At 43.9% G+C, this 57671-nt stretch carries 44 protein-coding genes (2 of these 44 only partly in view); 23 read left to right on the top strand and 21 right to left on the bottom strand.

The features are described 5' to 3' along the window. The 5 genes from spxB to EL081_RS08385 all read left to right on the top strand — a co-directional run. Positions 1 to 1465 carry the 3' portion of a pyruvate oxidase gene (gene spxB / locus EL081_RS08405; protein WP_006148113.1) on the top strand. The gene continues 311 nt to the left of window position 1, outside the view, so 1465 of the gene's 1776 nt are visible here — the last part of the coding sequence; the start codon falls outside the window, past its left edge; it ends in the stop codon at positions 1463 to 1465. A 109-nt stretch (positions 1466 to 1574) separates the two neighbouring features. Then, positions 1575 to 1922, top strand: a complete 348-nt coding sequence (locus tag EL081_RS08400; RefSeq protein WP_126404797.1) for a VOC family protein — start codon at positions 1575 to 1577, stop codon at positions 1920 to 1922. Between the two features lie 208 nt (positions 1923 to 2130). Further along, positions 2131 to 3570, top strand: a complete 1440-nt coding sequence (locus tag EL081_RS08395; protein WP_126404796.1) for a 6-phospho-beta-glucosidase — start codon at positions 2131 to 2133, stop codon at positions 3568 to 3570. A 136-nt stretch (positions 3571 to 3706) separates the two neighbouring features. Further along, positions 3707 to 4396: a response regulator transcription factor gene (locus tag EL081_RS08390; protein WP_185946484.1), complete on the top strand. Its 690-nt coding sequence runs from the start codon at positions 3707 to 3709 to the stop codon at positions 4394 to 4396. Next, the gene (locus EL081_RS08385; protein ID WP_126404794.1) at positions 4396 to 5277 is read left to right on the top strand and encodes a sensor histidine kinase; all 882 of its coding nucleotides are present in this window, start codon (positions 4396 to 4398) and stop codon (positions 5275 to 5277) included. Before EL081_RS08390 ends, EL081_RS08385 begins: the two co-directional genes overlap by 1 nt. A 27-nt stretch (positions 5278 to 5304) precedes the next feature. On the opposite strand, the gene EL081_RS08380 is transcribed toward EL081_RS08385, so the two are convergent. The 5 genes from EL081_RS08380 to pabB form a co-directional block, all read right to left on the bottom strand. Next, positions 5305 to 6057 carry an ABC transporter permease gene (locus EL081_RS08380; protein WP_126404793.1) on the bottom strand — a complete coding sequence of 251 codons (753 nt, stop codon included), beginning with the start codon at positions 6055 to 6057 and terminating at the stop codon, positions 5305 to 5307. A gap of 54 nt (positions 6058 to 6111) precedes the next feature. Continuing rightward, positions 6112 to 7020: an ABC transporter ATP-binding protein gene (locus EL081_RS08375; protein WP_126404792.1), complete on the bottom strand. Its 909-nt coding sequence runs from the start codon at positions 7018 to 7020 to the stop codon at positions 6112 to 6114. A gap of 12 nt (positions 7021 to 7032) precedes the next feature. Beyond that, entirely contained in the window at positions 7033 to 7218 is a 186-nt protein-coding gene (locus EL081_RS08370; protein WP_006595653.1) for a hypothetical protein, read from the bottom strand. Between the two features lie 271 nt (positions 7219 to 7489). Further along, positions 7490 to 8107 (bottom strand): alpha/beta fold hydrolase, encoded by a 618-nt coding sequence (locus EL081_RS08365; protein ID WP_126404791.1) that lies wholly within the window; start codon positions 8105 to 8107, stop codon positions 7490 to 7492. After that, the gene (pabB, locus tag EL081_RS08360) at positions 8107 to 9834 is read right to left on the bottom strand and encodes an aminodeoxychorismate synthase component I (RefSeq protein WP_126404790.1); all 1728 of its coding nucleotides are present in this window, start codon (positions 9832 to 9834) and stop codon (positions 8107 to 8109) included. The genes EL081_RS08365 and pabB overlap by 1 nt, the downstream gene beginning before the upstream one ends. Positions 9835 to 9953: 119 nt before the next feature. On the opposite strand from pabB, the gene EL081_RS08355 reads away from it, so the two are divergent. The 5 genes from EL081_RS08355 (at position 9954) to EL081_RS08335 (ending at position 19253) form a co-directional block, all read left to right on the top strand. Further along, the gene (locus tag EL081_RS08355; RefSeq protein ID WP_126404789.1) at positions 9954 to 10994 is read left to right on the top strand and encodes an acyltransferase family protein; all 1041 of its coding nucleotides are present in this window, start codon (positions 9954 to 9956) and stop codon (positions 10992 to 10994) included. Between the two features lie 114 nt (positions 10995 to 11108). Further along, positions 11109 to 12722: a glycoside hydrolase family 13 protein gene (locus tag EL081_RS08350; RefSeq protein WP_126404788.1), complete on the top strand. Its 1614-nt coding sequence runs from the start codon at positions 11109 to 11111 to the stop codon at positions 12720 to 12722. 269 nt (positions 12723 to 12991) lie between these two features. Continuing rightward, positions 12992 to 15241 carry a 5-methyltetrahydropteroyltriglutamate--homocysteine S-methyltransferase gene (gene metE / locus EL081_RS08345; protein ID WP_126404787.1) on the top strand — a complete coding sequence of 750 codons (2250 nt, stop codon included), beginning with the start codon at positions 12992 to 12994 and terminating at the stop codon, positions 15239 to 15241. A 67-nt stretch (positions 15242 to 15308) separates the two neighbouring features. Then, entirely contained in the window at positions 15309 to 16184 is an 876-nt protein-coding gene (metF, locus tag EL081_RS08340) for a methylenetetrahydrofolate reductase [NAD(P)H] (protein ID WP_126404786.1), read from the top strand. Positions 16185 to 16316: 132 nt separating this feature from the next. Further along, on the top strand, positions 16317 to 19253 hold the full coding sequence (locus EL081_RS08335) for an AAA family ATPase (protein ID WP_126404785.1): 2937 nt from the start codon (positions 16317 to 16319) through the stop codon (positions 19251 to 19253). A gap of 112 nt (positions 19254 to 19365) precedes the next feature. On the opposite strand, the gene hutG is transcribed toward EL081_RS08335, so the two are convergent. From hutG to EL081_RS08295, 8 genes are all read right to left on the bottom strand, one after another. Continuing rightward, positions 19366 to 20352 carry a formimidoylglutamase gene (gene hutG, locus EL081_RS08330; protein WP_126404784.1) on the bottom strand — a complete coding sequence of 329 codons (987 nt, stop codon included), beginning with the start codon at positions 20350 to 20352 and terminating at the stop codon, positions 19366 to 19368. 87 nt (positions 20353 to 20439) lie between these two features. Then, a complete protein-coding gene (hutH, locus tag EL081_RS08325; RefSeq protein WP_126404783.1) occupies positions 20440 to 21981 on the bottom strand; it encodes a histidine ammonia-lyase in 1542 nt (513 codons plus the stop codon). Between the two features lie 228 nt (positions 21982 to 22209). After that, a complete protein-coding gene (locus EL081_RS08320) occupies positions 22210 to 23538 on the bottom strand; it encodes an APC family permease (protein WP_126404782.1) in 1329 nt (442 codons plus the stop codon). Positions 23539 to 23558: 20 nt separating this feature from the next. Then, positions 23559 to 24137 (bottom strand): HutD/Ves family protein, encoded by a 579-nt coding sequence (locus tag EL081_RS08315; protein WP_126404781.1) that lies wholly within the window; start codon positions 24135 to 24137, stop codon positions 23559 to 23561. Positions 24138 to 24152: 15 nt separating this feature from the next. Then, complete coding sequence (locus tag EL081_RS08310) at positions 24153 to 25826, bottom strand: formate--tetrahydrofolate ligase (protein ID WP_126404780.1); 1674 nt, start codon at positions 25824 to 25826, stop codon at positions 24153 to 24155. Positions 25827 to 25878: 52 nt separating this feature from the next. Next, entirely contained in the window at positions 25879 to 26508 is a 630-nt protein-coding gene (locus tag EL081_RS08305) for a cyclodeaminase/cyclohydrolase family protein (RefSeq protein WP_125374493.1), read from the bottom strand. A 12-nt stretch (positions 26509 to 26520) separates the two neighbouring features. Beyond that, a complete protein-coding gene (gene ftcD, locus EL081_RS08300; RefSeq protein ID WP_126404779.1) occupies positions 26521 to 27420 on the bottom strand; it encodes a glutamate formimidoyltransferase in 900 nt (299 codons plus the stop codon). 81 nt (positions 27421 to 27501) lie between these two features. Beyond that, positions 27502 to 29532: a urocanate hydratase gene (locus EL081_RS08295; protein ID WP_126404778.1), complete on the bottom strand. Its 2031-nt coding sequence runs from the start codon at positions 29530 to 29532 to the stop codon at positions 27502 to 27504. Positions 29533 to 29732: 200 nt separating this feature from the next. On the opposite strand from EL081_RS08295, the gene hutI reads away from it, so the two are divergent. Beyond that, the gene (gene hutI, locus EL081_RS08290) at positions 29733 to 30980 is read left to right on the top strand and encodes an imidazolonepropionase (protein ID WP_126404777.1); all 1248 of its coding nucleotides are present in this window, start codon (positions 29733 to 29735) and stop codon (positions 30978 to 30980) included. A 109-nt stretch (positions 30981 to 31089) separates the two neighbouring features. On the opposite strand, the gene EL081_RS08285 is transcribed toward hutI, so the two are convergent. Further along, the gene (locus EL081_RS08285) at positions 31090 to 32061 is read right to left on the bottom strand and encodes a hypothetical protein (RefSeq protein WP_126404776.1); all 972 of its coding nucleotides are present in this window, start codon (positions 32059 to 32061) and stop codon (positions 31090 to 31092) included. A 359-nt stretch (positions 32062 to 32420) separates the two neighbouring features. Between EL081_RS08285 and EL081_RS08280 the strand changes: the two genes are divergently transcribed. From EL081_RS08280 to EL081_RS08270, 3 genes are all read left to right on the top strand, one after another. Beyond that, positions 32421 to 34805: a phosphoketolase family protein gene (locus tag EL081_RS08280; protein ID WP_126404775.1), complete on the top strand. Its 2385-nt coding sequence runs from the start codon at positions 32421 to 32423 to the stop codon at positions 34803 to 34805. Positions 34806 to 35049: 244 nt separating this feature from the next. Then, positions 35050 to 39399 carry an SGO_0316/SGO_0317 family LPXTG-anchored serine peptidase gene (locus EL081_RS08275; RefSeq protein ID WP_126404774.1) on the top strand — a complete coding sequence of 1450 codons (4350 nt, stop codon included), beginning with the start codon at positions 35050 to 35052 and terminating at the stop codon, positions 39397 to 39399. 80 nt (positions 39400 to 39479) lie between these two features. After that, a complete protein-coding gene (locus EL081_RS08270; RefSeq protein ID WP_126404773.1) occupies positions 39480 to 43958 on the top strand; it encodes an SGO_0316/SGO_0317 family LPXTG-anchored serine peptidase in 4479 nt (1492 codons plus the stop codon). Positions 43959 to 44025: 67 nt separating this feature from the next. Here the strand turns inward: EL081_RS08270 and EL081_RS08265 are convergent, their stop codons facing one another. The 3 genes from EL081_RS08265 to EL081_RS08255 are packed head-to-tail and all read right to left on the bottom strand — an operon-like array spanning position 44026 to position 46355. Beyond that, positions 44026 to 44433, bottom strand: coding sequence for a hypothetical protein (locus EL081_RS08265; RefSeq protein WP_126405071.1), 408 nt, complete (start codon positions 44431 to 44433; stop codon positions 44026 to 44028). Further along, positions 44414 to 45316, bottom strand: a complete 903-nt coding sequence (locus EL081_RS08260) for a phosphodiester glycosidase family protein (protein WP_126404772.1) — start codon at positions 45314 to 45316, stop codon at positions 44414 to 44416. The genes EL081_RS08265 and EL081_RS08260 overlap by 20 nt, the downstream gene beginning before the upstream one ends. Next, positions 45303 to 46355 (bottom strand): bifunctional glycosyltransferase family 2/GtrA family protein, encoded by a 1053-nt coding sequence (locus EL081_RS08255; RefSeq protein WP_126404771.1) that lies wholly within the window; start codon positions 46353 to 46355, stop codon positions 45303 to 45305. The genes EL081_RS08260 and EL081_RS08255 overlap by 14 nt, the downstream gene beginning before the upstream one ends. 278 nt (positions 46356 to 46633) lie before the next feature. Here EL081_RS08255 and rpsF point away from each other — a divergent pair, with 278 nt between their 5' ends. The 4 genes from rpsF (at position 46634) to EL081_RS08235 (ending at position 48559) form a co-directional block, all read left to right on the top strand. Continuing rightward, positions 46634 to 46924, top strand: coding sequence for a 30S ribosomal protein S6 (gene rpsF, locus EL081_RS08250; RefSeq protein WP_006595679.1), 291 nt, complete (start codon positions 46634 to 46636; stop codon positions 46922 to 46924). A gap of 26 nt (positions 46925 to 46950) precedes the next feature. Further along, positions 46951 to 47445, top strand: a complete 495-nt coding sequence (locus EL081_RS08245; RefSeq protein WP_126404770.1) for a single-stranded DNA-binding protein — start codon at positions 46951 to 46953, stop codon at positions 47443 to 47445. A gap of 41 nt (positions 47446 to 47486) precedes the next feature. Next, a complete protein-coding gene (rpsR, locus tag EL081_RS08240) occupies positions 47487 to 47726 on the top strand; it encodes a 30S ribosomal protein S18 (RefSeq protein ID WP_000068664.1) in 240 nt (79 codons plus the stop codon). Positions 47727 to 48037: 311 nt separating this feature from the next. Beyond that, a complete protein-coding gene (locus EL081_RS08235) occupies positions 48038 to 48559 on the top strand; it encodes a GNAT family N-acetyltransferase (protein ID WP_126404769.1) in 522 nt (173 codons plus the stop codon). A 34-nt stretch (positions 48560 to 48593) separates the two neighbouring features. Here EL081_RS08235 and EL081_RS08230 read toward each other — a convergent pair whose 3' ends face one another. Together EL081_RS08230 and EL081_RS08225 are read right to left on the bottom strand one after the other, a co-directional pair. Further along, positions 48594 to 49268 (bottom strand): DUF1129 family protein, encoded by a 675-nt coding sequence (locus EL081_RS08230; RefSeq protein WP_126404768.1) that lies wholly within the window; start codon positions 49266 to 49268, stop codon positions 48594 to 48596. 28 nt (positions 49269 to 49296) lie between these two features. Further along, positions 49297 to 50241 (bottom strand): magnesium transporter CorA family protein, encoded by a 945-nt coding sequence (locus EL081_RS08225; protein WP_126404767.1) that lies wholly within the window; start codon positions 50239 to 50241, stop codon positions 49297 to 49299. 121 nt (positions 50242 to 50362) lie between these two features. Here EL081_RS08225 and uvrA point away from each other — a divergent pair, with 121 nt between their 5' ends. The 5 genes from uvrA (at position 50363) to nusB (ending at position 55746) form a co-directional block, all read left to right on the top strand. Beyond that, positions 50363 to 53188 carry an excinuclease ABC subunit UvrA gene (gene uvrA / locus EL081_RS08220; protein ID WP_126404766.1) on the top strand — a complete coding sequence of 942 codons (2826 nt, stop codon included), beginning with the start codon at positions 50363 to 50365 and terminating at the stop codon, positions 53186 to 53188. After that, a complete protein-coding gene (locus EL081_RS08215; RefSeq protein WP_126404765.1) occupies positions 53185 to 54252 on the top strand; it encodes a M24 family metallopeptidase in 1068 nt (355 codons plus the stop codon). Before uvrA ends, EL081_RS08215 begins: the two co-directional genes overlap by 4 nt. A gap of 85 nt (positions 54253 to 54337) precedes the next feature. Further along, positions 54338 to 54898, top strand: coding sequence for an elongation factor P (gene efp, locus EL081_RS08210; protein WP_006595686.1), 561 nt, complete (start codon positions 54338 to 54340; stop codon positions 54896 to 54898). Positions 54899 to 54935: 37 nt separating this feature from the next. Then, positions 54936 to 55325 (top strand): Asp23/Gls24 family envelope stress response protein, encoded by a 390-nt coding sequence (locus EL081_RS08205; protein ID WP_006595687.1) that lies wholly within the window; start codon positions 54936 to 54938, stop codon positions 55323 to 55325. Beyond that, positions 55318 to 55746, top strand: a complete 429-nt coding sequence (nusB, locus tag EL081_RS08200; RefSeq protein WP_023024252.1) for a transcription antitermination factor NusB — start codon at positions 55318 to 55320, stop codon at positions 55744 to 55746. The genes EL081_RS08205 and nusB overlap by 8 nt, the downstream gene beginning before the upstream one ends. A gap of 248 nt (positions 55747 to 55994) precedes the next feature. Here nusB and EL081_RS08190 read toward each other — a convergent pair whose 3' ends face one another. Next, positions 55995 to 56960, bottom strand: coding sequence for a LacI family DNA-binding transcriptional regulator (locus EL081_RS08190; RefSeq protein WP_126404764.1), 966 nt, complete (start codon positions 56958 to 56960; stop codon positions 55995 to 55997). Continuing rightward, a protein-coding gene (locus EL081_RS08185) for a sucrose-6-phosphate hydrolase (protein ID WP_126404763.1) crosses the window boundary here: on the bottom strand, positions 56941 to 57671 show its 3' portion. Its footprint extends 724 nt past the window's final position; 731 of the gene's 1455 nt are visible here — the last part of the coding sequence; the start codon falls outside the window, past its right edge; the stop codon is at positions 56941 to 56943. The genes EL081_RS08190 and EL081_RS08185 overlap by 20 nt, the downstream gene beginning before the upstream one ends.

Raw genomic sequence — 57671 nt, 5'->3', positions numbered from 1 at the left:
ACGTCCAGTTAACGAATTGAACATGGATGCCTTCCAAGAATTGAACCAAAACCCAATGTACAACGGTATCGCTGTTTACAACAAACGTGTAGCTTACGCTGAGCAATTGCCAAAAGTCATTGACGAAGCTTGCCGTGCTGCCGTTTCTAAAAAAGGTCCAGCTGTCGTTGAAATTCCAGTAAACTTTGGTTTCCAAGAAATCGACGAAAACTCATACTACGGTTCAGGTTCTTACGAGCGTTCATTCATCGCTCCTGCTTTGAACGAAGTTGAAATCGACAAAGCTGTTGAAATTTTGAACAACGCTGAACGTCCAGTTATCTACGCTGGTTACGGTGGTGTTAAAGCTGGTGAAGTAATCACTGAATTGTCACGTAAAATCAAAGCACCAATCATCACAACTGGTAAAAACTTCGAAGCGTTCGAATGGAACTACGAAGGTTTGACAGGTTCTGCTTACCGTGTTGGTTGGAAGCCAGCCAACGAAGTGGTCTTTGAAGCAGACACAGTTCTTTTCCTTGGTTCAAACTTCCCATTTGCTGAAGTATACGAAGCATTCAAAAACACTGAAAAATTCATCCAAGTGGATATCGACCCTTACAAACTTGGTAAACGCCACGCTCTTGACGCTTCAATCCTTGGTGATGCAGGTCAAGCAGCTAAAGCTATCCTTGATAAAGTAAACCCAGTTGAGTCTACTCCATGGTGGCGTGCAAACGTGAAGAACAACCAAAACTGGCGCGATTACATGAACAAACTCGAAGGTAAAACTGAGGGTGAATTGCAATTGTATCAAGTTTACAATGCAATCAACAAACATGCTGATCAAGACGCTATCTACTCAATCGACGTAGGTGACACTACTCAAACATCTACTCGTCACCTTCACATGACACCTAAGAACATGTGGCGTACATCTCCACTCTTTGCGACAATGGGTATTGCCCTTCCTGGTGGTATCGCTGCTAAGAAAGATAATCCAGATCGCCAAGTATGGAACATCATGGGTGACGGTGCATTCAACATGTGCTACCCAGACGTTATCACAAACGTTCAATACGACCTTCCAGTTATCAACGTTGTCTTCTCAAATGGTAAATATGCCTTCATCAAGGACAAATACGAAGACACAAACAAACACTTGTTTGGTTGTGACTTCCCTAATGCTGACTATGCGAAAATCGCTGAAGCGCAAGGTGCTGTAGGATTTACAGTTGACCGTATCGAAGACATCGATGCAGTTGTTGCAGAAGCTGTTAAATTGAACAAAGAAGGTAAAACTGTTGTTATCGATGCTCACATCACTCCACATCGTCCACTTCCAGTAGAAGTACTTGAGTTGGATCCAAAACAACACTCAGAAGAAGCAATCAAAGCCTTCAAGGAAAAATACGAAGCTGAAGAGCTTGTACCATTCCGCCTCTTCTTGGAAGAAGAAGGGTTGCAATCACGCGCAATTAAATAATTCCTCTCGTGGAAAATCACAAGTAAACATTGTAGATTTTATGCATTGATTTTCTTAGAGAGAAACTTAAAAGATCGGAGCAATCCGGTCTTTTTGTGGAGGACAGTAAATGAATTTAAATCAATTAGATATTATCGTGTCAGATGTTCCCCAAGTCTGTGCTGAATTAGAGAGTGTCTTGGATAAAAAGGCGGACTATGTTGATGATGGTTTTGCTCAGTTCACGATTGGCAGTCACTGTCTCATGTTCTCACAAAATCATTTGATACCTCTGGAAAATTTTCAGTCAGGAATCATCCTACACATTGAGGTTGAGGATGTCGACCAGAACCAAAAGCGGTTAAAAGAAATTGGTGTCGAGATTTTACACGGTCCTTGTGAAACGGATTGGGGAACCGAATCCCTGCTAGTAAGTGGCCCTGCTGGTCTAGTGATTGATTTTTATCGTATGAAATAGGTCGCTTAATCATTTGAAGCTAACCATAATGATTCTTAATACAGAATATGAGAATATGAACTATTAAAAGATCGGAGTCATCCGGTCTTTTTGTGTTGCGCGTGAATATCAGTAATCATAGAATAGTATCAGTTTTTCCTAGGATGTTGTAAGACTTTCGGGTTAAAGAGGGATATAATAGAGCTATCAAATCAAGTGAGGTAGAGAGATGACAGACAAACTTCAATTTCCAGATGGTTTCCTTTGGGGTGGAGCAACTGCTGCTAACCAGTGTGAGGGAGCTTATAATGAAGATGGCCGTGGCTTGGCCAATGTGGATGTGGTACCGATTGGGCCTGATCGTCATGCGATTATTACGGGTCAGAAAAAGATGTTCGACTTTGAAGATGGCTATTTTTACCCAGCTAAAGATGGCATTGATATGTACCATCGCTACAAGGAAGATATTGCTCTATTTGGGGAAATGGGCTTTAAAACCTATCGCTTGTCCATTGCCTGGTCTCGGATCTTCCCGAAAGGGGATGAATTGGAGCCAAATGAAGCGGGTCTACAGTTCTATGAAGACCTCTTTAAGGAGTGCCACAAGTATGGCATTGAGCCCTTGGTGACCATTACCCACTTTGACTGCCCCATGCATTTGATTACAGAGTATGGAGGGTGGCGTAGTCGCAAGATGTTGGAATACTACGAACGCCTCTGCCGAACGCTCTTCACTCGTTACAAAGGCTTGGTCAACTACTGGCTGACCTTTAATGAGATCAATATGATCCTTCACGCCCCCTTTATGGGAGCGGGGCTCTGCTTTGAAGAAGGGGAGAATGAGGAGCAAGTCAAATACCAGGCGGCTCACCATGAATTGGTCGCTTCAGCCATTGCCACTAAGATAGCCCATGAGATTGATCCGAACAACAAGGTGGGCTGTATGTTGGCAGCAGGACCAAACTATCCTCATACCTGTGCTCCGCGAGATGTCTGGGCTGGTCTAGAAGAAGACCGCAAGAACTATTTCTTCATCGATGTGCAGGCGCGTGGGGAATACCCAAACTATGCTAAGAAAGAGTGGGAGCGTCAGGGAATCACGGTTGAGATGACCGAGCAGGACCTTCAATTATTGAAAGAGCATACGGTGGACTTTATTTCCTTCTCCTACTATGCTAGTCGCGTCGCTTCAGGGGATCCAGCTGAAAGGGAGAAAACAGCGGGCAATATCTTTGCCTCTCTGAAGAACCCCTACCTAGAAAGCTCGGAATGGGGTTGGCAAATTGATCCTCTTGGTCTCCGCATTACCCTCAATACCATCTGGGATCGTTATCAAAAGCCGATGTTTATCGTGGAAAATGGTCTTGGTGCAGTGGATACTCCAGATGAAAATGGCTATGTATCTGATGATTACCGGATTGACTACCTGGCTGCCCATGTCAAGGCCATGCGAGATGCCATTAACGAAGATGGTGTTGTCCTCTGGGGATATACGACTTGGGGCTGTATTGACCTGGTCTCTGCCGGGACTGGAGAAATGAAGAAGCGCTATGGCTTTATCTATGTCGATCGGGACAACGAAGGGAAAGGAACCCTAGCCCGTTCGCGCAAGAAATCCTTCTATTGGTATAAAGAAGTCATTGCGACCAATGGAGCTTCTGTTCACTAATGCAACACTCGATTAGGAGGAAAGTTCTTCTTGATCGAGTGTTTTCTTTGTATTTTTCATTGACGAAGGTCCCTTTATTTGATAGGCTAGAGGAATAGAAATGATTTGGAATTCAAAGGAAAAAGGAGTGTGGCAAGTGGCACGGGTTTTATTAATCGAGGATAATAATGATATCCAAGAAATTTTATACAGTCTCTTAAGTGAAGACCATGAGGTCCTTCAGGCTTTTTCAGGTACAGAAGGGCTGCGACTCTTCCAGCAAGAAAGCGTTGATTTGGTCCTTCTCGATATCATGCTTCCAGGGAAAAATGGCGATCAGGTCCTGGAGGAGATCCGTTTGCAGAGTCAGGTGCCGGTCATCATGATGACCGCTCTTGGAGACAAACACCTCATTAGCCAGTATCTCCTTGCAGGTGCTAATGATTATATCGTCAAGCCCTTTAATCTGGACGAAGTGGCAGCTCGGGTAACGGTGCAGCTGAGAAATAACAACACTCCGGCACAGGAACCTCCATCATCGAAAAAGCTGACTTTTAAAAATCTGGTCCTGAACCCAGAAACCTTTGAACTGGAGTCTGAAGAACATACGCTTCGCTTGGGCAAAAAAGAATTTCAAATTTTTGAGACTTTACTGGCGCATCCAAAGAAGATTTTTACCAAAGAAGAGTTGTATGAAGCGGTCTGGGAAGAAGTTTATCTGCCTGGAGACAATACGCTCAATGCCCAGTTGAGCAACCTCCGAAAGAAAATTGCTCAGCTCGATCCTAATGAGGACTATATTGAAACCGTCTGGGGCTTGGGAGTTCGCTTGAAAGGAGACAAGTAATGTGGGGATTGGTTCTAGTTCTAGTCGTCCTTGTCCTTCTCTTTGGACTGGGTTACCTTCGCCTACTCTCTGCTCTCAAAGATTTGCAGGAGCAAATTCAAAAGAAGCTCCAAAATGGGAGTGGGGTACGGTTGACCTCTCAGGTCTCAAAAAAAGAATTGGTCGCCTTGACCAAGCAGGTCAGTGATCTCTTTGATCAGATCGAGCGGACCAATCGGATTGCCTTTCAAGAGAAGAAAACCTTGGATATGGCCATCAGTAATATTGCTCACGATATTCGGACACCTTTGACCATTGCTTCGGGCTATACCCAACAAATCATCAAAGGAGGGACGCAAGAAGAGGAAAAGCTGAAGAAAATTGCTTCCAATCTTCAAGTCGTCTCAAAACGCTTGGAATCTCTCTTGGAGTACAGACGCTTGATGGAGGGAGCCATCCAGCCTCGGCTTTCAGACGTCAATCTCAGCCAAGTGCTAACCCAGCAGTTATTCCAGTATTATGATAGCTTGTCTGAGGCGGGGATTGCCTTAGAGGTAGAGTTAGAAGAACATCTCCATTATGCTACCGATCCTGAGCTTTGGGAGCGACTCTTGCAAAATATGCTCAGCAATGTCCTCAAGCATGGGAAGGAGCAGGCACGTTTGACCCTGATGTCGGACACGGACACGATTCGGGTCGAGCTACGCAATATTGTGCAACAACCGATTCAGCATTTAGACCAACTGGCTAGTCGATTCTACTCAGAAAATCTATCGGATACAGAAGAGTCTTCTGGCTTGGGTCTCTACATTATTCAAAATTTTGTAGAGATCTTAGGGGGAGACTTGCAACTAGCAACGGAGGCAGATTGGTTTGTCTTAACTATTACATTAAAAAAATAAGGCTTGACCAATCGTCAAGCCTTTTTCTTATAAATCTTTGTGTTTAAAGGTAGCGAGTCCCAAGAATCCGAAAACAAGGATGAAGCCAAGGGCAATCGAGAGGGTATTGTTGGTTGCTATCGTACTTTGGACCATGGAATATTGGAATTCCAAGTTTAGATAGTGCAAAATGTCGATGTCTTTAAAGAAGAGAGCAGGAAGGCTTAAGAAGATATTTCCAACGAAGTAGCCAACGAAGGCCAAGGTGATGGATTGGCTAGCATAAAGAAGGAAGGAAATGATGCTGACCCAAGCCAAGGTGGAAAGGAACTGAATCAGCACGGTTAGACCAAAATGAGCAAGGAAGTGCTCTGGCATGGTACCAATTCCATTGTAGAGGGTCGCGAGTAGGAAGACAAGACCATAAGATACAAGGAATTGGAAGAGAGCAATGGTCAGGACAACAGCGCTTTTAGCAAAGTAGTAGCTGGTGCGCGAAACGCCATAGGCCAGACTATTCTTGTATAAGTTTTGTGTTAAGTCTGTTCCCAGAACCAAGGTGATGACAATAATGGTAAAGAGGATAGTCACACTGATGCTGGAAGAGTAGTTGGTCAAGGCTTTAAAGCCCGTCCAAACTTCGGTCGCTTGGGGTAATTTGGATTCCGTATTGACGCCGACGTGGCCGGTAGCTCCAAAGATGACTCCAGACAGGATGTTGAGTACGAGAATGGCTTCTGTGATCCAAAAACCTTTGGAGCGAAAAAGTCTATAAAAATCTGCTTGAATGGTATGCAACATGATAAATCTCCTAAATGAAATGTGTGGGATAAGTAATACAAGACGGTGCTTTGACTAGTCTACCAAGTCCGTAAAGAATTTCTCCAGATCTTGGCGGGCATAGTAGATTTCGTCCACATCTATATCTGCTTGGACGAGGGCTTTGACAATGACTTTAATATCGTGAGTCTGTCCGAAGATATGGATTTCACCATCCTTATCGATAACCTTGATACGGTGATGGAGTTGATCTTGAATCAGTTGACTGGCAAGGGCTAGCTGGCTGGTCTTGAGGATGATGTAGTCTTCGCCTTGTTCTTCGAATTCAGCCTTGCTAATTTCTTTTATCAGGCGTCCTTGGTCGACAATGCCAAAACGATTGGCAACCAGATAGAGTTCAGAGAGGATGTGACTGGAAATGAGGATAGTCATGCCGAGTTCATCGTTGAGTCGCTTGATCATCTGACGGAACTCCTTGATTCCGACCGGATCAAGGCCATTGATGGGTTCATCTAGAATGAGGAAGTCGGGCTTGGCAATGAGCGCGATGGCAATTCCCAACCGTTGTTTCATTCCCAGTGAAAAATCACGGAATTTCTTCTTACCAGTATTATTCAGGCCCACATAGTTCAAAGTTTCTTTGATGACCTGGTCGGGATCCGGAATATGGCGTGCCTTGCAATAGTAGACTAAGTTTTGGTAGGCGGTCATATGCTTGTGAGCCACGGGACTCTCAATGACGGATCCGACACGTTTCAGGGCTTGCGTCCACTGGGAGCGATTTGAAGAAGCAAAGAGGGAGACGCTTCCGTCCGTTTCTTGAATCAGCTGGGTGATGACCTTGATGAGGGTGGTTTTCCCAGCTCCGTTCTTACCGATCAGGCCGTAGACATCACCTTTGCGAATAGTCAGATTCACATCATTTAAAGCGTATTGTTGACCGAATTTTTTGCTCAAGTGTTTAATTTCTAATACTTTTTCCATGGCTTCTTCTCCTTAGTACAGCTTATTTTCTAGCAAATCGAAAACGATTCCGTAAGCTTCATGCTCGTAGCTATGCTCTATAAAATTTGTTTGACTATCGTTGAATGTGACCTCAAAGTTAAAATCGTTATGTACGAGGCTCCAGACGCTAAGAGCAATGATAGAGGCGATGGCGACAATCATTAGTTTCTTTTTCATAAGTGAACTCCTTCTTGGTTATTTTCTTTACACTCTTAGTATACAGCTTGCTTTTCAAATAACTATCAAGTAATTCTAAAATATTTCTAAAAAAACGGGAGTGGGACAGAACGAATTTTGACTAAAAATCGTTCGTTGTCCCACCCCCGCAAGGCTGATTAGGTCATCTTTGGAGCTTAAAAGGCGAACAAAGATGCCAATCAGCTACTGCGTCTTGCAGTTATAACTATCATATATAAGAGACTGGACACTTTATGCCCAGCCTCTGTTCCTATTTAAATTCACCAACAAACTCCTTAATGGCTTCTGCCAGTTCATAGGGTTTCTGAGTATTAAGCGTATGGCCTCCATCTGCGATTTCTTGATAGTGACCTTTGGGCAGAAGATGTGCCAACTTTTTCGAAGAAGCCTGATTGGCCCCATCTTTGCTGCCACAAATCACTAGGCTAGGGAGAGGACAAGTTTTTGCAGTATCGGTTAGATTGAGGGTTTTTAATTCGGTAAATATTTGCAACATGTGCTGTTTATTGGTGCCCTGCTTTTCAAAGACATGCTTGGGAATCAGACGAAAAAGGAGAATTTGGAGCCGATAGAGGAGATTGGTGTTGAGTTTGTATTGTGTCCCTGAAAGTACCAAGCCCTTGAGTTGTGGTAAGTCTTGGCTGGAGAGATCAAGAGCGAGAACACCACCTAGTGAGAGTCCGACCAGTATAAAGGGTTCGCTTTCTTGTTGGAGGTACTCCGTCAATCTTTCTTTGGCATCCTGGTAGCTTTCGCTTGTATGGGAGAAAATAGCGAAAGATTCAGTATGCAAGGGAGAAAGTGCATCTTGGACTCCTTGCCAAGAGTGAGCATCTTGGCCTAGGCCGTGTAAAAAAATAAGTTTCATTATGAGTCTTTTCTTGTGAAATCGAGTGGATAGAGGCCACGAAGGGCATTGCAGGCATAGACTTGGTCAGCAAGTTCTAAATCCTTCAGTGTTAACAGTTTTTCCTCTACTTGTCCAGTTTCCAATAGATGGCGGCGGTAGATCCCATCGAGGATAGGGAGGTTAGCTGGAGGAGTATGAAGCTGGCCGTCGATCTCTAGGATGAGATTGCCAATGGTCGTTTCTAACAAGCTGCCATCAGGCAGATAAAAGATTTGCTCGTGATGTTTAGCTGCTAGATGATTTCTCTGGCTAGTCTTGAAATAGGTAAACGGAGTTGCTAGATCAAGCTTTTGTTCGGTCAATTGGGCCTGTAGATAGCTAGCTGGCAAGTCTGTTAGCTCGGTGATTGTCAGTTGGAAGCTTCCGTTTTTCTGCAAGGCAATGCGACAACGGTAGTCAAGGCTAGGATTCAAATGAGTGAGCTCTTCTTGAAGGTCGTTCAGGAGTTTTGGCTCATTAAAAGGATAGGCAAAGTAGCGGCTGGCCTCTCTCAAACGGGTCAGGTGTTGCTCTAGGAAAGTCAGCTCTCCTTGATGGATGCGACCGGTCGTCAGGAGCTCAAATCGAGGCTCTTGTCGGTAGAGGACAGCCGATTTTTGTTTGGTTTCCTGGTATTCGCCTTCCCATTTACTATCCCAAGTGATGCCACCACCAACCCCATAGATAGCTTTGGTGCCTTGCATTTGAAGGGTCCGGATGGCCACATTAAAAATCCGTTTCCCTCTTGGAAGAAGGATCCCAATCGTGCCACAGTAGACTCCACGAGGAGCAATCTCTGTATTTTGGATGATTTCCATAGTAGAAATCTTCGGTGCGCCTGTGATCGATCCACAAGGGAAGAGGGCTTGGAAGGTTTGGACCAGATCGACTTCGGGTCGCAAGCGACTTTCAATGGTCGACGTCATCTGCCAAACGGTGGAGTATTGCTCGACTTGGCAGAGGCGGGTCACCTGCTCACTTCCAATTTCCGAAATCCGATTCATGTCATTGCGCAGGAGATCCACAATCATCATGTTTTCCGCCCGATTTTTGGGATCTGCTTCTAGCCAGGCTGCCTCTTTGAGATCCGCTTGGTTGGTAAGCCCACGGCGCGTCGTTCCCTTCATGGGGCGCGTGGTCAGTAACCGGTCATCTTGCTCAAAAAAGAGCTCAGGACTAATGGAGAGGATGGCGACATCATCGTGCTGGATGAAGGCATTGTAATGGGCCTTCTGCTCCACCACTAGTCGGTTGTAGATGGCCAAAGGATCAGCCTCTAGCTCTTGAGAAAGCTGGACGGTGTAGTTGACCTGGTAGGTGTCTCCCTGGCGTATGTGGTGATGGATGGTCTTGATCGCTTCTTGGTAGGTAGGAGACTCGACCTCTTCCTGCCAATTGGCTGGAAGGTCCACAGCCTCGTAGTCCTCTGGGAAAGGAAGGGTCTCGACTTCCTCATGAATGGTGAAATAGAGGAGATACTCTCCCATGAGAGGTGCTGGGTGGACGGCTAATTTTTTCTCAAAAGCAGGAGCAGCCTCATAGCTGACATAGCCAACGGCATAAAAACCAGCCTCCTGGTAAGTTTCCACTTCTTTAAGAAGTGCCTCTACTTGGTCGATGTCTCTGGTTTTTAATTCTTTTAAGGGCTCGGTGAAAAGGTGACGCAATCCAAGCTCTTTAAAATCAATAATCGTTTGTTTGTGCATGCTTTGAGTATATCAAAAATAGAGGGAAAAAGGTAGATAAGGTTCTAAAGATTCCTTGCTTGGTCCTCTCTTTCATGCTAAAATAACCATAGAATCCGCATTTTGCAAGGAGTAGGAACATGCAAAAGAATTCCCTCTATAACACTTCCAGTATTAGTCTTTTTCAATACCTCTTTGCGATTGCAGTGATTTTGGTGCATAGTGGTCGCTTAACATCCTATGAACCGCTGCATTTTGGACTCAAGAGCATCCTTGGACGGCTAGCGGTGCCATTTTTTATCGTCTGTGCTAGCTTTTTCCTCAAGCAATCCCTAAAGGATGCAAGGAAAATGAAGGCCTATCTGGTCAAAATCGTAAAAACCTATGTATTTTGGAGTTGTGTCTATCTTCCCTATGCCTGGGTCTTTTTTTCTAGTCTCCATCTTCCTGTCTATCTCTTTCCAGCAGGCGTCCTCATCGCTCTGCTCTATCTGGGAATGTGCTATCAACTCTGGTATATCCCAGCTTTTCTGCTGGGCTTGCTTTTGGTCAATCAATTGGTCAAACGCCTAGGCATGGTTTGGGCAGGTTTGATCACCTTGCTCCTCTATTGCTGGGGCTTGATTGAGACCTATTCGGCTTATCTGGACACCACGAGTCTTCTAAAAGGCTACCAGCTCTATAGCAACCTATTTTTCACAGCGCGAAATGGTCTCTTTTACACGCCCATTTTTATCTATATGGGTTACTATCTGTTTGATCATTTTCATGCACCAAGATTTAGGGTTCACCGTTGGCAAAAGGTTGCTCTGGCTTTTGGCTTTCTCTGTTTAGAAGGCCTGGTTATTTTTCAACGTGAAGGAATCGATAAGAACTTTTTCTTGCTCCTTCCCTTTGTCACGGTCTATTTGGTCAATGCTTGCTTAAAATCGTCCTTTCTAAAAAACTATGACTTACAGTATTTGAAACAGATGAGTGTGGCGCTTTACTTTTCGCATCCAATCTTCATCGAATGGGCTCGCTATGGCTTTAGCAATCTCCCTCTCTCTTATCCAGATAGGGGCAAGCTGATTTTTGTGGTGGCCTTGTTTGGAAGCCATCTCTTTGGAGTGGCCATGCTTTCTTATCACTCTAGGCAAAAAGAAAGGAAGAATCGAAGTTTTAACAAGGGAGGTCTCTAAAGAGGCTTTCTTTTTTACCTTAAGGAAGACTTATAAAACAACTAAGAGTTGCAATTCCTTTCAACTTTGGTTATGATGTAAGGGATTACAAGCGAAATCAAAAAGGAGAAACACATGGAGAAAAAATGGTGGCATGATGCTGTGATTTATCAAATCTATCCCAAGAGCTTTTTAGATAGCAATGGAGATGGAATCGGTGACCTCAAAGGGATTACCAGTAAATTGGATTATTTGGAGAAGTTAGGCATTACAGCCATCTGGCTGTCGCCTGTTTACCAAAGTCCTATGGATGATAATGGCTATGATATTTCCGATTACGAGGAGATTGCTTCTATCTTTGGGACCATGGAGGATATGGAAAACTTGATCGCTGAAGGGCAAAAGCGCGGTATTAAGATGATCATGGATTTGGTGGTCAACCATACATCTGATGAGCATGCCTGGTTTATCGAGGCCAAGGAAAATCCAAACAGTCCAGAGAGAGATTACTATATTTGGAGAGACCAACCCAATGATCTTCTCTCTAACTTCAGTGGTTCAGCTTGGGAATTTGATCCAGCTTCCCAGCAGTATTATTTGCACTTCTTTAGCAAGAAGCAACCGGACCTGAATTGGGAAAATGAGATCCTTCGGCAGAAGATTTACGATATGATGAATTTTTGGATCGACAAGGGGATCGGTGGTTTTCGGATGGATGTCATCGATATGATTGGAAAGATTCCAGATCAGAAGATCGTAGCCAATGGTCCCATGCTCCATCCCTATCTGAAGGAAATGAATCGAGCGACCTTTGGGGATAAGGATTTGTTGACGGTTGGGGAGACCTGGGGAGCGACACCTGAGATTGCCAAGCAATACTCTGGTCCTGACAATGAGGAATTGTCGATGGTCTTTCAATTTGAACACATTGGCCTTCTCTTCCAAGAAGGCCAGCCAAAATGGCACTATGCCAAGAAGCTCAATGTTCCTAAGTTGAAAGAAATTTTCAACAAGTGGCAGACAGAACTGGGCATGGACGAGGGCTGGAACTCCCTTTTTTGGAACAACCATGACCTTCCTCGGCTTGTCTCTGCCTGGGGAGATGACCAATCCTACCGGGTGAAGTCCGCTAAGGCTTTAGCCATTCTTCTTCATTTGATGAGAGGGACCCCTTATATCTATCAGGGAGAAGAGATTGGTATGACCAACTATCCATTTGAAAGTATAGACGAAATTGAGGATATTGAGTCCGTCAACTATGCCAAGGAAAGTCTAGAAAAGGGAGTAGACCTCGACACCATTATGGATCAGATCCGGCATATTGGCCGGGACAATGCTCGGACTCCTATGCAGTGGTCCAAGCAGCCACAGGCTGGTTTTACGACTGGTCACCCTTGGCTAGCAGTCAATCCAAACTATCAGGAAATCAATGTAGAAGCTGCTTTGGCTGATCCCTCATCCATTTTTTATACCTATCAACAATTGGTTGCCCTCCGTAAGGAGCAAGACTGGCTGGTTTCTGCTGACTTTGAGCTACTTAATACAGCAGATCAAGTCTTTGCCTACCAACGTGTAGATGGAGACCAGCGCAACTTGGTCGTTGTAAATTTGTCTAGTCAAGTCCAGAGGTTTGAACTGGAGGAAGACTACCAGTCTGTCCTTATTAGCAATACAGATGTAGAGCAGGTCAAAGAGAAGAAGGTGTTGGAGCCTTGGGATGCTTTTTGTGTGCAACTAACTAGAGCATAATTCCTACAAAAAAGAAGCGGACAAATCGCTTCTTTTTTTGTTTTAGAGGGAGCGAGGACTGTCCAATGGGAGGGGACTCAGTCTGTCTGCTAGAAGCCCTATAGTTATTTTTTATAAGGACTATTAGTTCTGGTCAATGGCAAGGGGCGAAAACCCTTGATCTATAAGGTTATAGCTTCTGACTATACCATAAACCATTGAAAAGCAATTATACAGAAGGGGCTTCTTCTGATAAGATAGATTCAACTTGAATTTTTGGAGGACAAAACATGTCAACTACAATTATCGGATTCCCTCGTTTGGGTGAATTCCGCGAACTAAAATTTACAACTGAGAAATATTTTAGAAACGAAATTACAGCAGAAGATTTGTTGGCTGCAGCAAAAGAATTGCGTGCGAAACACTGGAATATTGTCAAAGAAAAAGGTATCACTGAAATCCCATCAAATGACTTTTCACATTATGACAACTTCCTAGATGCAGCCTTCCTTTTCAACGTGGTTCCTGAATCGGTTCAAAACTTGGACTTGTCTGACCTTGAACGCTACTTCGCTTTGGCGCGTGGTTACCAAGGTGAAAAAGGGGATGTGCGTGCCCTTCCGATGAAGAAATGGTTCAATACCAACTACCATTATATCGTTCCAAAATTTGAAAAAACAACAGACGTTAAATTGGCTGGTCACAAGATTTTTGATGAGTACCAGGAAGCCAAAGAATTGGGTCTTGACACTCGCCCGGTTGTGGTTGGTCCCTTCACTTTCCTTCAATTGTCAGACTTTGAAGAAGGCGTAAAAGCAGAAGACTTTGTAGATAGCTTAGTAGCTGCTTACCAAGACGTTTTTGCTAAATTGGCTGAACTTGGTGCAACTCGTATCCAATTGGACGAAGCTGCTCTTGTCAAAGACTTGACAGCAGAAGAAAAAGCTCTCTTCTTGAACCTCTACAACAAATTGTTAGCTGACAAAAAAGGTCTTGAAGTTTTGCTTCAAACTTACTTCGGTGACGTTCGTGACGTCTACGCTGACCTTGTGAAATTGCCAGTAGATGCGATCGGTCTTGACTTCGTTGAAGGTAAGAAAACTCTTGAACTCGTTAAAGGTGGTTTCCCAGCTGATAAGACGCTTTATGCAGGGATTGTCAACGGTAAGAATATCTGGCGCAACAACTACGAAGCAAGCTTGGAAATCTTGAAACAAGTACCAGCTGAAAAAGTTGTTTTGACAACTTCTTGCTCACTACTTCATGTGCCATTTACAACGGCTAACGAAGACTTTGAGCCAGCTATCTTGAACCACTTTGCCTTTGCAGTTGAAAAATTGGAAGAACTTCGTGACTTGGATGCTATCCGCAATGGCCAAGGAGATCAAGCTCTTGCTGCCAACAAAGAACTCTTTGCGACGGAACGTGTCGGAGCAAATGCGGAGCTTCGGGCTCGTATCGCTGGATTGACTGACGCAGACTACACTCGTTTGCCAGCCTTTGCTGAACGTGAAGCTATCCAAGAAGATGCCTTCAAACTTCCAGCTCTTCCAACAACAACCATTGGTTCATTCCCTCAAACGAAAGAAGTTCGTGCTAAACGCTTGGCCTTCCGTAAGGGTGAATTGACTCAAGAAGAATACGATGCCTTCCTTGCTGAAACCATCGACGAATGGATCAAATGGCAAGAAGAAGTTGGATTTGACGTGCTTGTACACGGTGAATTCGAGCGTAATGACATGGTTGAGTATTTCGGTCAAAACTTGTCAGGTTACCTCTTCTCTAAGAATGGTTGGGTACAATCATACGGTATGCGTGGGGTGAAACCACCAATCATCTGGGGTGATGTGACTCGTCTCAACCCAATCACTGTGAAATGGTCTAGCTACGCACAAAGCCGTACTGACAAACCTGTTAAAGGTATGTTGACTGGACCTGTGACCATCCTTAACTGGTCATTCCCACGTGAAGACATCTCTATCAAGGATTCAACTCTTCAAATTGCTCTTGCCATCAAGGAGGAAGTTCTTGACCTTGAAGCAGCAGGTGTGAAAATCATCCAAATCGACGAGGCTGCTCTTCGTGAGAAATTGCCACTCCGTCGTAGCGACTGGTACGAAGACTACCTTGACTGGGCTATTCCAGCCTTCCGTTTGGTACACTCAACAGTAGCACCAGATACACAAATCCACACTCACATGTGTTACTCAGAATTTACAGATATCATCCCAGCTATCGACAACATGGATGCGGACGTGATCTCATTTGAAGCGAGCCGTTCAAACCTTGAAATCTTGGATGAACTCAAAGCTCAAAACTTCCAGACAGAAGTGGGTCCTGGAGTTTACGATATCCACTCTCCTCGTGTGCCTAACGAAGGCGAAATCGACCACACCATCGAAGCCATCCTTGCTAAAGTACCAAGCAAGAAAGTATGGATCAATCCTGACTGTGGTTTGAAAACACGTGGTATCAAAGAAACTAGAGAAAGCTTGATCCGTCTTGTAGAAGCGGCAAAAGTTGCTCGTAAAGCGCTATAAGGCAAGCAGCAATTCCTAAGCTTACCGGTTAGCAATAAAACGCTCAATCAAGAAAGGAATACATTTGATGACTAAGCAAACACCGTCGCTCTCCTTTGAGGTTTTCCCTCCAAATCCTGAAGTAGGCAATGCCAAGCTCTTACGTGCCTTGGAAAATATGCAGGAATTAGCTCCTCACTTTATCAGTGTGACAGCTAGCAATAATAAATACAATATCAAAGAGACGACGGTTGCTTTAGCCAATCATATTCAGAATGAATTGTCTATTCCGACCATTGCCCACTTACCTGCCATCTATCTAAGCAAGGAAAAAGTAGCAGATACCCTTCATGAATTAGATCAAGTAGGGGTTCATCGGATCTTGGCCCTTCGTGGTGATATTATTCCTGGTATTGAGCCTTTAAAAGACTTTCGTTATGCAACGGACTTGATCGAATTTATTAAAACAGAAGCTCCTCACTTTGATGTGATTGGTGCTTGTTACCCAGAAGGTCACCCAGATTCTCCAAATCAAATTTCAGATATTCAAAATCTGAAAAAGAAAGTGGATGCTGGATGTTCGAGCCTAGTGACTCAGCTTTTCTTTGACAATGAGCGTTTCTACGATTTTCAAGATAAGTGTACCTTGGCGGGAATTGATGTTCCCATTCATGCAGGGGTGATGCCAATTCTTAACAGAAATCAGGCCCTTCGCTTGTTGAAGACTTGTGAAAATGTTCATATCCCACGGAAGTTCAAAGCCATTCTGGATAAGTATGAACATGATCCAGAATCCCTTCGTGCAGCTGGTTTGGCCTATGCGGTAGATCAAATTGTTGATTTGGTCACGCAAGATGTTGCAGGTGTCCATCTCTACACCATGAACAATGAAGATGTAGCCTATCATGTCCATCATGCAACAAAAGCCTTATTTGAACACCAACCAAAGTTGGAAGTGATTTAATCAACAGTCTAAGCAGGAATTGTAGAGATTGAGAAAAATTTTTCTCAGTCTCTTTTTTACTTGGGCCAATTGCTTGCTAAAAGACAACTTTTTTTTTATAGTATTAATATAAAGATTTTGGAGGCGCTTGCAATGAAGAGAGAACTCACGTTGAAGTTATTTGGACCCCCTAAGGTTATTTTCCAACAGAAAGACATCCGTTTTTCCTTCTCAAAGATGGAGGCTTTATTTTATTACTTAGCTGTATCGGGTGAGGTTAACCGTGATGAAATTGCGGGTATTCTTTGGGGTGATAAGGAAAACCAAGTCGCTCGGAAAAATCTACGGAATACTGTTTACCAAGCCAATAAAATCTTTGAAGGAGATGTCATCGTCTCTCCAAGTAGGAGTAGCCTGTCCCTTAATCCTGAGCTGAATCTTTCTTTGGATGCAAAGCTTTTTGAAAGGGATCCGATAAGCAATTTGTATCTCTATCAAGGGGACTTTCTAGATGGCTTCTACGTCAAAGATGATGAAGACTTTGACCAGTGGGCTTCGCGCAAACGGAGCGCTTATAAGCAACTCTATATTGAAAGTTGTTATCAGAAGATTGACAAAGAGGGGCTAGGGGACCCTAGCATAGAGTCCTTACTCCACCATTTAGTAGAGCTGGATGAATTTGAAGAAAAGAACTACCAACTCTTGATGGAGTATTATAGAGTCCATCACCAGCTGGGGAAATTTTTTGAGACCTATTATAAGTTGGTCGATTTACTGGATCGTGAGCTGAATGTTCGTCCCAGTCGAGCGATAGAAGAACTCTACCATTCTGTTTTGGAAGCCAAACGCACCCATAAACAGAGCAATCGTGTGAATGTTCGAGAACTCCCTTTCTTTGGTCGCAAACACGAACTGTCTCAACTGGAAGAATACCTTTCCCTAGTAGAGAAGGGGGAAGCGATCGGTCCCCTCTTAGTCATGGGACAATCGGGGACAGGCAAGAAACGGTTGATACGTCAATTGGTCTTGATGTCCAATCGTAGTTTTAGCTTTGTCAAGGTGGAAGGCAAAGTCGGCAGTCGCAAACTAGATGAAGGGATCTGGGGTGACTTCAAAGGTTCCTTAGAGAAAGTGAGTGAAGAGCTGGAAGTCTCTCCTCTTGGAAAAGCGGACGATCTTCCTTCTGTTCGAAAGCACCTTCAAAGACTCAGCCAAGAAAAACCTCTCCTAATTCTTCTCGAAAATGCCCAGTGGATGGATGTAGCCTCATTCGACAAAGTGAAGCAATTAGAGGAAAAAAGTAGCGGGGAAAAATGGCAACTGATTTTTACAGCTGAGGGTCCTTTGCCAGAATTCTTGGTCACCTTCTTTGGTGGCTTAAAAGTAGAGAGACGGTTGTCCCAGCTAGAGTTGACCAATTTTGATCCGACAGAAAGTCGGTCACTCTTGCAAGGCCAATTGGGGCAGATAGAACCAGCCCTAATCGAGCAAATGATGGAATGGAGTGAAGGCAGCCCCTTCTTGCTGTCCAGCTATATAGAAGAGTGGAAAGAGAAGGAAAGTTTAGAGCCCTTGCCTGATATCATTCAAGCTTATCTGTCTCAAGAACTAGGTGACCTGAACAGTGAAGAGGAGTCTCTTCTTCATTATTTGTCTTGTTTTCATAAGCCGATATCTATGTCTATCTTGGCCGATTTGACAGCTACAGATTTTTCTGTTTTAACAGCATTATTAGATCCTTTAGCTCAAAGAGGAATCATCTCAATAGTGGAGGAAGGGGAGGATCTCTTGGTCCAATTTTGCAGGCAATTGGTAGCTATGTACTTCTACCAACTCCTATCGCCAGCCAGACGACGCCTCTTCCACCAACAAATCGCGCAAAAACTGGAAGAAACCTTAGAAGATTCGACAGACCTGCTCTTCTATAAGGAAATTGCTTACCAATACAAGCAGTCCCAGAATCTCTTGCGTTCCTTATCCTTTGAGTTGACCTATTTAGAAGAGATTCTCCAACTGGAACATGAACTATTCCCAATATACTCCAAGGGGGAAGAAGGGGGAGTATCCGATGGGAAAAATAGCCGTTGGGATATTTTTGGGGAGCTCTCTCGTCTTCGGCGAGAGCTGGATGAGCTTTTCTCAAGGCACCAGAAAGATAGAGACTACAAGTATTTAAAACTACGTTACTTGTATCTAGAGGGGCGCTACTTTATTCGAAGTGGTGAGTACCAAAAGGGGATTCATGATATTCAAAAGGTCATCTCCTATGCGAGAGAACTCAAACGGCTCGACTTCCTTTTAGAAGGTTACCGGCAAATCATTTATTATTGCATTCAAACAGAAAATATTTCTGAAATGGCCTATTACACAGATTTAGCTTTAGAAGATGCGATTCAGGCCAACAACCATGAAGCGATTGCGATTCAGTTACGCTTGAAGGGTTTGTACCATTTGATGGTGGGTGATGAGGAGCAGGCGACACGCCACCTCTATCGCTCCATTGACTGCTTTAGTCTGACCAATAGCATGCAGGCCAAGTATGCCATTCAAATTGCAGCATCTTTAGCCTACCTCGCTGAAATAGAGCAAGTGAGAGGTCATTTTCAAGTAGCTGTCACCCACTTGGAAGAGGTCCTACGACTGGTGGGAGATCAATCTGTTGATTCAGTCCGGGTTGTGTTTGATATCGATCTTGGGATTGCCTACTATTGGAAGGGAGACTTGATCCAAGCCCGCCTCTATTTTGACAGAGCTCAGAAGGTTTTGTCCGGCGTTCGCTTCCCTTGGAAGGAAGAATTGCTCGAATTTTATCAATCCTTAATCTCCTGTCATTTCGGGGAACAAGAGAAGGTAACAACTTACTTGGCTCGTAAAGAAGGAACCATGAAACAAGCGACTCATTCACGGGATAAGGGGATGGTTTATTATCTCTTGGCCTTCTTGTCGGCTCAGAAGGAGCAAGGAGAGCAACTGAATCCTGCTTTGAGCGCCTTCTTGAAAGAAGATAAGAACTACTACAAGAAACTGGCAGAGCAACACCTGACTCCATATAGAGATCGTCCTTTCCTCAAGAGATTAGCAAATCTCTAGTATATTTTCTACGGGTTATGAAGTGTCATGAAGATAGAATGAAAAAATGCTTAGCAACGCCCAAGGGATGGATGTTGCTAAGCATTTTGTATTGTTAGAGAAGTTTTGCTTCTTATTTTTGTTGAGATAAGATTTGGGTCAAGTAAAAGATAAAGGTGGCGGCAAGGTTGGAGGTGTGGTTGTCAATATCATGAGGAGGGGAGACCTCCACAATATCAAAGCCAATCAGTTTGCCACTAGCAGCAATGTGTTGGAGCAACATTAGGGCTAGTTTTGGATCCACACCAAGTGACTGGATGGCACTGACGCCAGGGGCAGATCCAACGGCAAAGCAATCCATATCGATAGAGAGGTAGACGGCTGTCTGTTTTTCTAAGAATTGATCAATCCGATCAAGAATGGCCTGGTGGCTCATCCGGAAGAGATCCTGTCCTGTTAAGAAATCAATACTTGGCGTTTTTGCCACATAGTTGAATAGGAACAAGTTGTTGCTATGTTCTTGAATTCCTAAGATTAAGTAAGGGAAATCTTTGCTCTCTTCTTTTGCGTTGTCTGCCATTTGGCGAAATCCTGTTCCAGAGTTGGGACCGGTTTGGTCGTAAGGACGCAGGTCAAAGTGAGCATCTAGGTTGATGACAGCCAATTGTTCATCTGGTTGCAAGGAGGATTTGAGGCCCAAGTAGTGACCATAAGCTGTTTCATGCCCTCCTCCGAGGACGATTGGTTGAATATTTAATTCCAACATCCGTTTGACAGTTAGAGAGAGGCTCTCTTGCAAATCTTCAAGAGAACGATTGGGGCCATCGATATTTCCGACATCAAAAACTGTGACGTTGGTGCCCCAGTGCCAAGGAAGTTTGGCGAGTTGGGTTCGAATAGCATTAGGACTTTCGACAGCACCGACGCGACCGTTATTGATATAGACTCCTTTATCGCTTTTAAAGCCAAGGATTCCAAAGGTGACTTCTTCAAAAGGAGTCAAGCTTTCATCATTCAAATCCAAAAACTTCGTCAGCATCCCCCATTTGGCTGTATAGGGATTGTCTTCAATACTGCCTTGGTAATAACTGTAAGTCATTGGGTAATAATCTCTAAGCACGTTCCATGCCTCCGTTTGTCTGTATTTGGCTAGAAAGGGAAAGGCTGAGAAATTTTCTCAGCCTTTTTCTGCTGTATCCTTACTGTATCAGTATTGAATGCTTAAGTCAACTGCTTTTTCGATGGTTGCTAAGAATTCTTCACTTTCAACAACGGCAGATGCTTTATTGAGTTCTTCAAAGATTTCAATATCTTTGTCAAATTCAATGAAGGCAACTTTGTTGCGAATCATGTCATAGGCTGGTTTTGTACCCTTACCAAGTTCATGATTTTCTGGTTTGAGATCCAAGGCTTGGCAAGCTGCCATGATTTCAGTAGCAACGATGCGGCGTGAATTCTTAAGGATTTCTGCTGCTTTACGAGCTGCTGTAGTTCCCATGCTGACGAAGTCTTCTTGGTTTTCACAAGATGGGATTGAGTCTACGCTAGCTGGGTGAGACAAGATTTTGTTTTCGGATGCAAGAGAAGCACAAGCATATTGCGTGATCATGAAACCTGAGTTGAGACCAGGGTGTTTGACCAAGAAGGATGGCAATTTGCTGAGCTGGCTGTTGACCAAGCGTTCCACCCGACGTTCAGATACGTTTCCGATTTCAGAAAGGGCAATACCCAAAAAGTCAAATGGTTGTGCCATTGGCTCACCGTGGAAGTTACCTCCTGAAATGACGTGACCTTCCTTGGTGATGATTGGGTTATCCGTCACAGAGTTGATTTCGATTTCAACTTTTGTTTTCACATAAGCAATAGAATCCTTGCTGGCTCCGTGGATTTGAGGGATACAACGGAGTGTATAAGGATCTTGTACCCGTTGTTGAGTCGCAACAGTGGTATTTTTGCTTCCTTCAAGAAGGTTTCGGATGTTGCGAGCAGTTGCCAATTGTCCACTTTGTGGGCGGATGGTATGAAGGTCTTCTTCAAATGGACTGGTAATACCATTGTGAACTTCCATTGAGAGAGCACCTGCAATATCAGATAGTTTAAGCAATTGAATACCGTCGTAAGTTGCAAGAGCTCCGATACCTGTTAGAACTGTTGTACCATTGATCAAGGCAAGGCCTTCTTTAGCAGCCAATTGGATCTTTTCAATACCAGCTTGATCGAGAGCTTCTTGACCGCTCAAGAGTTGACCTTTGTAGTAGGCATGTCCAAGTCCCAACATTGGGAGAACCATATGAGAAAGAGGAGCAAGGTCTCCAGAAGCTCCGAGAGATCCTTTTTCTGGAATATAAGGAGTCACTCCTTTGTTAAGCAATTCTAATAGTTTTTCAACAGTTGACAGACGAATGCCAGAATAGCCTTTCAAGAGCGAGTTGATACGGATCAACATGATGGCACGAACGGCGTCTTCAGGAAGTGGATCACCAAAACCAGATGCATGGGTACGAATCAAGTTTTCTTGTAGTTGGACAGTATCTTCTGGAGAAATGCTGACATTACAGAGGGAACCAAATCCAGTGGTCACACCATAGACAACACGTTTTTCACGGACGATATCATCGACAATTTTACGAGATGCGATGACAGCTTCTTTGGCTGCTTCGTCTAACTCACATTGGGCACCATGCCGAGCGACGGCGATGACTTCTTCCAGTGTTAAGCTGTTACCATCTAAATGAATCAATTGAGTCATATAAAACCTCCGAATATGAATAGTTCTGTAGAAGTAGATTTGTTTACTTCGGTTTGAATACCAAACGTGAGCCCATTGTCTATTGCTCTTAGGAAGATTGAAAGAAGTCTTAGAGAAAAGAGCTCAGGTTTGATATTCGTAGCTTCTTAGATGGGCTAGGGAGCAAAGAAATTCTTTGCTCCTCCTAAGTTCCCATCTAGTGTGTAAATAGAATTGGTGAGGACTGTTTTATTTTTTAGCTAGTTTGTCACCGTGGAATACAAAGTAAAGTCCACTGGCGATCACTAAACCGATAGCTCCCCAAACAAAGTTCATTAGATTGTCCCCTGCAATCATCAAGATACTGATCACAACGGCTAAAACTGGGATAACAGGACCAAATGGCACTCGGAAGGTAACCTTTTTGTCTGGGTACATTTTTCTAAGTTTGATAGCAGCCAAAGCAGTTGGAATGTATTGGAAGAAACGGAAGACAACACTGAAAGTTGCTAATGATTCGAAAGATCCAGATAACAAGAGTAAGAACGCAAAGGCACCGGAAATGATAATAGCAATGACCGGAGCATTCTTAGAGTTTGTTTTTCCAAGATCTGCTGGCAAGAGTTTTTCATCTGCTAGGGCAGCACCGAAACGAGGAACCATGATAGATTCACCGATGTTGAGACCGGCGATTGAAATGAGGGCACCATAAGAAACAAGAGGAGCTCCGATAGGGCCAATCATTTCAACAAATGCGTCTTGAACAGGTGCGTCTGTTTGCATGATATGACCACCAATCATGGCGATTGTTCCAGCAATGATTAACATGTAGAGGACAGATACGATACTGATGGATCCCAAGATAGCCCGAGGAACGTTCTTTTCAGGGTTACGCATTTCCCCTGCAACGATGGACATAGTTTCGAATCCGATAAATCCGTAGAAGATGTAAACAGCGGTACTCGAAATAGCACTAAAGAGATTTGATCCACTTTCCAATTGAAGGAAAGGTGTGAAGTTGCCCTTGCTCACTCCGCCAGAAATAAAGAAGATGGCGAAGAGAGAGAAGAGGACAATCGGAATTAATTTTGCGACAGTAGCTGTCAGAGTGAACATCTTAGATGTTTTCAGACCGGCAATGTTCATCAGACTTAAGAGAACCAACATAACGATACTAATCGGTAGGTTATAACCTTCGAATGCTGGGAAAGTAATGATGAAAATTTTGGCAAAACCGGCCAACATGGCAGCCCAAGCAATGACAGTAACGGCCCAACCGAGAATTCCGACGTTAAAGCCGACGAAGTCTCCAAAAGCGGCTTTTGAGTATTGCATGGCTCCACCGTTTTTGTCGAAGTAGCCAGCCGTTTCAGCCAGACAGGCTGATAACAGCATGACGAGAACGGCTACCCCGAACATGACAGCTAGAGAGGCTGGCCCGAGGCCAGAATAAATCTTTTTGGGTAGGAGGAAGATACCAGACCCGATCACGGCATTGATACCGTATAGAGTGGCACCGCTAAAGCTGAATTTCGCTTTTTCTTGTTCCTCAATCGACTGTTTATGTGCTCCGTTCATAATGTCTCTCCTTTTGAACATTATTTTAGCGCAGTCCAGATAGCAATCGGCTGCTTCCCAGACTGAAGGGGTGAAAACGTGATTGTCATCTCTTGAAGAGGAGATGCTTGTTCAATAAACAGGAGCTCGTGAGTTTGGAGGGAGTATGATTGTCCCTTTTTCCATTCAAGTGTTAGTGGACAGAGAGCATAGATCCATTGATAGCGACTCTGGCTCGTGACACTTTCATTTGGGGATATAGCACTCATATGCCCCTGATAGGAAGGTTTATAGATGAGATTAAAATCTTGACAGGTCCCTTGGCTGGATACAGGATCTCCCCCGTCAAAGAAGTAGCTTTGAAATGGCTTCAAAACCACTTCTTTCTTTTGATGGGTGAGTGTAATCGATGAAGTCAGAGGCATCAAGATTCGGTGGTAGCCAGTGAGATCGGAAAAGTCACTTGTTTCAACCTCTACCGTTGCGGTGGAGAGGCGAAAGTCAAAGGTCCGATCTGGATAACTTCCTTCTTTTGGAGAGAGGAAGAGTTGGGTGGTTTGGCCACCAGACCAAGTAGAAATCTGATAATCTGCGGGGGTGAGATGAAGGATAGTCACCATAGGACGTCCTCTTTCTTAAAAGAGACCAGTAATATTGCCTTGGGCATCGATATCAATCTTTTCACTGGCTGGAACTTTTGGTAGGCCAGGCATGGTCATAATCGTTCCTGTGAGAGCTACGATAAAGCCAGCCCCTGCAGCTACCTTAAGGTTACTGATTTTGACAGTGAAATCTGTCGGTGCTCCGATCTTCTTGGCATCATCGGAGAAGGAATATTGTGTTTTGGCCATACAGATTGGGAGGTTTGAGAAACCAAGTGCTTCTAATTCTTTTAGTTCGCGTTTGGCTGCTGGTGTTAGGCTGATGCCTTTTCCACCATAAACTTTTGTGACAATCTTGGTCAATTTCGTTTCAATGCTGTCTTCTTCGTCATAGACATAAGAGAAGTGGTTGTCTTCTTGAGCTAGTTGAATGACTTTTTCAGCCAAGTCGCGACCACCAGCTCCACCATTTGCCCAGACATCCGAAATGACAACATCTACATTGCGTTTCTTACAAGATTCATAGACAGCTTCAAGTTCCGCTTCTGTATCCAGAGGGAATTTGTTAATGGCAACGACTACAGGTAGGCCATAGATTTCTTGGATGTTGGCCAAGTGTTTGTCAAGGTTTGGTAGACCATCGATAACGGCTTGGACATTTTCTGTAGCCAAGTCCGCTTTGGCAACTCCACCATGCATTTTGAGAGCACGGATGGTTGCGACGAGGACTACGGCAGAAGGTTTGAGTCCGGCAATGCGGCACTTGATGTCAATGAATTTTTCAGCACCTAAGTCTGCTCCAAAACCAGCTTCTGTCACAACATAGTCTGCATATTTGAGAGCTAGTTTAGTAGCCAGCACACTGTTACAGCCATGAGCAATATTGGCAAATGGACCGCCGTGGATGATAGCAGGAGTATGTTCCAAGGTTTGTACCAAGTTCGGATGAATGGCATCTTTTAGGACAGCAGCCATAGCACCACCAGCTTTGAGGTCTTTAGCTGTGACTGGTTGCCCTTGGTAGTTGTAACCGATAATGATGCGATCAAGGCGTTCTTTGAGGTCAAGGATATTTTCTGAGAGACAGAGAATAGCCATGATTTCAGACGCCACCGTGATGTCGAAGCCATCTTCACGAGGCACTCCGTTTGTCTTTCCTTGAAGGCCATCGACAATATGGCGGAGTTGACGGTCGTTCATGTCGACCACTCGTTTCCAGGTGATGCGACGAGAATCGATGCCCAACTCATTGCCGTGATGGATGTGATTGTCAATCAAGGCAGCAAGCAGATTGTTGGCAATCCCAATGGCATGGAAATCACCTGTAAAGTGAAGGTTGATGTCTTCCATTGGAACCACTTGAGCGTACCCACCACCTGCAGCTCCCCCCTTGATTCCAAAGACAGGGCCAAGTGAAGGTTCGCGGAGGGCAATAACCGCTTTTTCACCAATAGCAGAGAGGGCATCCACTAGTCCAACAGAGGTGGTTGTCTTTCCTTCTCCGGCAGGTGTCGGAGAGATGGCTGTCACAAGGATCAGCTTTCCATCTTTCTTGTCCTTTAGTTGTTCCAGTTGATTGCTATCGATTTTTGCCTTGTACTTTCCGTAGAGTGAAATATCCTCTTCGGTCAATCCAAGTTCAGCAGCGATTTCCGTGATGGGCTTCATTTGGACAGAATTGGCAATTTCAATATCCGATAAAACCATAGAATCCCTTCTTTCTTTGTAGGTATTAAAGTTATAAAGTTGATTGATAGGTTTATGATAGGCTTTCTAAAATGCTTTGGTAAATGCTATCTGCAAGGTCAGAGCCTGTTTGGAGGAGTTCGAGACCCTTGCCGTGGTATTCTTGGACAAAGTCTTGGTCCTTGATTCCTGAAATGTTGATTAGGACATTGAGCCAAGCCCCCTGAAGGCCAGCTTTAAGGTTGAGAGCAGCCACCCCTAGGTCACTCGCCGCATTGGTGTTGGACTTACCAACAGCTTCTTTGGTGGTTTCAAGCGCCTCAACGATGAGCTCCATCATAGAGAAAGGAGATACTGTCGCATGTTTCAAAGCTTTTTGCATGGCTTCACGACGAGCGGCTTTCTCTTCTTCCGTTTCTTTTGGAAGATCAAAGACAGCTGATACGACGTTGAAAGCTTCTGTATCCTTGTCAATAGCTTCTAGTAATTGGTCTTGGAGGTGGGCACTTTTTTCATGAACCCCTTTGATGTGGTCTTCAAATTCAGCGTATTTTTTCTTACCAATGGTCAGTTCGCAGACCATTTTTGTAAGGGAAATCCCATTTGCAGCAGATAGGGCAGCAGCAGAACCACCACCTGGAGCTGGGGCATCTGAACCAAGAACCTTGGCAAACTCAGTAATACTTAAGTCAACTAGTTTCATAGAACTCCCTTTCTAACCCAACAAGTGATTTTCCAAGACTTGTTTGCTGTAGTCAAAGTCTTCTAATTGCAAGTAGTATTCCGCTGAGTCGATCAAAGCCTTAGCTGGAGCAAGTCCGATGAGTTCTGTTCCGATGATTCGCACCCCGTAGCGTTGTGCTTCGAAACGAACGGTTTCAACGACGCGATACAATGGGAATTTTTCCAAGTTGACCATGTTGATAGAAACTTGGGCAATGTTGCGATCTTCTAGCATAACACCAATCGCTTTACAGTATTTGTATCCACCGCTGGATCCGCGAATGATTTTAGAAATGTTATTGGCAATTTCTAGATCATCTGTGTCCAGGTTGACATTGAAGGCAACGAGCGGCATACGGACACCGACAGCAGTAACCCCTGCAGTTGGGTGAATCTTGCGTTCACCGTAGTCTGGTTTCCAGTCTTCTTCCAACAATTTTTCTGGCATTCCTTCGAATTGGCCTTTACGAACTTTAGCGAGGTTGGTGCGTTCTGGACGGGTTGCGGCATCTTCATAGAGGAAGATTGGAATACCCAATTCACGATTGATGCGTTCTGCTACTTTATTAGCGATTTCGACACATTCATCTGTTGTGATATCTTTGACCGGAACGAATGGACAAACGTCTGTTGCTCCCATCCGAGGGTGTTCGCCTTCGTGCTTGGTCATATCGATGTTTTCAGATGCGTATTTTACCAATTGGAAAGCCGCTTCTTGAATGCTTTCTTCATCCCCAACGAGTGTAAAGACGCTGCGGTTGTGGCTAGCATCAGACGAGTAGTCTAATAATGTAACACCTGGAATGCTTTTTGCAGTAGCGACTAATCCGTCGATTACAGCTTGATTGCGTCCTTCAGAGAAGTTTGGAATACACTCAACAATTTTTGCCATATGATTACCTCTTTTTATAGGAGAAGTGGGGAAGGAGGGCAATGTATTCTCCTCCCCTTTCTCAATTTTTATTTTTTTGAATTAAAACAATTTTTGAACCGCATCTTTGACCAAATCTTCGTCTGCAAGATAAGGAATAGTGATGTGGTCTGTTCCTGCATGGAGACGGTTGTATTCGATCGCTGTTTCAATAGCATGATCGTTCCGTGCCCAGTTCCTACGAGCAACCCCTCCCATGGTATCCCATGAAATAGCAGATTTGATAATTTCGTCGATTCGGTGACTACCGTCTAGAACGAGACCGAATCCTCCGTTGATAGCTTTACCGATACCAGTACCACCACCATTGTGGAGAGCCACGAGACTCATACCGCGGGCAGCGTTACCAGCGTAACATTGAACCGCCATATCGCAAGTAACGTTCGATCCATCTTTGATATTGGATGTTTCACGGAATGGAGCATCTGTACCAGATACGTCATGGTGGTCACGTCCGATCATGACTGGTCCGATCTTACCTTGGCGAATGAGTTCATTGAATTTCAAAGCAATGTTGACACGGCCCATACAATCTTGATAGAGGATACGAGCTTCTGTACCCACCACCAATTGATTCTTTTCAGCATCGCGAATCCAGTTGTAGTTATCGCGGTCTTGGTAACGACGAGTTGGATCGATCGCTTCCATAGCTGCGTGGTCAGTTGCAATCAAGTCTTCGTGTTTACCGCTGAGGCAGACCCAACGGAATGGTCCATAACCATAGTCAAAGAGCATAGGGCCCATGATATCTTCTACATAAGATGGCCAAATGAAGCCGTCTTTGTCATCCAAACCATTCTTAGAAATTTCCTTGATGCCTGAGTCATAAACAGATTTCATGAAGGCATTACCATAGTCGAAGAAGTAGGTACCTTTAGCAGTCAAATCTTTAATCACTGCGAAGTGGCGAGCCAAAGTTTCATCGACGAGACGGTGGAAGGTTTCCTTGTCTTCTGCCAACAAGCGTGTCCGTTCTTCAAAGCTAATACCAGCTGGACAATAACCACCATCGTAAACGTTGTGGCAAGAGGTTTGGTCAGACAAAAGATGAACATGGACTTGGTGTTCATTGACATATTCAAGCAAGTCTACGATATTACCATGGTAGGCAATAGAAGTTGATTCACCAGCTTCCAGTGCTGCTTGAGCTAATTTCACAGCTTCTTCGGCACTGTCTGTCACTTGACTAATCCAGCCTTGAGAGTGACGGGTTTCGATCCGAGAGCGGTCCACTTCTGCAACGATCGCAACAGCTTTTGCAATTTCAGCTGCTTTCCCTTGAGCGCCACTCATACCACCGAGACCAGATGAAATAAAGAGTTTACCAGTTAAGTCACCATCGTCAGCAACGCCGAGTTTAAGACGACCAGCATTAAGAAGAGTGTTGAAGGTACCGTGAACGATTCCTTGAGGGCCGATGTACATCCAGCCACCAGCAGTCATTTGACCGTAGTTGGTAACGCCCATCTCTTCAGCAATTTCCCAATCGTGCATGTTGTCATACTCACCAATCAATAGACCGTTGGTAATGATTACGCGAGGAGCTTCTGGTTTAGATTTGAAGAGACCGAGTGGGTGACCAGATTCAACGACTAAGGTTTGGTCTTCCGTCATGACTTCCAAGTATTTTTTGATCAAGTTGTATTGCATCCAGTTAGCACAGACAGAACCTGTTTCTCCATAAGTAACCAACTCATAAGGATAAAGAGCAATCTCAAAGCTCAAGTTGTTGTCGATCATGACCTGCATAGCTTTAGCAGCAGTGCAGTTTCCTTTGTACTCATCAATTGGTTTTCCATAGATCCGATCTTTTGGACGGAAGCGATAGCCATAGATCCGACCGCGAGTTTTTAGTTCTTCTAGAAATTCTGGGATCAACTCTTGGTGGAATTTTTTAGGGATGTAACGCAGAGCGTTTTTAAGGGCAACCTCAGTCTGAGCTTGCGTTAAGCGGAAGCCTCTATCAGGTGCACGACGGATGCCTTCTTGAAACTTTGCCTTTTCAGGTAGGACATCAAAGTCAAGTTTGACAGACATAGCAGCTGCAATTTCTTTATCGTCTATAAATGACATAGTAGGAACCTCCTTATGTATAAACTATGAATTTATATTTTCTTTATTGTATCCAAGAAACGTCAATAAAGAGTCAAAAATAAATTTAATTTTTAATAAAGCAAAAAAAAATGAGGGAAAAACTTTTTGACTTTTTTTTGACGCTTTTACTTTAGAATTATAAAATGAATAACAATGGAAATAGAAAGGAAAGTATTCATATGTCTGCTGATGTAATCTTAACCCACTTTAACCAGTTGTTTTGTCCAAACGACCTCGGTCATCCTCTTTATGGCAAGGAGATGGCAGAGGCAAAAATCCTTTCTGATGCTTATATCGCCATTAAAGATGGAAAGGTACTTGCAGTGGGGACCGGTCAACCAGATCCAGAACTGATGGATGCCCATACGGAAGTAAAATCCTGTGAAGGAAAAGTTGCGACCCCTGGCTTGATTGACTGCCATACCCACTTGGTCTATGGAGGCAGTCGTGAACATGAATTTGCTAAAAAGTTAGCGGGTGTTTCCTACTTAGATATTCTCGCTCAAGGAGGAGGGATTCTAAGCACTGTTCGGGCAACACGAGAAGCGTCCTTCGACAACCTTTATGACAAATCCAAACGACTGTTGGATTATATGTTGCGCCATGGGGTGACAACTGTTGAAGCCAAGAGTGGTTACGGTTTGGATTGGGAAACGGAAAAACGCCAATTAGATGTAGTAGCAGCCTTGGACCGAGACCATGAAATTGATCTGGTTTCAACCTTTATGGCAGCTCATGCGATCCCGACAGAGTACAAGGGCCGTTCTCAAGAGTATTTAGATCTGATTATTGAACAAATGCTTCCAAAGGTAAAAGAAGACAATCTGGCTGAATTCTGTGACATCTTCTGTGAAAAGGGTGTCTTTACAGCGGATGAATCACGCTATCTTCTGTCGAAAGCCAAGGAAATGGGCTTCAAATTACGAATTCATGCGGATGAAATTGAGTCCATTGGTGGCGTGGATGTAGCAGCCGAATTGGAATCTACCAGTGCAGAACACTTGATGGTCATTACTGATGAGGGTATTCAAAAACTAGCAAAAGCAAAAGTTATTGGAAATCTTTTGCCTGCAACAACCTTCAGCCTCATGGAAGATACCTATGCACCAGCTCGTAAGATGTTGGACGCTGGCATGGCTATTACCCTAACAACAGACAGCAATCCAGGATCCTGTCCGACAGCCAATCTCCAGTTTGCTATGCACCTTGGTTGCTTCATGATGCGCCTAACTCCAGTGGAAATTCTCAATGCAGTGACCATCAATGCAGCCTACTCAGTAGATCGTGCCAAAACGATTGGCTCTTTCGATGTTGGAAAACAAGCTGATATCACGATTTATGACGCACCAAATCTAGATTATCTCTTCTATTTCTTTGCGACCAACCTAGTGACAGATGTCTATAAGAATGGTAAGAAAGTGATTTAATTTTCTTCGTTTTAAATGTGACCTAAATAGAAAAACCCCCTCATCAGAATTGGTTGATGAGGGGTTTTTAGGGCTTAGAAAAGTATTTCAAAAGAGGAGTTAGAAAGCTTTAAATTCCAACCTTGACATCTGGGAATCGCTCAGACACCTGTGCAAAGAGAGTGTAGAGTTGTTCTTCAGCGTTCTTCTTATTTTTAATGGCTAGGCGGTGCTGTTTCTTTGGCTTGTCCTTGCGGATGTAGCACAATTGGAAGATAGAGCGGGCAATACCTGATTGACGAACTCGAGTGACATGTAAGTATAGTTGTTGAACATCTCGTAAATCAATCGTTTGCGTTCCTCTGAAATAGGTGATCAAATGATTTTTGTATAAGATAACTTTTAAGTCTTGATTGTAGTAACTGGCCTCATCAGCCAAACGGTTTAGATCTCCTTGGAGTTCGGGATAGTTTTGGTGGAGTTCCTGATAGGAAGCAATGGTCCGTTTCCGAACAGAGAAGCTGGCTACAACCATTGTAATGGTAAGTCCAGCTAAAGCAACTGAACCTAGCAAGAGGAATAAGGAGTCTTTGTTATATTCCGTAAGGCTTAGATAATAGTTGGTCGTCATATTGAGTGACACGACAGAAGTCGGGTCAAGGAGGGAATGGATGTACTCACTATAACCGACAAGGCGACCATTGCGAGATGTATTCTTGCTATCCTTTGCCAAAGGGGCTAATTGCGTTCCCTTTAGTTGATAAGGATCGGTCTGCAGTTCCCCATTCTTCGCTTTATCAATGATTTCTTTAATCGTCGCATCGTCTTTTTTGGTTTCGATCCCTGCATACTTACCATCATTTTGGTTATCGTATTGGACAATATAGAGTACATGCCTTTTGTCCACAGTTCCGACAGGTTCTGGATAAATATCATAGACTTGCATCGTTACAGGATCCCCAGACTTTTCTGCCTTAGCAAAGCTAGTAGCAGGATTTTGGTGACGAATCCATAATGAAAATATTAATCCTGCGAATGCTAGGAAGACAAGGGCAAGCACCAGACCTGAAACAAATCCTTTATTGCGTTTTTCCTTAATCATATCGACCTCCTTTAGTTTGATATCTAAAGTATATCATGAAAGATTTTATGTGACAAGGAAATTTATAGACGGCTGATTTCTAAGGCTTTTTAGTAGTTTTACCCAAAAGCTGTCTGTAAAATGATTGAAAAATGGTTTGATTTTAAAAGAGATTTGTAACTTTTTATAAAAAACTATATTTTTTTTAATTTTTTCTATATACAAAAAGATAAATTATTGATAGAATAGAAAAGAATTGAATTAAATTTGGTTCGCGCTCATTCTGTCTTCATGTTAGTGAAACAGAATGTTTATAACCTAAATACTTGCACTGGATTCTAATTCATCAGAATCATAGCTAGAATTTGAGAGGAGACAATATGACTGTTGATTTTAACAGCAAAGCATACTTGGATAAAGTGGATGCGTGGTGGCGCGCAGCAAACTATATTTCAGCTGCTCAAATGTACTTAAAAGACAACCCGTTGTTGAAACGTGAAGTGGTTGAAAACGATTTGAAAGCTCACCCAATCGGACATTGGGGAACTGTACCTGGACAAAACTTTATTTACGCACACTTGAACCGTGCAATCAACAAGTATGACTTGGATATGTTCTACATTGAAGGACCAGGTCATGGTGGACAAGTTATGGTGTCCAACTCTTACTTAGATGGTTCTTACACAGAATTGAATCCAAATATCCCACAAAATGAAGAAGGATTTAAACACCTATGTAAAATCTTCTCATTCCCAGGAGGGATTGCATCTCACGCGGCACCTGAAACTCCAGGATCTATCCACGAAGGTGGAGAACTTGGTTATGCTCTTTCTCACGCAGCTGGAGCTGTTTTAGATAATCCAGATGTGATTGCTGCAACCGTAATCGGTGATGGTGAAGGGGAAACTGGTCCATTGATGGCTGGTTGGTTGGCCAATACCTTCTTGAACCCAGTCAATGATGGTGCTGTTCTTCCAATCTTCTACCTCAACGGTGGAAAGATCCACAATCCAACAATCTTCGAACGCAAAACAGACGAAGAATTGGCCCTCTTCTTTGAAGGTCTTGGATGGAAACCAATTTTTGCAGACGTAACGGCTATTTCTGACGACCATGAAGCAGCTCATGCTTTGTTTGCAGAAAAATTGGACGAAGCGATTGAAGAAATCAAGAAAGTCCAAGCAGAAGCTCGTAAAGGTTCTGCAGAAGAAGCAACTCAACCAGTATACCCTGTCTTGATTGCTCGTATTCCTAAAGGTTGGACTGGACCAAAAGCTTGGGAAGGAACTCCAATCGAAGGTGGATTCCGTGCGCACCAAGTGCCAATCCCAGTAGATGCTCACCACATGGAGCATGTAGATGCCCTTCTTTCATGGTTGGAATCTTACCGCCCAGCAGAGTTGTTTGACGAAACTGGTAAACTAGTTCCTGAAATTGCTGAAATCGCACCAAAAGGTGACCGTCGCATGGCTATGAACCCAATCACAAACGCAGGTGTCATCAAACCAATGGACACTGCTGATTGGAAGAAACATGCCTTCAAGATCGAAACACCAGGTGCCATCATGGCGCAAGATATGATCGAGTTTGGTAAGTATGCAGCAGATCTTGTGGATGCGAACCCAGACAACTTCCGTATCTTTGGACCAGATGAAACCAAATCAAACCGTCTTCAAGAAGTCTTTACTCGTACAAGCCGTCAATGGTTAGGACGTATGAAACCAGACTACGATGAAGCTTTGAGCCCTGCTGGACGTGTGATTGACTCTCAATTGTCAGAGCACCAAGCAGAAGGAATGCTCGAAGGATATGTCTTGACAGGTCGTCATGGATTCTTCGCATCTTACGAATCATTCCTTCGTGTCGTAGACTCTATGATTACTCAACACTTCAAATGGTTGCGTAAATCGAAGACACATACGACATGGCGTAAAAACTACCCAGCCTTGAACCTGATTGCGACTTCAACTGTTTTCCAACAAGACCACAATGGTTATACTCACCAAGATCCAGGTATCTTGACTCACTTGGCTGAGAAAACTCCTGAATACATCCGTGAATACTTGCCAGCAGATACCAATAGTTTGCTTGCAGTGATGGATAAAGCCTTCAAGGCAGAAGACAAGGTAAACTTGATCGTTACTTCAAAACACCCACGCCCTCAATTCTACTCAGCTGATGAAGCAGAAGAATTGGTTCGTGAAGGATACAAGGTGATCGATTGGGCATCAACTGTTTCAGCAGATGAAGAGCCAGATCTTGTCATTGCAGCTGCAGGGACAGAGCCGAACTTAGAAGCTCTTGCAGCCATCACAATCTTGCACAAGGCTTTCCCAGAATTGAAGATCCGCTTTGTCAACGTTGTGGATATCTTGAAATTGCGTCACCCATCAGTCGATGCGCGTGGACTTTCAGATGAAGAGTTTGACAAAGTCTTCACCGCTGACAAACCAGTGATCTTTGCCTTCCACGGTTACGAAGGCATGATTCGTGATATCTTCTTCAACCGTCACAACCACAACTTGCGTGTGCATGGTTACCGTGAAAACGGTGATATCACAACACCATTCGATATGCGTGTCATGTCTGAATTGGATCGCTTCCACTTGGCACAAGATGCAGCTAATGCAGCTCTTGGAGCAGAAGCAGCTGAATTTGCAGCTCAAATGGACGAAACAATTGCCTTCCACAATGCTTACATCCGTGAACATGGTGATGATATTCCAGAAGTACACAACTGGAAATGGGAAAACGTAAATAAATAAGTTTATTCAAAAGAAATCAGAAGCTATTCTGGTTTCTTTTTTTTTACCTTTTTAAAGAAAGAAACTTTGTCTAAGGAATTCCCCTTGGTAAGAGAAGCTTCTCCAATACTGGATAGAGAAACCTATCAAAAATCAATAAAATAATATATTTTTTAGAATTTGCTAGATTGCATTGACTTTGCATAAGATAAGGACTAAAATATAGGTGCGGAAACCGCTTACAAAATATAAAGGAGGTCTGTTTATGGGAAGCGACAGACAACAACGTTTTTCTCTACGAAAATATGCAGTCGGCCTAGTATCGGTACTTGTCGGATGCTTTTTTTGTGGGGTGACTGTTTCAGCCCAGGAGCAGGAAGGGCAGGTAGATGTACCCGCTATTGTAGTAAAAGAAGGAAGTCAGGAGGTGAGTCCGACAGTCGGACAGGGCGATGGCTCGGACGGAGCTCATACAACTGATACAGTTAAGGAGGAGTCTTCTTCACAAGAGAAAGCCAAGACTGAGAAAACTGGCGAGATCTCACCTTCCAATGCTCAAACAAATCCAGTTTCGGACCCTACACCTGAAAAAGAAGGTGTTGAAAAGAAGGAACAAGAAGATCACACTGTTTCAGCATCTCAGCCAGTAGCTAATAAGGACGATGCTTCAGCAAGTGTGGCAGATGAAGCCCGTGTTCAGGCCCTGGTACGTTTGGAGACGAAAAAGCAAGATGCAACGGCTCCTCTTAGTATTGCAGAGCAGATCAAGGATAATGCACCAATTAAGGAAGCAGTATTAAATGAACTGAAGGAAAAAGGCATTGAATATACGAAATTAGCTGATTTTGATCTAGTCTTTAATGGTTTTGTTCTAGAAACCAAGTACAAGGATGCCTTGAAGATTCGTCAGTTGGCGCGTGTTGAAAAGGTGGAAATTACCCCCTTAACGGCTCAGGCGAATGCACAGCCTAGCGCAACGAAGCAAAATACCCTCCTTCCTACAAAAGTTAGTGATGAAAATGAATTAATCAATCTACAGCCTCTCTGGGACAAAGGTATCAAGGGCCAAGGTCGGGTGGTAGCCGTTTTGGATACGGGCCTTGATGTCCACCATAATTTCTTTAGTCTAACGGATAAAAGCAAAGCCAAATACCAGAATAAAGAGCAGATGGAAGCGGCCATGAAAAAGGCAGGCATCACTTATGGGAAATGGTACAACGATAAGGTAGTCTATGCCTATAACTATTCAGATATGAACGATGAGATTCGAGAAGACGATCCGCGTTCGCATGGGACTCACGTGGCAGGATCGGCTGTTGGGAATGCGACAAAACCTGTGCCAACGGGTGAATATCTAAAGGGTGTCGCACCAGAAGCTCAGCTTATCTTTATGCGTGTTTTCTCTGATAAGAAGGGCATGACAGAACAAGGCTTTGTTGTAGCCAAGGCTGTTGAAGATGCGGTCAAGTTAGGTGCAGATACCATCAATATGAGTTTTGGTGGGGTCAATGGGTCTGAAGCAGATACCAATCCCTTAACCCGTCAAGCCTTTGAATTCGCCCGTAAAGCCGGTGTTGTCATCAATGCTGCAGCAGGAAATTACGCCGTGAGTGGATACTGGCAGGCTAAGCCAAAAGCAGATGCACCCGATACGGGAACGATTGATGAGCCCGCCATTGAAGATGGGGTTCTAGCCATTGGTGCTTTCAATAATCAGATCAATCACGAAACGACCATGCGTCTGGAAATCCCAGCTCTAAAGGATAAGAAAGAATTCCAAAATGGCCTCGTCGATCTTCCCGTTTACCGGCTGATTTTCCCAGTAGAAGGTCCTCAGTCTTACGTTTCAGTTCCAAAAGGTGAACTGGATAGTTACCGAACTGCTACGGTGAAAGGCAAAATTGCTCTGGTTGAGAGCGGAGGGGATGTGACGGACGAAGAGAAGGTTAATGCCCTCAGACAAGCTGGTGCAAAAGGTGTCCTAGTTTATCAGAATGAAGAGCAAGGAGACAACCTCCAAAAACTTCCGATGGGCTATTGGGGCTCCTTCTATCCGGTCAGCGTCTTGAATCATGCTATCGGAAAAGAGCTAGCCTCCCACGCTGGAGAATACGAGCTAATCTTCCATCAGGAAGTCAAGAAAGTGCCTTATAGTGAAGCAAACAAGATGCTCTTCTTTACTGGTTGGGGGCTTTCTGCCGAAGGAAAACTTAAGCCAGATGTTACCCTACCTGGCGGAATGGTCTACTCGGCGATTCCAGATGGTCTGTATGATATGGATGAGGGGACCAGTATGGCAACGCCCCATGCGGCAGGGGCGACAGCCTTGATCAAGCAAGCTCTAGAACAACGTTTCCCAACTTATAGTCCAGAGCAAATTCATACGCTTTTGCGCCAATTAGTCATGAGTACAGCCAAACCTCATTTTGATCAGGAAAGTAAGAGCTACTCTTCTGTCCGTCAACAAGGATCTGGTCTCATGGATGCTGCAGCGGCAGCCTTTGGCGATGTCTTTGTAACAGGCGGAAAAGGAACAAACAGTAGTTTGACGCTTGGCAATGTCAAGGATACCTTTACGTTTGAGGTTACGGTGCACAACTTAAGTTCGGAAGCGAAAGACTTCACTTATCATACGGTCGTTAACACCGATCAGGTGGAAAATGATCGCATCAGCTTGAAGATGCGTCAGCTACTGGATCAAGTGGGAGAAAAAATCATTCATGTTCCTGCTAAGGGAAGTGTGACGGTTCCAATTTCTGTAGATACCAGTACCTTTACAAGCGAACTTACCAATCAAATGAAGAATGGTTACTTTTTAGAAGGATTTGTCTTCTTTAAAGATGCCAAAACCAAGAAAGATCTCGTAAGTCTTCCATATATCGGCTTCAAAGGGCAATATCAGGATTTACCAGGTATCGAAAAGCCTATCTATGCCTTCACTGGGGATGAAAAACCATTCTACTATTATGCAAATGAAAAAGCAGAGAAACCTGAAAAAGACTCAGGAGATCACTTTACAGCCTTGGTCAGCACTATTTGGCGCGGGGGCAAAGAGGTACAGGTTGTATTGGGAGAAAAAGATGGGCATTACGATGGAAATCAACTTGTCTTCTCGCCAAATGATGATGGTTCCTATGATAGTGTCAAGCTCAATGCAGTCGTTTTGAGAAATGTAGACAATATTCATTTATCGGTCTATCGTGCAGATGACCTCAAACGCGAACATCCTATTTTTGAACAAGGTAATGAAAGTCAGAAGAAATCGGACTATGGTTGGCGGATTAATGACCGTAGTAAGATTCTTTATGCGACACAGTGGGCAGGCAAGGACAAGAACAATCAGCTAGTGCCAGATGGGGACTATCAATATGTAGTCACTTATCGTCCAAGCACACCAGGTGCCAAACCTCAAGAGATTGTTCTAAAAGTCCGAGTCGATAAGCAAGTGCCACAACTGGCGAATACCAAGGATCTCTTTGATCCAGCAACTCGTCTCTTTAAGCCAGGTGAAATTATTGAAACGGGTAGTGGACTAGGCGGAAAATACCTCTCTTACAAAAAAGATGATCAGGAAGTTGAAATTAGTCCAAATGAAGATGGAACCTACTCTATTCCAGAAGGAGTAGATCTAAAAACTGTGCGCTTCTATATTTGGGATCAGGTCAATAATACCAACACCTTGACCTTGGATGGTAAGACCGTTTCAGAAGAAAAAACGACGGAAAAATCAGGGACGGAGGAAGCAAGTCCGACAGCTGCGACTAGCGAAGCAACCGTCGGTCGCTTAGAGGTGCAAATTGTCGATGAAAAAGGCGAGGCAACCAACCAATACCCAGAAATGATGCGTTACCAAGTCTTTGACAGCAAGGGAAATCGGGTGGATCAAGAATTTAATAGCTACTACGAAGATCCGCTACCGACTCTTCCATTTGGAACCTACACTGTAAAAGTTGTCGCTCAAGATCAAAATTATTCTTGGGTATCTCCAACCACTGTGACAGTGGAATTAAGCAAGGAGCACCCTGAAGGACTGGTCAAATTTGTCTACCACTACATTGACAAAAATCGCTTTGACCTCGTCTTTGACAAAGAACTTCCAGATGGAACCCGTGTCTTTGCCATTGATAAGAAGACAGGAGAAAAAGTGGAGTTGAATCAAACCCTATATGAACCAAAGACATTTGAAAGCATCCTGATCAATGGAGAGTATCAGATCCATATTGATCTGCCAACAGGTTATCGGGCAGTGGAAAATGATTTCATCTATACCGTAGCTAATCGTATTAATCGCTACTTGACCAGTTTTGTAGAAGTCTCAGAAGATCAGGTGGAAGATCCAACTGTCCCACCTACTCCTCAACTGTCACCTATGATACAAAAAGGTAGAATAAAAATGGATCAGGAGGCTCAACAAGTCACTCCTCAACCGTCACCTATGACTCAAGAAGGTCAATCAGCAATGGATCAGGAGCTTCAACAAGTCTCTCATCGCCCAGTAACTTCTCTTCCAAAAACTGGACAGGAAAATGACCAATTAGGGATTGTAGGCTTTATGGTTCTTCTACTCACTTTCGGTGCGATCCGAATGAAGAAAAATCATCCAGACCAAGTATAACGTTCTCTTAGTAGAGAAAATTGAGTGGGCTTCAGGTGGTGTAACAGCCACCTGAACCTGGTATATAAAAAGGAGTTTTTATGGAATTTCATCGACAACAACGTTTTTCCATTCGTAAATATGCGGTTGGAGTTGCTTCCGTTTTAATAGGTATGTTCTTGATGGGATCGGTGGTTTCGGCAGATACTGTAACACCAGCACCATCCACAGTCGAGTCATCAGCCGTAGTACCTGATAGCACAACGACAGATGAAAAGGCAATAGAGCCGATCGTTGCTGTTAAGGAGGATATCTCCGGTGTACCAGTAGAAAAATCGACTTCCGCTGTCCCTACTCCAACAGAGACTGAGGGCAAGGACCAGACCAAACAAGCACTAAATACTTCTTCAGTTGCTAGCGATTCTTCAAATGAGAACCCAAGAGAAGAGAAGACCTTGTCACCTTCTGTTATTGCAAGTCCAAAAGTCAATTCTGAAGTTGTTGCGACGGAGGCTCCCCAGGAAGTAGCTAAAGAAACGCTAGAGGATGCAAGTCCAGTCGAGGTCCTGGTTCGCCTGAAAGAAAAGGTTTCTGCTGAGAATGGAGATGGATCTCGAACTTCAAAAGAAGCGCGTATCGAGCAAACCAACCAAGACCATGAACAATTTTTGAAAGAACTCGAAAGACAATCCATTCAGTTCAAAAAATTGTATGACGTTAATTTGCTCTTTAATGGACTGGCTCTAGAGACGACCTATGGAGATGCTAAAAAGATCCGGGGATTATCACGTGTCGATGCCCTAGATTATGCTCCACTTGGTCGGACCAGAGTAGCTGAGAACCAGCCTACTCCTGCCTCACCGGCTTCAACTACGACCAAGGTCAGTGAAGAAAACAGCCTGATCAATTTGCAACCACTCTGGGATAAGGGTATCAAAGGCCAGGGACAGGTTGTAGCGGTTATCGATTCGGGGGTGGATCCAGCACACGACATTTTCCGCCTAACAGATATCAATAAGGCCAAGTACAAGAGTGAAGCAGAAATTGAAGAAGCTAAGAAAAAGGCCGGCATCACTTACGGTAAATGGTACAACAATAAAGTCGTCTACGTTCACAATTATAGTGATATGGATGAAAACGTTAAAGAAGATGATCCAATCTCTCACGGTGCCCACGTAGCTGGAACCGCTGTGGGAAATGCCTCTCAACCATCCCCAAATGGTGAAATTATCCGAGGTGTCGCTCCCGAAGCCCAGCTCATGTTTTTACGTGTTTTCTCAGACACCAAGGGCGGACAGGTCCAAAATTTCATCTATACCAAGGCGGTGGAAGATGCCATAAAATTAGGGGCTGATTCCATCAATATGAGTTTGGGAACGGCTTCCGGCTCTATTTATGATGTGGGAGAAATCACGCGCCAAGCCTTTGATGCTGCAAGAAAAGCTGGGGTAACCATTACAGTTGCTTCTACCAATATGGCCACCAATGGCTTCTGGCACAGCAAGCCACTTGCAAGCACACCAGATTATGGAATGACAGGGACCCCATCCGTCAATCCCAATGTCCTTTCGGTCGCTTCGATTAATAGTCTGACCAAGCATGAGTCTACAGAAGCAAGCTTGACCGTAGAAGCCTTAAAAGGGTCAAAAGACTTCCCAGATGGCAAAATTCCGATGCACTCCTTTGTAGAACGCGACGCCTTTCGGACAACCATCCCTCAAAGCTATCTCCATGTGGAAAAGGGAGGGATAGACCACTATCAGTCTGATAGTATCAATGGTCACTTAGTCCTTACTGAGCGAGGTGGCGAAGTTTCAGATGTGGATAAGGTCAAAGAGCTGAAAAGGGCAGGAGCAACAGGTGTGATTTTTTACCAGACCGAGGATCAGGGCAATACCCCTGTAGGATTTGACTTAGAAGGTCTCGGAGAACGATTCCCAGTTGGGGTCATTGGCCACGGTGCTGGAAGTGTCCTAGCTCAACATGCCAAAGATTACCAGCTCCATATTGCCAACAAATTTAAACGTGTTCCTTACGATGCAGCCAATCAACTATCTGACTTCTCCTCTTGGGGGCTGTCAGCTGATGGCGACCTCAAACCAGATGTCACCCTTCCAGGAGGGATGATCTACTCATCTGTTAATAATGGAGAGTACTATATGGATAGGGGAACCAGTATGGCCTCTCCTCATGCAGCAGGAGCCACTGTACTGGTGAAACAAGCCCTGAAGGAGCGCTTCCCTCATCTCAGTCCAGAACAGTTGCAAGTTCTTGTCAAACAGATGACCATGAGTACAGCTGTTCCGCATGTAGATGAAGAGACACATGCCTATTCCTCTGTACGTCAGCAAGGCGCAGGGGTCATGGATGTCACAGCTGCAGCTCTAGGAGATCTCTATGTGACTGCAAAAGATGCGAAAAGCAGTCTAACACTTGGCAATGTCACTGATACCTTTGAGTTTGACGTGACCATCCACAATCTTTCCAATCAAGAGAAGTCGGTCCGCTATGAAACCACCCTTCAGACAGACCAAGTCCAGGATGGCAAATTCACCCTTCATCCTCGTCTGTTAGAAACCCTCGATGGCAAGGAAAGCATCACGATTCCAGCCAATGGTCAGCGGACGATCCACGTGTCCGTTGACGCGAGCAAGTACAAGGAAGAGCTCAGCAAGCAAATGCCAAATGGTTATTTCTTAGAAGGTTATGTACTGGTCAAAGATGCCAGCAACAACAAACATCTGGTCAGCCTTCCTTATGTTGGTTTCCATGGAGATTACCAAAATCTTCGCGGGATCGAAAAGCCTATCTACGAATATACAGGTAGTGACAAGCCATTTTACTACTATAAGGACAAGACAGATTATCCAGATGAAAAGGTCCCAGAAACGCCAGAGCGTCATCCAGATAACCACTTTACTTCTTTGATTAGTTATGTTTATGAAAATGGGGAGTCTGTAGCCAAAACTCTAGGTCAGGATGGGGATCGCTTTGATGGAGACCAACTCTACTTCTCTCCAAACAATGATTCCAGCTTTGATAGCGTCAAGGTAAAGGCCGTCATGCTTCGCAATGTAGAAAATGTCCACCTATCAGTCTACAAGAAGGAGGACACAACTCGTACTAACCCGATTTACGAGGTTGGAAATGAAGTGCATCGAAAGACCGACTGGAGTTATCGGATTGGGAATCGTAGCGAAGAGTTTTATGAAATCTCTTGGGAAGGTTTGGACAAAGATGGCAAGCAATTACCAGATGGAGAATACCAATTTGTGATCACTTACCGTCCAACTGCTTCAGGGGCCAAACAACAAGAACTTAACTTCAAGGTTAAAATTGACAACACGGCTCCAAGCATTGAGACTGGAAGTGCTAACTATGACCCGCAGACTCGGATTTTCCGTCCAGGAAAGGTGATTGAAACCGGCAGTGGACTAGCAGGAACTTATCTGTCCTATGTCAAGGACGGGGAAACAGTAGCCTTGGAACCCCAAGAGGACGGCAGTTATCTGCTTCCAGAAGGGGTGGACCTCTCTACTGTTCGTTATAGCATCTGGGATAAGGTCTACAATACCACTGAGATGGATATCGAAGGGAAGAAAATAGAGGCAACGACCCCAACGAATGAAGGCAACTCAGATGAAAAACCAACCGAGACAGAATCCGAAAAACCAACAGCTGAAAAGAGTAGCTTAGAGGTCGTCTTTACAGATAGCAGTGGGGAAGTCATTTCTTATTATCCATCTGTTGTTCGTTACCAGGTAGTGGATGACCAAGGACGGATTGTGGAAGGAGAGTTCAATGCTTCCTACAATGGTGGCACCTTCCCAGACTTGCCTTTTGGCACTTATACAGTCAAAATCACCTTGTCGGATTACCATTATGATTGGGGAACAGAGTTAGTGAAGAAGGTGACCGTTTCACCTGAAAACCCACATCCGAAAGTGACCTTTGCCTTCCATTATTTAGATGAAAACAAACTTACCATTGGATTTGATCAGCCAGTTCCGATAGGCACGGTCGTAAAAGTGGTAGGCAAAGACGGCATCAGTCGCCTTCTTCCACAAAGCATCTATGATTTGCAGCGCTTTGAGACCATGCTGATGAACGGATCCTATCGTGTCCATGTGGAACTCCCAGCAGGCTACCGTGCATCGGAAAATGATTTCCTTTATGAAGTGACCAATCAGATCAATTTCCACCTTCTTTCTTTGGTCAAAGACGTTATCAAGCCAAACCCAGAGGTGCATGGTGGAGCGATTGTAGCGCCATGGATTCAACCAGAAAATCCGACGTTAGAGATACCGGAAATTCCAGTGGCCCCTGTCCAACCAGCGGTATCCAAAGGCCCAGTTACCCCAGCTCAACCAACTACACCTGAAACGAAAGAAGTTGCAGCAAACAAACCAGTCGCTGTTGGCTATCATACTGGTGGCCAAGCAGAAGTGGCTGCTTCAACACCAACAACCAGCCTTCCAAAAACAGGACAAGAAGCCTTGACTTCAACAGCCCTCAGCCTCTTGGGTATGAGTTCACTAGCTTTGGCAGGTTTTGTAGCAAGCAAAAAACGGCAAGATTAAGCCGTTCAGGCATTAGCTTACTCTAAAAAACGTCCGTTTAATTTTAGAAACGGACGTTTTGAATGTTTTAAGCTGTTTTCTCCAACCAGACACTGCGGACAAAGAAGAGGCTGATGAGGGCAAGGGCTAGGAAGAGCCCTGCAACATAATAGTAGGGTTGGTCGAGAGTTGTTGAACGACCAGAGAGGTTCACAATGCCTCGGTAGAGAGCCCCCGCAGTTGCCGTAGCAACAGCTGAGTTCCAAAGATTAAGAGTGATTCGAGAAAGGCCTTTTACCACTAGTTGCAGAGTCACTAGCAAGGCACCACCAATCAAAGGGATCATGAAGAGATAGTGCATGAAGGCAGAGGTTTCCCCAAAGCTAAAGTGTTCGTAGATGCGACTTCCGACGAAGAAGAAAGCTGAAATCAGAGTGTACCAGAGGATGGTCTTTTTCAACCGTTGTTTGATAGGATTAGTAACCGATGTAGACAATGTCACTCACCGCCCTTTCTGAGATAGTACCATTTGTAGTTGGTTTGTTAATAACTTGGCCATTGAAGTAAAGTGTAGAAGATCCACCACCATCCAGGTTGTAGGCTGTTTTGACGCCATACGATTTCATCACTTCCGCTAATTGGTAGAGAGAAAGCCCTTCGCTCTCTGAAGTCCGCCCATCTGAAACGACAATGATGTAGTGGTTTTCATCGATGATTCCGATAGCCGTCCGTGGGTTAGAAGACATGGATTGTCCCACCTCTGAGTTTGTATCGACTGTAATTTCTCCATCTTCAACCAAGGAAGGTCCGAAGGCAAGGAGATTAACAACCCCGTCTTTGACCAACTGATCCGCAGAGATTTCATCTTCGTAGATAACCTTGAAGGAGCCATCTTTATAAATCGCCAGGTCGCCATTGCTTGAATCCTCACGAACCTTATCGCGGTAGACCACTCCGTTTCGGATGACATAGCCGGTGCTATTAGCTCCGTAGTAGTCTCCATTGACGGCTAGAATAGCATTGTTCTCAGCTGCAGTGACGGAAGTTTTAGCCGTCACATTGGTCCCATAGGTATTTTGAGCAAAAGCAGTTCTTAGATAGTCAGAAGAGCTAACCGTAATATCTGCAATGTAAACTTGAGTGTTTTCGACTGTTTTTTCTGTCAGGCTTACCTGGATATTGTCATCGGAGTAACTGGTATCTGTAGTGGTAGCAGTTGCTGCAGCTTGTTCAGCAGCTTTACTATCAGTTGTTGTTGCTTTAACTGTTTGGATAGCATCTGATAAGACGAAGGTCTTAAGCATAGAATAGCTGAAGGAGCTTGTTAGCAGGATGCCGAAACAAGCAGCATAGGTATACGATTTTTTAAAGAATTTCATGAGTAGGTGCAGTCCTTTCCTTGAAAATGATTTTTTTCTGAATCAACCATGAGACGACGAAGAGCAAGAGTCCGACGATCACTTTGCTGAGGAGCAAATGGAGACCGAAGCTTGTATAGAAGAGTCGAATCAAGAGGGTATCGAGAATAAAGAGTCCAATCGCAAGTCCCAAGTAACCACTTCCGGTTCGAGCCAGGCTGTCTTTGTTCTTAAAGACGAAACGTTTGTTAGTCGAGTAGTTAAAGATAGAGCTAGCCACACGAGCAATCCCGTTGGCAAGGAGGATCCGAAGGCTAATCGGCACAGCCATCATTACGAAAAGAAAGAAAGCATAGACCAGATAGTCAACGATAAAGCTACTGAGGGACGAAAGTGCAAATTTAAACATGTCCTTGTAGATCATGAGACCGTCTCGAACAGGACGGAAGTGGGACCCTTCATTGTCATTGATATAGACTGTTTCGATCGGAACTTCCAAGATGGGGAAGGCCTTGCTAGCTGCAAGAAGCACATTCATTTCGTACTCATACCGTTGACCCTCAATTTCTAACATAAAAGGAATCATGTTCGTTGTAAAGGCTCGAAGGCCAGTCTGGGTATCTGTCACAGCGACCCCTGTTTGTTGCTTGAACAAGAAGCGGGTCAATTTATTTCCAAAAGCAGAACGCAAAGGAACCTTGCCTGAAAAGGCGCGTGCCCCTAGAATCAATTGATTCGGATTATCTTGCGATTGGTTGGCCACGCGGAAGATATCCCAAACCTTATGTTGGCCATCGGCATCGGCAGTGATGACTGTTCCGTATTGCCCTTGCTCTTGAATGTAGGTGTAGGCTGTTTTGAGAGCCCCTCCTTTTCCAAGGTTCACTTCGTGGTGAAGGACTGTAGCTAATCCGTCTAATTTTTCAAAAATAGCCTGGCACTCCTCAGAACTACCATCGTCCACAACGATAATGGAGAAGTCACATTTTTCTCTCAGTTTTTTCACCAGTTTGAGAAGTTTTTGATCGGGTTGATAAGCGGGGATGACTAAATAATTCATAACCGTTCCTCGTTTCTTGTTTGTGATGAAGGTAGTATAACGGCCCATTCTTAAAGCTAACTGATATCAGTTTTCTTTAAGGAAAGGGAGAGATTTCCTTGCTGTATAAAAACTAGAGAAAATAATAGAAGAAAAATAAATCTTCTCAAAAAGAATCAAGAGAAGGTATTTTTACTTGCCTTCTATACCGAAGTCTGGTATAATAGTTTCTTGTGAGCAAACCTCACTTACCCCTTGCAAAGACTTGGGGTCATTAGACCAAAAGGAGGAACATATCAATGGCTAAATACGAAATTCTTTATATTATTCGTCCAAACATTGAAGAAGAAGCTAAAAACGCTTTGGTAGCACGCTTTGACTCTATCTTGACTGACAACGGTGCAACTGTTGTTGAATCAAAAGATTGGGAAAAACGTCGTCTTGCATACGAAATCCAAGATTTCCGTGAAGGACTTTACCACATCGTAAACGTTGAAGCGAACGACGATGCAGCTCTTAACGAGTTCGACCGTCTTTCAAAAATCAACGGTGACATTCTTCGTCACATGATCGTAAAAGTTGACGCGTAAGCCCTAACGAATAAAGAAGGTGACTAATGATTAACAATGTTGTACTTGTAGGTCGTATGACTCGAGATGCTGAACTTCGTTATACCCCTCAAAACCAGGCTGTTGCGACATTTTCACTTGCTGTTAACCGTAATTTTAAAAACCAAAATGGTGAACGAGATGCGGACTTTATCAACTGTGTGATTTGGCGTCAACAAGCTGAAAATTTAGCAAATTGGGCTAAAAAGGGTGCCTTAGTTGGGATTACAGGTCGTATCCAGACTCGTAATTATGAGAATCAGCAAGGTCAACGTGTTTATGTCACTGAAGTCGTAGCGGACAGCTTCCAATTGTTGGAAAGCCGCGCGAATCGTGAAGGACAAGCTGGTGGAGGTTATTCTTCAGGTGGAGGATTTGCAGGAAATGCAGCTCCAAGCTTTGGAGGATCTGAACCATCGAACGCAACACCAAACTTTGGACGTGATGACAATCCATTTGGAGCTAATCCAATGGACATCTCGGATGACGATCTACCATTCTAAGAATGGGTTTAACGAATTAAAACTATAAAGGAGAAATAAACATGGCTCAACAACGTCGTGGCGGATTCAAACGCCGTAAAAAAGTTGATTACATCGCAGCAAACAAAATTGAATATGTTGATTACAAAGATACTGAGCTTCTTAGCCGTTTCGTTTCAGAACGTGGGAAAATCCTTCCTCGTCGTGTAACTGGAACTTCAGCGAAGAACCAACGTAAAGTAACAACAGCTATCAAACGCGCTCGCGTAATGGCTTTGATGCCTTTCGTAAACGAAGATTAAAAAAAAGACCCGGGTGGGTCTTTTTTTCAGGTCCGGGTGGACCTCTTTTTCACGAGCTTGGAAATGTGATAGCGAGTTGAGGTCCGGGTGGATCTCTTTTTCACGAGCTTGGAAATGTGATAGCGAGTTGAGGTCCGGTGGACCTCTTTTTCATGAGCTTGAAAATAAGAAAGCGAATTAAGGCCTTTACGGGTCTTTTTTTCATGAGCTTGAAAATGAGAAAGCGAGTTGAGGTTCGGGTGGACCTCTTTGACCTTTCCCTAGCTCTAATCGTGTTATAATGTGGGAAGGAATGTATCAAGGAGGGAACTATGAAGGAAGGTGTAATCATCAGGAGGATGATAAAGGCAGATATTGAGCACATCTCTCAAGCCTTTATCCACCAAGGGTGGCCGGGTAGAGAGGATATCTTGGCCAGCTATTTTCAGGATCAGGAGAATGGAGAAAGGGACGTATTAGTAGCTGAGTCGGATGGACTTGTGGCAGGTTATATCACTATATTGCCTGTTGCCAAGCACGGTCCTTTCGTGGGAGTCTATCCTGAACTAACTGATTTTAATGTTTTTGAGCCATTTAGAAATCGAGGAATTGGGAATCAACTCATAGAGGAGGCGGAAAAAAGAGTCTGGCTACTTTCAGAGATTGTGACTTTAGGGGTTGGTTTACACTCGGGTTATGGCCCGGCTCAAAGGCTTTATGTTAAACGGGGCTATATCCCAGATGGATCTGGGGTTTGGTTTAGGGATCAGCCCTTGGGCCCTTACAGTTCTTGTGAAAACAATGATGACTTAGTCCTCTATTTTTCAAAAAGGTTGAACAAGGACATGCAGTAAAACAAAAACGGATGAAGTGTTCATCCGTTTCTTTTTAGCGTCGTTGAGGTGCCGTATTGGCGCTCTTGATATTGTATTTTTTCTTCAAGTAGTAGCGGAGGAGAAGAGCCCCACCACCGAGTAAGAGCATGAACCAGTTTGGTACACGAGGGTTAAGGAATTGTGGGAGCAAAGCAGTGACCATGAGAATCACAACCCAAAGGATCATGGCTAACATTAGGATAGGAAGTGACTTGGTTAAAGCAGGTCGTTTCATTCCACGTTTAGAAACTTCGTAGTATTGGTAGAAGTAGTAATACATCAAATAGAGCACAACCCCACCAGCCAAGCTACCAAGAGTTAAAGTGAGAAGTCCATAAGTGGTTCCCTGAGGTGCAAAAAGGTTCATGAAGGCTGAAATGGCAGCAAAGAGACCAAAGACGAGAAGGAAAGAATCCGTAATCATGAGAAGAGGAGTATCATTTTCTTTTGGATGCTCTTTTTCGTAGCGTTCCTTATCACTAAAAGCATTGGCCCAAACAGTTGGCGCTCCAAAGAGAGTTCGCGCCGTTACTCCTTTTGGTTGGTTTTCAAAGATGGCTGGAAGAATTTCTTCAATTAGGCTAGTAGCATCTTCTTCGGTTTTGCCATTTTCAATCAATTGGTGTTTAGCGATGCGAACGAATTCTTGATTTTTTTTACTTAATTGGGTCAAATCAAATTGAGACATAAATACTCCTTAGTGTTATTAGTAGGTGTTAGAACCATTTTTTATGGATGAGGTAGACAACGAGCGATCCGGTCATGGCAAAGGCAATAAAGATAATGAGCCAGAAAGCATTAGGTTCCCCATTGAGGGGTAGGTCATTGTTCTTGAAGTTCATCCCATAGGCCGAGAAAATCATGGTTGGGATGGACATGACGATGGTCACCATGGCCAAGGTCTTCATGATATTATTCTGGTTGTTGGAGATAATCGATGCGAAGGTATCGGTCATAGAGTGGAGGATGTTTCCGTAAATATCCGCCATCTCAATCGCCTGTTGGGTTTCGATCAAGGTATCTTCCAACAAGTCCTCGTCTTCCAGGTATTTCTTGATGTTACTAGTGGCACTGGTCAATTTCTTGATCACGCGCTCATTGGTTTTCAGAGAGGCCTTAAAGTAGACGATGGTTTTTTCTAATTCCATCAGTTCAATCAGCTCTTCATTACGCGTTGATTTGTGCAATTGGCTTTCAATCTGTTCACTCTTACGATCCAGGGTACGAAGCGCAGTCAAATAAAGTTCAGCATTGCGATAAAGGATCTGGAAGATGAAGCGCGACCGCATGAAAGTATAGAAATTCCGCAAGCGACGATTGATAAAGGTGTCTAGGAGAGGCAACTCTTCCAAACAAGTGGTGATGATAGCCTCTTCTGTTAGGATGATTCCCAAAGGGATGGTGACATAGTAGGTCTGATTGTTCCGCTCTTCCTTGATGGGAACGTCCACGATGATCAAGGTATACTCATCTTCGATGGTCATACGAGACATTTCTTCCGCATCGAGTGGTGCCCGTAAATCGGCAATGTCGATACCGAAAGCAGATGCGATTTCCATCGATTCACTTTGGGAAGGGTTGACAAGGTTGATCCAGCTACCGGGTTCCAGTGTCTCTATTTCTTTAAATTCAGTTGTGGTTGATAAAAAGACCTGTTTCATGGTGCCTCCCCTTGTTTTTTTACACCTTAACATTATAACAGAAAAAGCACGCTTTTGGATAAAAGAATGCTGAAAAATTTGATATAATGAAGGATAAATAAATTGATGAAAAGTGGAAGAAATGCTCGATAAAATTGTCATTCATGGAGCGCGTGCTCATAATTTAAAAAATATTGATGTTGAAATCCCTCGAGATAAGCTAGTGGTGGTCACTGGTCTATCAGGTTCTGGGAAATCGAGCTTAGCCTTTGACACTCTCTATGCGGAAGGGCAAAGACGTTATGTAGAGAGTCTGTCAGCCTATGCTCGTCAGTTTTTAGGAAACATGGAAAAACCCGATGTGGACTCGATTGATGGCCTAAGTCCAGCCATTTCTATTGACCAAAAAACAACCAGCAAAAATCCGCGGTCAACGGTTGGAACGACAACTGAAATCAACGATTACTTACGTCTTTTATATGCTCGTGTGGGGATTCCCTACTGTATCAATGGCCATGGAGCGATTACGGCTTCTTCGGTCGAGCAGATTGTTGACCAAGTTTTGGAACTGCCGGAGCGCCAACGTCTGCAAATCTTAGCGCCCATTGTTCGCAAGAAAAAAGGCCAGCATAAGAATATCATCGAAAAGGTTCAAAAAGACGGCTATGTCCGGGTGCGTGTGGATGGTGAGATCTATGATGTGACAGAGGTCCCAGAATTATCCAAAAGCCAGCAGCACACCATCGAGGTTGTCGTAGATCGGATTGTGATCAAAGACGGCATTCGCTCGCGTCTCTTTGACTCGGTAGAAGCAGCCCTTCGAATTGCGGATGGCTACGTGGTCATCGATACCATGGATGATAATGAACTGCTCTTTTCAGAGCATTATGCTTGCCCGGTATGTGGCTTTACCGTCCCTGAATTGGAACCTCGTCTCTTTTCATTTAATGCCCCCTTTGGCTCTTGTCCAGATTGTGATGGACTAGGGATCAAGCTAGAGGTGGACTTGGATTTGGTTGTTCCAGATGCTAGTAAGACTCTCCGTGAAGGAGCGCTTGCACCATGGAATCCGATTTCTTCTAACTACTATCCTCAGATGTTGGAGCAGGCCATGATCCAGTTTGGGATTGATATGGACAAGCCATTTGAAGACTTGTCTCCAGAAGACCGACACTTGGTTTTTTATGGTTCTGAGGGCAAGGAATTCCATTTCCATTATGAGAATGAATTTGGTGGGGTTCGCGATATTGACATTCCTTTTGAAGGGGTCGTTACCAACATCAATCGCCGCTACCATGAAACTTCTAGTGATTTCACCCGCAATCAGATGTTGTCCTACATGAATGAATTGACTTGTGCCACCTGCCATGGTTATCGTTTGAATGACCAGGCCTTGTCTGTCCGAGTAGGAGGAGAGAAGGGGCTCCATATCGGGCAGATCTCTGACTTGTCTATTGAGGACCATCTTAAGGTGATAGCTGATCTCAAATTAACCAAGAATGAGGAGACTATTGCTCGTCCGATTCTTAAAGAAGTCAAGGATCGCTTGAGCTTCCTAAACAATGTTGGTTTGAGTTATTTGACCCTGTCTCGATCAGCTGGGACTCTATCTGGGGGAGAGAGTCAGCGCATTCGCTTGGCTACCCAAATTGGCTCCAATCTCTCAGGTGTCCTCTATATTCTGGATGAGCCTTCGATCGGTCTCCATCAAAGGGACAATGACCGCCTGATTGCCAGCCTTAAAAAGATGCGTGATTTAGGCAATACCTTGATCGTCGTCGAGCACGATGAGGATACTATGAGAGAAGCTGATTACTTGATTGACGTCGGTCCAGGAGCCGGTGTCTTTGGAGGAGAGATTGTTGCGGCTGGAACGCCTAAGCAGGTAGCCCGCAATAGCAAATCCATCACTGGTCAGTATCTTTCTGGCAAACGGGCCATTCCAGTACCAACGGAACGACGGGTAGGCAACGGACGCTTTATCGAGCTGACAGGTGCCGCTGAAAACAACTTAAAAGAGGTGACAGCACGCTTCCCGCTGGGCAAGTTCATTGCTGTCACTGGCGTTTCTGGCTCAGGGAAGTCAACCTTGGTCAACAGTATTTTGAAAAAAACGCTGGCGCAAAAATTGAATCGCAATTCAGAGAAACCAGGGAAATACAAAACCATTTCAGGTGTCGAGCACATTGATCGACTGATCGATATCGACCAAAGTCCGATTGGCCGCACTCCACGCTCCAATCCAGCTACCTATACAGGTGTATTTGACGACATTCGCGATCTCTTTGCCCAAACCAATGAAGCCAAGATTAGAGGCTACAAAAAAGGCCGCTTTAGTTTCAACGTCAAAGGTGGCCGGTGTGAGGCTTGTTCGGGAGATGGTATTATCAAGATTGAGATGCATTTCCTACCGGATGTCTATGTACCGTGTGAAGTCTGCCATGGACGACGCTACAACAGTGAAACCCTAGAAGTTCACTATAAAGAAAAAAATATCTCCCAGATTTTGGACATGACCGTCAATGATGCGGTGGATTTCTTTAAACATATTCCAAAGATTAATCGCAAATTACAAACCATCAAGGATGTCGGCTTGGGCTATGTGACCTTGGGACAACCGGCAACGACACTTTCAGGAGGAGAAGCCCAGCGGATGAAGTTGGCTTCTGAGCTTCATAAGCGTTCGACAGGTAAGTCTTTTTATATTTTGGATGAGCCGACAACAGGTCTTCATACCGAAGACATCTCTCGTTTGCTCAAGGTCTTGGAACGCTTTGTGGATGATGGCAATACTGTTTTGGTCATCGAGCACAACTTGGACGTGATTAAGACAGCGGACCATATCATCGACTTAGGACCTGAAGGTGGAGTCGGTGGTGGTACCATTATTGCGACAGGAACACCAGAAGAGGTAGCTAGCAATCCAGCTAGCTTTACAGGACAGTATTTGAAAGGGAAATTACAATGAACCAACGAATTACAAATCTACGAACTAAAATGAAGGCGCAGGATTTAAAAGCTGTCCTCATTAACAACTTGAAAAATGTTTACTATTTGACAGGTTTCTGGGGATCGAACGGGACTGTTTTGGTGACAGAAGAGCGCGTGGTCCTCTTCACTGATTCGCGCTATACCATTCATGCCCATGCGACTTGTTTCCCCTTTGTGGAGATTGTTGAAACCCGCAATGAATTGGAAGAAGCATCAAAAATTATCAAAGACGCAGCGATCCAAGAACTTGGCTTTGAGGATGAGATTACAGTTGCCTATCATACCCGTCTGGCGACAGCTTTTTCAGGAGTCTCTCTAAGAGCCTTGTCTGATTTTGTGATGGAGTTTCGTTTGATTAAGGATGAGACAGAAGTGGCAACCATCCGCAAGGCCTGCAGTATTTCAGATCAAGCCTTCCTAGATGTGCTGGAGTTTATCAAGGTTGGTCAAACAACAGAGTTAGAAGCTGCGACCTTCCTGGATTTCAGAATGCGGGAATTGGGAGCGTCAGGTGTATCCTTTGATATCATCTCCGCTGCGGGAGAACGCTCTGCTATGCCCCATGCGACTCCTAGTGATCGCATTATCTCTGCGGGGGATGCCTTGACCTTGGACTTTGGCTGTCTTTACAACCATTACGTGAGTGATATGACCCGGACCATTTATGCAGGTCATGTCAGTGATAAGGAAAGAGAAATTTACGAAACGGTCTTGAAAGCCAACCAAGCTCTCATTTCTGAAGCCAAGGCTGGACTAGGTTTCCGTGAGTTTGATAAAATTCCTCGAGACATTATCGAGGCGGCAGGATACGGCCAGTACTTTACTCATGGAATTGGACATGGTATTGGCTTGGACATCCATGAAGAGCCTTATTTCAGTCAAACATCTAAAGAAGTTATCAAGGCGGGAATGGTCTTAACAGATGAGCCAGGGATCTACATTGAAGGTCTATCAGGTGTCCGGATTGAAGATGATCTCTTGATTACAGAAAGTGGCTGTGAAGTCTTGACCCTTGCACCGAAAGAATTGATTGTGATCTAAGGAAATTTGCAGAGATAGATTTGAGAAATCTGAGCTTTTGTGATAAAATAAAGAGTAATATATTTTTAAAAAGAGGTATGAAAACATGATTGAAGCAAGTAAGTTGAAAGCTGGTATGACCTTTGAAACAGCTGATGGAAAATTGATCCGCGTTTTGGAAGCTAGCCACCACAAACCAGGTAAAGGAAATACCATCATGCGTATGAAATTGCGTGATGTTCGTACTGGTTCAACTTTTGATACAAGCTACCGTCCAGAAGAAAAATTTGAGCAAGCCATTATTGAAACAGTACCAGCTCAATATTTGTATAAAATGGATGACACAGCTTACTTCATGAATACTGAAACATACGATCAATATGAAATTCCTGTTGTCAATGTTGAGAACGAATTGCTTTACATCCTTGAAAACTCAGAAGTGAAAATTCAATTCTACGGAAGTGAAGTGATTGGGGTGACTGTTCCTACAACTGTTGAATTGACAGTTGCTGAAACTCAACCATCTATTAAAGGTGCTACAGTTACAGGTTCTGGTAAACCAGCTACAATGGAAACTGGACTTGTCGTTAACGTTCCAGACTTCATCGAAGCAGGACAAAAATTGATTATCAATACAGCTGAAGGAACTTACGTTTCTCGTGCCTAATCAGCTCTAAAAATTGGTCTGATAGAAAGGAACTTCTATGGCAACTGAACAATACGGCGAAATCGTCATTGCACCTCGTGTGCTAGAAAAAATTATTGCGATTGCGACTGCAAAAGTGGATGGTGTTCATTCTCTTGAGAACAAGAGTGTATCGGATAGCCTTTCAAAACGTGCTCTTGGACGTGGGGTTTACCTTCGTACACAAGAAGATGGTCAAATCTCAGTTGATATTTACCTCTATCTAGAGTATGGTGTAGCAGTCCCTAAAGTAGCGGTTGCGATCCAAAAGGCAGTAAAAACAGCTGTCTACAATATGGCAGATGTGACCTTGGATGATGTCAACATCCATGTGGTTGGAATCGTGACTGAAAAAGCAGCGAAACCTGATTTGAAAGATTTGTTTAATGAGGATTTCCTCAATGACTGATATTTTATTTGAATCACGTCGTGATTTACGGGAGCGTGCCTTTCAAGCTCTAATGAGTTTAGAGTATGAAGGGGATGTTGTAGAAGCGTGTCGATTTGCTTTTACTCATGACAAAGAGGAAACAGACCAGGAAGTGGAAATTCCAGCTTTTTTACTCAATTTGGTATCGGGTGTTCGTCAATCAAAGGATGAATTGGATCAACAGATTGCCCAACACTTGAAAACTGGATGGACTGTCGAACGCTTGACTCTAGTGGAGAAAAACATTCTTCGTTTGGGTGTGTTTGAAATGACTTCCTTTGATACCCCTCAATTGGTTGCGGTGAATGAAGCAATTGAATTAGCTAAAACTTTTTCAGATGAGAAATCTGCTCGGTTTGTGAATGGTGTCTTAAGTCAATTTGTAACAGAAGCAGAATAAGATAGAAAAGAAACCACCTGCACGGGTGGTTTCTTTTTAAGTATAGAGATTCGATTGATCAGGATAAGGAAAAAGACTGGTACAAAAGTCCGGCCTCTCAATTGACTTTGGATTGTCGAACAAGACGCAGTGGTTGAGTGGGCTCTACTACGCTGATTTTATCAGCTTTTACAGCCCTACTCAACTGTGCGGAGGTGGGACGACGAAATCGAATTCTAACGAATTACCGATTTCTGTCCCACTCTCTTTTAAACACTTTTGCCGGGTAAAACATTCACTGGGAGAAAATAGCCTGTTGTTTTAACGTCTTTTCCTTCGATTTTTTGAAGAAGAAGGTCGACCGTCAGACGAGCAATCTCTTGTAAGGGTTGCTTGATGGTGGTGAGACGGGGGAAATAATTTTCGATAAAGTAGGTCCCATCGTAGCCAATAATTTTTAGGTTTTCTGGAACGACAATGCCGAGTTCGTCAGCGATTTTCATCACCAAGATAGCAGTCAAGTCATCGGATGCAAAGATAGCATCTGGTTTCTGCTGGGTCAAGATGGATTTGATTTCCATTTCTTTGCGAATAGGTGAATAATCGCTAGAAACATTAATGATTTGTGCTTCTGGCAGGACTGAAGCAAAACCAGCATGCCGGAGTCCAGTTGGGGAATTGGAATTGTCATTCCCGGTAATCATGATAATCTTTTGTGCTCCTGTCTTGGCAAGGGTTTCCGCTGCAAGGACGCCACCAGCGTAGTTATCTGAGGAAACAACAGGGATCTCAGGGGATAGGTTTCGGTCAAAAGCGATGATAGGAGCTGTAACCCGGTTATAATCTTCAATTCCCAGATTATGACTACCAGAAATAATACCATCTACTTGATTGGCTTCTAGCATTTCGATGTATTCACGTTCTTTTTCAGAATCATGCTCGCTATTACAAATAATGGTTTTGTACCCATGTTTGAACAGTTCTTCTTCCAGTTTATCGATTAATTCTGCATAGAAGACATGGCTGATTTTTGGGAAGATTAAGCCGATTAACTTGGCTGATTTTCCTTGTAGGCTCCGAGCAATCGTATTAGGCTTATAGCCCAATTCCCTCATGGCCTCATTGACTTTTGAGACAGTTTTTTCAGATAAATATCCCTTTTTGTTAATGACTCGTGAAACTGTCGTGGGGCTGACACCAGCTAATTTGGCGACATCAGTGAGTTTTGCGACCATAGTCTAGTTCATAGTATGTTCCGGTAGGTGTTCCGGATTTGATCAAAATACCAGTTTGATCAGCATGCGGGAAGACACGACCAGAGAATACTTTTTCTCCTTTGTTGATAAAAATTTCAAAAATAGAATTATCGATGAAAATAGTAGCGGTAGTAGCTTGGTTTTCGATCGGACAAGTACGAGTGGTCCCAAACTCTTGCGCATATTGTTGGCCAGCTTGGCTACGATCGACAATGACTTGACCATTTGCAATATCGAAAGTAATAGAAAGTCCTTTGCCTTCTTTATCTGCAAGGAGAACAATCTCACTTTTGCTATTAGCTTCAAAGTCTAATTCTAACTCGTAGCAATTATTGGTTGTTTCCTTGTTTGTAAACTCGGATGAAGTGGAGCGAAGCTCTTTTACAGCTTCAACTGGATATTGATAAAGTTTGCCGTCCTTAATGCTTAGCTCTTTGACCAAAGAGAAAGCTCCTTGATGGTCATAACGATCGGATGGATAAGCGACATCTGGTAGGCCAAGCCAGCTAACGGTTAAGGCTCTTCCATCAGGCGCATTGAAGCCTTGAGTCGCGTAAGCCTCAAAACCATAGTCCAGATTGTGCAATTCAGAAACATCAACTAGACGAGCCTGTTCAGGATCAAAAGAAGCCCCAATCTTATACATATTTGGGTAGATATTGTCGTAGTCGAGGACTGTTTTGTCCAAAC

Source organism: Streptococcus viridans, assembly GCF_900636365.1.
Taxonomy (GTDB): Bacteria; Bacillota; Bacilli; order Lactobacillales; family Streptococcaceae; genus Streptococcus; species Streptococcus viridans_A.
Note: the sequence above shows the minus strand (reverse complement) of the source record. Positions and strands in the feature narration are given on the sequence as shown.

Excerpts from the sequence above, each read along its gene's own strand:
- EL081_RS08400 (WP_126404797.1), top strand. The coding sequence starts at position 1,575 with ATGAATTTAAATCAATTAGATATTATCGTGTCAGATGTTCCCCAAGTC.
- EL081_RS08395 (WP_126404796.1), top strand. The coding sequence starts at position 2,131 with ATGACAGACAAACTTCAATTTCCAGATGGTTTCCTTTGGGGTGGAGCA.
- EL081_RS08385 (WP_126404794.1), top strand. The coding sequence starts at position 4,396 with ATGTGGGGATTGGTTCTAGTTCTAGTCGTCCTTGTCCTTCTCTTTGGA.
- EL081_RS08380 (WP_126404793.1), bottom strand. The coding sequence starts at position 6,057 with ATGTTGCATACCATTCAAGCAGATTTTTATAGACTTTTTCGCTCCAAA.
- EL081_RS08375 (WP_126404792.1), bottom strand. The coding sequence starts at position 7,020 with ATGGAAAAAGTATTAGAAATTAAACACTTGAGCAAAAAATTCGGTCAA.
- EL081_RS08370 (WP_006595653.1), bottom strand. The coding sequence starts at position 7,218 with ATGAAAAAGAAACTAATGATTGTCGCCATCGCCTCTATCATTGCTCTT.
- EL081_RS08365 (WP_126404791.1), bottom strand. The coding sequence starts at position 8,107 with ATGAAACTTATTTTTTTACACGGCCTAGGCCAAGATGCTCACTCTTGG.
- pabB (WP_126404790.1), bottom strand. The coding sequence starts at position 9,834 with ATGCACAAACAAACGATTATTGATTTTAAAGAGCTTGGATTGCGTCAC.
- EL081_RS08355 (WP_126404789.1), top strand. The coding sequence starts at position 9,954 with ATGCAAAAGAATTCCCTCTATAACACTTCCAGTATTAGTCTTTTTCAA.
- EL081_RS08350 (WP_126404788.1), top strand. The coding sequence starts at position 11,109 with ATGGAGAAAAAATGGTGGCATGATGCTGTGATTTATCAAATCTATCCC.
- metE (WP_126404787.1), top strand. The coding sequence starts at position 12,992 with ATGTCAACTACAATTATCGGATTCCCTCGTTTGGGTGAATTCCGCGAA.
- metF (WP_126404786.1), top strand. The coding sequence starts at position 15,309 with ATGACTAAGCAAACACCGTCGCTCTCCTTTGAGGTTTTCCCTCCAAAT.
- EL081_RS08335 (WP_126404785.1), top strand. The coding sequence starts at position 16,317 with ATGAAGAGAGAACTCACGTTGAAGTTATTTGGACCCCCTAAGGTTATT.
- hutH (WP_126404783.1), bottom strand. The coding sequence starts at position 21,981 with ATGACTCAATTGATTCATTTAGATGGTAACAGCTTAACACTGGAAGAA.
- EL081_RS08320 (WP_126404782.1), bottom strand. The coding sequence starts at position 23,538 with ATGAACGGAGCACATAAACAGTCGATTGAGGAACAAGAAAAAGCGAAA.
- EL081_RS08315 (WP_126404781.1), bottom strand. The coding sequence starts at position 24,137 with ATGGTGACTATCCTTCATCTCACCCCCGCAGATTATCAGATTTCTACT.
- EL081_RS08310 (WP_126404780.1), bottom strand. The coding sequence starts at position 25,826 with ATGGTTTTATCGGATATTGAAATTGCCAATTCTGTCCAAATGAAGCCC.
- EL081_RS08305 (WP_125374493.1), bottom strand. The coding sequence starts at position 26,508 with ATGAAACTAGTTGACTTAAGTATTACTGAGTTTGCCAAGGTTCTTGGT.
- ftcD (WP_126404779.1), bottom strand. The coding sequence starts at position 27,420 with ATGGCAAAAATTGTTGAGTGTATTCCAAACTTCTCTGAAGGACGCAAT.
- EL081_RS08295 (WP_126404778.1), bottom strand. The coding sequence starts at position 29,532 with ATGTCATTTATAGACGATAAAGAAATTGCAGCTGCTATGTCTGTCAAA.
- hutI (WP_126404777.1), top strand. The coding sequence starts at position 29,733 with ATGTCTGCTGATGTAATCTTAACCCACTTTAACCAGTTGTTTTGTCCA.
- EL081_RS08285 (WP_126404776.1), bottom strand. The coding sequence starts at position 32,061 with ATGATTAAGGAAAAACGCAATAAAGGATTTGTTTCAGGTCTGGTGCTT.
- EL081_RS08280 (WP_126404775.1), top strand. The coding sequence starts at position 32,421 with ATGACTGTTGATTTTAACAGCAAAGCATACTTGGATAAAGTGGATGCG.
- EL081_RS08275 (WP_126404774.1), top strand. The coding sequence starts at position 35,050 with ATGGGAAGCGACAGACAACAACGTTTTTCTCTACGAAAATATGCAGTC.
- EL081_RS08270 (WP_126404773.1), top strand. The coding sequence starts at position 39,480 with ATGGAATTTCATCGACAACAACGTTTTTCCATTCGTAAATATGCGGTT.
- EL081_RS08260 (WP_126404772.1), bottom strand. The coding sequence starts at position 45,316 with ATGAAATTCTTTAAAAAATCGTATACCTATGCTGCTTGTTTCGGCATC.
- EL081_RS08255 (WP_126404771.1), bottom strand. The coding sequence starts at position 46,355 with ATGAATTATTTAGTCATCCCCGCTTATCAACCCGATCAAAAACTTCTC.
- rpsF (WP_006595679.1), top strand. The coding sequence starts at position 46,634 with ATGGCTAAATACGAAATTCTTTATATTATTCGTCCAAACATTGAAGAA.
- EL081_RS08245 (WP_126404770.1), top strand. The coding sequence starts at position 46,951 with ATGATTAACAATGTTGTACTTGTAGGTCGTATGACTCGAGATGCTGAA.
- rpsR (WP_000068664.1), top strand. The coding sequence starts at position 47,487 with ATGGCTCAACAACGTCGTGGCGGATTCAAACGCCGTAAAAAAGTTGAT.
- EL081_RS08235 (WP_126404769.1), top strand. The coding sequence starts at position 48,038 with ATGAAGGAAGGTGTAATCATCAGGAGGATGATAAAGGCAGATATTGAG.
- EL081_RS08230 (WP_126404768.1), bottom strand. The coding sequence starts at position 49,268 with ATGTCTCAATTTGATTTGACCCAATTAAGTAAAAAAAATCAAGAATTC.
- EL081_RS08225 (WP_126404767.1), bottom strand. The coding sequence starts at position 50,241 with ATGAAACAGGTCTTTTTATCAACCACAACTGAATTTAAAGAAATAGAG.
- uvrA (WP_126404766.1), top strand. The coding sequence starts at position 50,363 with ATGCTCGATAAAATTGTCATTCATGGAGCGCGTGCTCATAATTTAAAA.
- EL081_RS08215 (WP_126404765.1), top strand. The coding sequence starts at position 53,185 with ATGAACCAACGAATTACAAATCTACGAACTAAAATGAAGGCGCAGGAT.
- efp (WP_006595686.1), top strand. The coding sequence starts at position 54,338 with ATGATTGAAGCAAGTAAGTTGAAAGCTGGTATGACCTTTGAAACAGCT.
- EL081_RS08205 (WP_006595687.1), top strand. The coding sequence starts at position 54,936 with ATGGCAACTGAACAATACGGCGAAATCGTCATTGCACCTCGTGTGCTA.
- nusB (WP_023024252.1), top strand. The coding sequence starts at position 55,318 with ATGACTGATATTTTATTTGAATCACGTCGTGATTTACGGGAGCGTGCC.
- EL081_RS08190 (WP_126404764.1), bottom strand. The coding sequence starts at position 56,960 with ATGGTCGCAAAACTCACTGATGTCGCCAAATTAGCTGGTGTCAGCCCC.